The sequence below is a fragment of the Methanomicrobiales archaeon genome (assembly GCA_030019205.1).
Taxonomy (GTDB): Archaea; Halobacteriota; Methanomicrobia; order Methanomicrobiales; family JACTUA01; genus JASEFH01.
Window position 1 is genome coordinate 57672 of record JASEFH010000009.1, and the last position, 44013, is coordinate 101684.

The following is a 44013-nucleotide window of genomic DNA, read 5'->3' on the forward strand; positions in this document are numbered from 1 at the left end:
TCTGCCCCCTCCCAGCATTTCGATGCCGCGGGAGCGAGCAAACCACGCCCGTGCTCCGCGTCGGATGCGCATCCGAACTCATGGCTACTCGTGCGGGCTCCATCCTGCCGTCCGGATCGTCACCGTAGCAGTTCGCTCGCCCGTACGAGGGGATGGAGCCTGATACCCTCCTTCTCCAGCATCGCCGCCGCTCCCTGCTCGCGGTCGACCACGCTGACAACCTGCTCAACACGGGCTCCGCTCTCGCGGAGCGCACGCACGCCATAGAGGACGGAGCCGCCCGATGTGGTCACATCCTCCACGAGAAGGACGCGCTTGCCCGCCACCTCCCCGATCACCAGGTCCGCTCTCCCGTGGGTTTTCGGCTCGCGTCGGACGATCGCATAGGGTCTGCCGCTCGACAGGGCGGTGGCGACGGCAATCGGAATGCCCCCGACGGCCACACCCGCCACCACGTCGAAGGTGCAGGCCTCTGCGATTCGGTCGCCGATGCGGCGGAGGAGAACAGGATCCAGCAGTGCGCTCTTGATGTCGATGTAGTAGCTGCTCTTCTTCCCGGAGGCGAGGGTGAAGTCGCCGAAGCGCACCGCACCCCTCTCCTTGAGCATTTTCACGATCTCCATCACCATGGAACCTCCTTGACGCGTATGCGGTAGCCGATGATATTCACGATCCTATGCAGGAGCGGCGTCAGGACGAGGATGACGAGCGCCACGGCAGGTGTCACGTACTCCATCACCCACTGCGGCTCGAAGAGGAGGAGAAGGACGAATGCGCCGAATACCAGATCGTACTGGTCAAAGACGGGCCACTTCTCTCCGCGCTTTTTGCCGAGCCTTCTCTTGAAGAAGCTCTTGCCCAGATCCCCCAGGAGCGCTCCGACCGCCATCAGGGTTACGGTGGGCGGCGTATGGAGCGGGAGGAGCGCAAATCCCGGCAGGGCCGAGAGAGCTACTTGCACCAGTCCGACCAGGATACCGGCGAGCACGCCCGCAACAAAACCGCGGTATGTCTTGCCATCCCCGAAGAGCCTCCTGCCATCCGGGAGAACAGCGCCGAAGTCGATCGGGGTTCCCCCTCCCGTGGCTGCCGCAACCGGGTTCGGAACGTAGGCGGGGATCATGAGCCAGAAGGCCGATAGGACCGGAATCGCCACGCCGTTCCACAGTGCCTCCGCATCCACCGCTCTCTACCCCGAACAGCCCGACGACAGAGAAACCGTCCCGCACATCCCACGCGCATCCAGCATAGAAAGTCCCATGAAAGGTTGTCCTGACGCTGTAAATGCTTTTCTGCCTCGCCGGGAGCGATCCCGTGGCTCCGCAGACGGGTTCTGCGGAGACGGAAGAGCGCGTGAAATCCCGCATGCACGTCTGGCCGGATGCCACCGCCAGCGCAGTCCCATGGACAAAGATTTAAGATTCGAGAACAAATTTAAAATAGATGCGGTTCCAACCACGGCGGATAGTGGAGAGGGCAGAGCGATGGGGGCGTCCCTTCACGGGGAGCCGGCACGTCGGAAGCGGGTGAAAATCGAGGATTGCTTTACCCCCGCTGCAAAAGTCGAGCAGGAAAATATACACTTATTGCGGATTCAAGATAATTATCGAGATATACGCACCGGTGAAGACTCATGCTGCTGAAGAAGACGAAGACGCTCTGTCCGATCTGCAATTCTGTCCTGGACGCCTCTGTCGAGGAGGAGGGGGGGCGGGTATGGCTGATCCGCACCTGCCCGGACCATGGCCCGTTCCGGAACCTTTACTGGGCGGATGCGGAGATGTACAAACGTTTCGACCGGTATGAGTCCCTGGGAACCGGCATCCAGAATCCTCGCCCGGCTCTGCCTGGCTCCGCCTGCCCATCGAACTGCGGTCTCTGCAGCAGCCACCGCTCCAGCACGCTGCTCGCGAATATCGACGTGACCAACCGCTGCAACCTCTCCTGTGATTTCTGTTTCGCGAATGCCCGTGCATGCGGATACGTCTACGAGCCGACGTTTGCGCAGATCGTCGATATGATGCAGCTCCTCCGCTCGGAGAAGCCGGTGCCCCCGCCAGCGGTCCAGCTCTCGGGAGGGGAGCCCACAATGCGGGAGGATCTGCTCGATATCATAAAAAAAGCGAAAGAGGTGGGATTCTCCCAGGTGCAGCTGGCGACGAACGGCATCCGCCTCGCCAACGAACCGGATTTTGTCGGGGCGCTCAAAGAATCCGGACTCTCGACGGTGTACCTTCACTTCGACGGGATCACGAAAGAGACGGACCCCCACTACCGGAAGCACATGCAGGCGGTGGAGAACTGCTCCCGGGAGCACATGGGGGTGGTGCTGGTGCCCACCGTGATCAATGGTAAAAACGACCACGAGGTGGGAGGAATCATCCGGTATGCGGCCGAGCATATCGATGTTGTGCGGGGGGTCAACTTCCAGCCGGTCGCCTTCACCGGTGCGGCGAGCGAGGACGATGTCGCCACGGAAAGGATCACCATTCCGGATCTTCTCCGGAGGATCGAGGCGCAGACGGACGGGGCCATCCGAAAGGACGACTTCTACCCCGTCCCCTGCGTGGTCCCGATCTCCGATCTCGTGGAGGCGTACAGCGGCCGCCCCCAGATTCGGTTTACGGCCCACCAGCACTGCGGTGCGGCCACCTATGTCTTTGTCACCGGGAACGGTCTTGTACCGATCAACCGCAGCGTGGATGTGGACCGCTTCTTTGCCGCGATCTCCGATATGGCTGATAACCTGAAGAAGGGCGGGGCGATCAACAAGTATCTCACCCTTCTTGAGGGTGTGAAGGCGATGCATGCTTCGGTCAAACGAGGCGATCAGATGGACGGCGGCACTCTCTGGAAGCTGATCACGAAAGCGCTCGTCCTGCACAACTTCGAGGCCCTGCGGGACTTCCACTGGAATGCGCTCTTCATCGGCACCATGCACTTCATGGACCGCTACAACTACGATCTGGACAGGGTACAGCGGTGCTGCATCCACTATGCAACCCCGGACGGCCGCATCATCCCATTCTGCAGTTACAACAGCGGCAAGGTCTACCGAGAGGAGGTCTGGAAGAAGTTCTCCGCTCCGCTCACCGAGAGAGAGGGATCAGGGAAACGGTAACTCCGTCCCCCTCCGTCCCGCGCTCTGGAGGGCGAGCCGGGCGATGGCCAGGTCCTGAATGGCGAGGCCCGTGGAGTCGAAAATGGTGATCTCGCTCCCGCTCTCCCTTCCTTTCTTGCCGATCACCACCTCGCCGAGCGTGCCGGCGATCTCCTCGGGGCGGAAGAATCCTTCCCTGATCGGCACGTTCACCTCGCCGGAGTGGACTGCCTGCTCCCGGTCGTCGACAAAGACCCGCGCCCTCTTGAGCAGCCGGGGATCGAGTTCCTGCTTTCCCGGTGCATCCGCGCCGATGGCGTTGACGTGCGTCCCCTCGCGCACCCAGGCGTCCATCACAAGCGGTTTTCGGGAGGGGGTGGCGGTGACCAGCACGTCCGCATCGCAGGCTCTCTCGATCGGGACACATCGGGCATTCAGAGTGCGGAAGAGAGCCGCAAGCCGCTCCGCCCGGCTCGGGGTCGGACCCCAGATACGCACCTCCTCAATCTCCCGCTCGAACGCGATGGCACGGATCTGCGCTTCCGCCTGCTGGCCGCAGCCGATGATGCCGAGCGCGATGCGCTTTCTGGGTGCCAGGTGCCGGCAGGCGATGGCGCCGGCCGCCCCGGTGCGGAGATCGGTGAGACGTGTCGCGTTCAGGATCGCCTCCGGGGCGCCCGTGCGGACATCCAGGAGAATGGTCAGCGCCATCACGGTCGGAATCCCCATCGCGCGGTTATCAGGGTGGACGGATACGATCTTGACGCCGGCGGCCTCGAGATCAGGCACATAACCCGGCATGGTGCGGAAATCCCCGAAGGGAAGGTTGACATACACCTTCGGGGGCATCTGGACTTCTCCCCGCGCATGGGCAGCGAATACGGCCTCGATGGCGTTGTTGATCGCCATGCCATCCAGACCTTCCTCCGGATCGGCGAGATAACGCATACCAACGTATTTCGGCACTCTGCGGTAAAAGAATTGTTGAAGTGCGCTGGAGCGGCGGGTATTTCAAGATCCGGATATGGTTCACTGACGATCAGGCATCTCCGAGCACGGCGCCGTACGCCCGCTTCTCGATCGCATCCTGGCAGGCGAGGGCATCACGGAGGTGCCCGGGATCCCCCCCAGGCGAACCGCCCCTGCAGGGACAATCGCCGGATCCGGCGGTCCGCGATCTCCGTGCTGCCCTCGAAGAGAGAGGCGTGGAAATCCCGATCTTTGTCCCGGCAGAATCGAACTCCAGGATCGGCGCCGGATCCCCGTGCAGGCGATCCCCGGCGAGCTGGGTGTGGTACCCCGGGGAGCGGTTCCCTCGATGGATCATCATCTCCTTCACATCGAGATTCCTGAAGCGCCGAAGCTCCGGGATATGGATGAGAGGATAGAGATTGCTCGCAGCGGCAGTCTCTGCCATGGCTGTATCGCGGGCGCCGCAGATCGCGTTGTGCAGTACGAAGGAGCGCACAGGAGGGAGGTCGCGGAGCGCCACACTCTCGTGCATATCCCGGCTGCTCTCCTTCAGGAGGTATATGCGGGCATTCCGCAACGACTCCAGCAGCCGCGCGATGCCGGGGGAGCGGGTCTTCGTGTCCCTGAGCGTATCCAGGTAGATCTGCTCCATGCCTCTCTGCATGGTGCGGACATCGAAGGAGAGGGCCCCGATCTCCCCTTGCGCAGAAGCGGCCCCTTCCATCAGCAGCAGGACGCGGTTCTCCCCGATCCGACGTCCATGAGCAATCCCAGCTGCCGGGCGGGAGAGACGATGATGAGCCGGGCGCAGTCATAGGGGGTGAGGGTCCGAAAGGATAACCCCCTTCCGGTGCGTCGGGAAGATGGCGGAGAAGTACCTCTCCCCCCAGCAGCTCCTCGGCATGCCTCAAGAGATCGCAGAGAGCCGGAGATACGGGGATCGTGGATTTCAGGGAGAAGCCGTCTCGGGATCGAGCCTTTGACCGGTGCATGAAGGGTGGATCCGGGTTCTAGTCAACATTCCGCATCGCTATTCCTGCCGCGGAATGCATGGGTTCTGCGTCCCCTGCGGGATGGCGGAACGGGCGGCAGAATCGGTTTTCCCGTAGCGGGGGAGCGGGGGGAGCGCACCCCTCCAATCCTCCTGACCTCCTACCCCGCCGGTGCGGTAGGATGCGGATAATTGAGGAGAGGGCAGGCACTGCCGTGAGACAATTTCCGTAGGCCATCGTGCCGATCTGGCCACCAACCTTCATCTCCGGCAACTTCAGAATGCGATTCGATTTCTTTCTGCCGCTCTCCTGTCTGTGATTGAACCTCCAGATCCTTTCTCCATCTTATTCAAGATCAGGATGTAAAGGATTTCAGCCTCCACAGTCTCGACCCCCTCTGCCAACACCTGTCCATTACGATATGGCTGCCGAATACAGGCTGTTTTTTCGTTCCTCTTCTTCGCGTGGTTCCCGGATCCCTGATGGATTTTCTTTTTGCTCCTCCACTCTCCGCCGGGATATGTCTCGTCCACCTCAACAATGCTGGAGAATGCAGCAGGAGCATCCTTGACACGGACTCCTCAAATCCATGCGAGTGCCATCAGTACCCTTTTGCATTCTGCCCGGTTCTACCGGAGATTCTCTGACCGCTCTTTTCGATGAGAAACCCGGTGATTATGTCTTTCCACTGCTCTCTCGGCAGGTAAAGAGGCAATTTGTGGGCTCTGGAGAAACGCTCCCCGGCGTATTTTCCACCTGTCCCGCGGGTGGACCCATCGATGATCCGCGTTCACCCCTCCCCCCGGGGAAGGGAATCGTGCGACAGGCCTATATCGGACCGGGAATGCCGGGCAGGATGCTCTCTGTCGCACGAAGGGGTTGAGGAGAGATGCCCTTCCCCGGAGAACACCCGAGAGCCGTACACAGACTCCTGATGAGGATTTCGACAGAGCCACTTTGTGAGGTCTGAATTCGTACCGGCATCGGGCGCATCTACGTTTCCCATCAGCCGGTCTGCACAACCTCTCGCAGTGGCACCCGGGCATTCGTGCCATTCTCCCCACGCAGGATTTCAAGGTGGTGGCTGAAATGGAACGATATGCCTATTGCACGGTCGATAATCGGAAGCCTCATCAGGATCGGTGATGAACAGGCAGATCGCTGGAGTTGAACCGCCATCGTCGAAGAGAAAAAGACGAAATGGAGGCAGCACCGTGCGTTTCTGGACCGGGCAGACGAGCATGAGCTGCAGGCGTATCTGCTGGCGCACCAGGAGCGATGCGAGGATGCGATTCGCCTTAACAGTCGGGCACTGGATCTGGATCCCGGAAACGCGGATCTCTGGGCGTTTCTCGGAATCGCCCTGGAGGGAGTGTTGCACCGCCGGAAGAGTCGCTGCAGTGCCGGGATCGGGCGTTCGCCCTCGATCCCGCACTCGCGACAGCCTTCCGCACCGTAGAACCGCATGAGGCGCCGCAGGACAGGCCCGAAGTTACCCTGCCCTGTGCTGGACGATGGGCTGCCGTGCCAGTCTTCGTGACCTCCTGAAACCATCCCCCGACGGGGAGCGAGAAGGCGTTCGAGGGTCGTGCTTACTGGAGGCACTCGATCTCTTTCAGGGTCTTCTCCGCAAGTTCCCGCATGCGTGCAGAGATTCTCCCGGACGCGGAGAACTCCACGTCCCGCATGGCGTTGGCAAGCTCCGTCCCCAGCACAAAGATCGCGTACTTGTGCTCCATTTTGCTCCTGTGCACCTGGCCCGGGTCGATCTTCAGGGCGTAGTACTGGGAAAATTTCAGACCGGGATTCACTTTCTCGAAGTAATTCTTGATGTCAACCAGTATCTGATGGAGTACGAGAAGTTCTTCCTTGTGCATGCACGTCACGACCGTTGTTAAAGAGATGGTAGATATGATTATAAATATATTTGGGCGTCCATGAATTACCGGATCTTCAGGAGTTTAATGGATAGAGGCCGTTTCACAATACCGCGAAAATCCGGAGCGGCGAGGAATTCCATTCCCCTGGCGACGAAGAGGTCCAGAAGCTTCTGGTCGACCACGCGGTCGACCACGACGCCGGCGACATCTCCGTTCACCGTCTCCAAGATCTTCTCCACGTCATCGGCCTTCGCCTCGTGCACGATAGAGAAGTCCGGGGAGAGGAATCGTGCGATCATGCGGTTCTTCACCTCCTCCATGTGTCCCCTGAGGCTCTGGGGAGACGGGCGAGCTTTCGGCTCTTCCGGCGGTCCGGTGGTCATCGAGACCTCCTCGGCCTCCGTCTTCGGAGACTCCTGCTCCCCGAACTGATCCCGCACGTACTCCACCGGCACGCGGTTTCGCAGCGCCTTGGCGATCTCTTTGCGGGATATATCCTCCACGCTCTTTCCCCGGGGGCAGAATGCGACGTAGTCGATGTCGGCCACCTGCAGGAGAGCCCGGAGGATGAGCTCGCCTCCGCGGTCGCCGTCGAGGAAGGCGGTAGCGGTCTTGGTCCCGCAGAGGTCGACGACGAGCGGGGGAACCCGGGTGCCCTCGACGGCGACCGCATTCTTGATGCCTGCCCTCAGGAGGTTGATCACATCCGCACGCCCCTCGACGACGATGATCTGGTCGGATTCCATGACCTGAGGACCGGCCGCCACCTTCGCCTCCCCGAGCTCTATGAGCTTCTCGATGCGGATGCCCTCGCGGACCTCGTCGAGAAGGCTTGCGCTGTCGATGCTGCCCTCCTCGAATCCTTCGAAGAGGAGTTCTTTGGCCCGGCTGACGATCTGCCTCCTCTTGGTGGTGCGGATATCCTCGATCCCCTCCACGGTCACGTGGGCGATGCAGGGGCCGACGCGGTCGATCGTCTCCAGGGATGCCGCTAGAAGTGCCGTTTCAGCCCGATCCAGGGAGGACGAGATGAGGATATCGCCCCGGGTCTCCCCTTTTCTGCTCTGGATCTGGACATCGATCCTCCCCACGCGGCCCGTCCGCTGGAGATCCCGAAGATCCAGCTCTTCCCCGAGGAGACCTTCGGTCTGGCCGAATATCGCTCCGATCACGTCGGATTTTTCGACCACCCCCTCGGCATGCAGGTATATGTGAATGAGATATTTGGTTGTATCCGGTGAGTACAATGTAAGCCACCTCCGGCTCTGGGTAATTGTAAACTATGTATGCTGTACTTTCTACGGCGGTACATAGGTACAATATTATATATATAGTCGAATTACTTAAACCTGATTCAGAACGCCTGCATCCATATTTTCCGTTCAGAAGGTCATCCGACCCGGACGGATCGCGGGAGAGATCCCCGTTGCGATTCGCGGCGGCGAGGTTTCCGGGTCAGCGCCCGATTCCCCGATCGGCGCTTTATCCGCGAAAAGTTCCGGCACTGCGCAGAGCGGAAGGCGGCGCCGGGAAACCAGATACGGAGAGCGGTAGATCGCATACCCGCCATATCGGGCAGGCAGAACGTCTGGGCATTCCCCTGGTGCTCGACGACTCCATGGAAGATGGGAAACCGGAGCTGCGGGTGCCCGGTTCAGGCCGATTCAGCCTCTCAATAAGATCAGGGGGAGGAGAGCGCTTCTGCCTGCTGAAAGGGAGGATCCCACGCCCTGAACATGGTTGCTCCCCGGCGATGACAGGTCTCCCGGATATTGTTGCACTACCGCTGGAAGGAGAAGAAGGATCGATCCTTCCCCACGACTGCGATTGGTCCGGACAGGGGGCACGAGATACAGCGATGCATCCGATCTGGAACATTGGTTCAGGATAGAAATTCAGTCCCTGCGTTCGGGTCGAGGGCTCATTGTTCCGCGCTACTGCCCGGAATATCCGCATTCATGAATAATCGGAAGATAATTCCGCGGGAGCAGGATGCGTGTCAGAACAGCTGCCGCAGGCGCTCCTCGACGACCTCTCGGGAGACGCCGCGGATCAGGACCTTCTTATGCGGGGCATGGGCGCCGCTCCGGATCTGGATATTCTGCGCAGGCACTCCGAGTCGTTCTGCCAGCACCTCGATGACGGCCTTATTTGCCCTACCGTCCACAGCAGGCTCAGCCACCTGGCAGAGGATAGCGCATCGCCAGGGGTTGTATCCACGGGGAAATGCATTCCGTCTTGCGCCTGCCGTAACGGAGATGCTGATGACGACGCCGTCGGGAGCATCGGATACCGCACAGATCCAGTCTGTCATGCGTAACAGATCCGATAAGAGGAATGTGTCGCCCGGCACAAACAAACATGGATCATCCGTGGCATTCTGCCGTCCATCACCTGTTAAACGCCCTCGTGCCAGGCGTGCCTGTCGCACATCCGGGTTGTCCCGTGGTTCATCTCATCAGGCAAACCGCCACTCAATCGCCCGGGGACCTATGGATGCGCAGGTATCGGCGTTTTATCATACGCTCTCCGTACCCATAAAACCTTTTCCGGCGTACCATCGGGGGTGAGCGGGTGCGAACTCGCCCTCGCGGTAGACCGGCACGCCCCCCTGGACCACGATGCGCGGGAAGACCGCAGGCATCCCCTCGAAGGGTGTCCAGCCGGCGCGGCTGTGGAGGGCATCCACCTCAATGCGAACGATCTCTCTGGGGTAGAGGGCAAAATCCGCCCGATTTCCCGGGATGAATCCGGCAGGAGGGATTCCCAGGATCGAGGCGGGCGCGGCGGACGTCTTCTCGATGAGTGACGTGAGATCGATTCTACCTTCGATCACCTCCGCCATCAGGAGCGGCACCATCGTCTCCACCCCGGGGAACCCCGCCGGGGCTGCCGTGAAGGCGAATGCCTTCTCCCCGGGGGTATGGGGGGCATGATCCGATGCTATCACGTCGATCGCGTCCCAGCGGGAGAAGAGCGCCCTCCTCTCCGCCTCTTCCCGAAGGGGTGGGTTCACCTTTCCTTTCCCTCCGCATTCCAGAAAATCTTCAAGGGAGAGGAGGAGGTGGTGCGGCGTCACCTCCACCGTGCCCTGCGCCGCATCGACGGCATCCGCCGTGGAGAGATGGCAGAAGTGAAGGCGGCAGCCGGCGGTGTTGGCTTCCTGCACCGCTCTCACAATGCGGACCTCGCCTGCCGGAGAGCGTGCCAGGTTGTGCTCCACCACCTGCGTGTCGGGCAGATCCGCCACCTCCTCCGCATGGATGGTTGCGAGACCGTCGAGGCTCCGGATCCGTGTCAGGATACCAGGCAGGTCTGAGGTACCGATCGCCCGGGCGGACGTCGAGGGTGCGGTAAAACCCTCCCCGAAGCAGAGGGCTCCCGCCGCCCACAGCCCTTCCAGGTCCGCATCGGGACTGAGGGCTCCGTTCACCGCAAAACTGCATAGGGACGCTCCCTCCGCCTCACGGATCCGCTCCCGCAGCCGCTCGGCAGTGGTGAGAGGCGGATCGGTGTTCGGCTGGTCGACGACGACCGTCACCCCGCCTGCCAGGGCGCTCCGGCTACCGCTGGACCAGTCCTCCTTGTAGGACTCTCGCCCTCCCCGCATGTGGACGTGCATGTCGACCGCTGCCGGCAGGCAGTAGAGGCCGCTGCAGTCCAGAATTTCGTACGAGGGGCGGGCAGCGCCGGCGTGCACCACCACGCCTCCCGCCAGGGAGAGGTCGACCGTACGCCCATCGCCGAGGTGCACATTCTTCAGCACCAGATCCACTCTGTCGGTCACTCGGATCCACCGTCCTTCCTCTTCGCCCCGAATCTCCAGCAGCACGGGGCCGGGCTGCAATCGGGAATGCTTCCCACACAAGAATGACGCTCGCAGCATATAAAGGTGCTATCGAGGCCATCGTACAATCCGAAATGGGGTGACGCTCGGTTGCGAAAGTCCAGGCCAGGGTCGAGCCGTTCGACCTCTTTTGGTTTACCATGGTGTCGTTCATGGTCGTTTTCCTCCTGCAGGAGGTGAGAGGGGGAACGAGGATCCCGTCCCTTCGAGGCTATGGCATCAGCGGAGGAGGGGGCAGTGCCCTCTCCCTCCGTAATAGTCTCCTGCGCAGGGAGCCGGTGTCGGATCAGCGGTATAGAACGCTGGCGTGGCCAAACAGGGATCCTTCTGGGCAGACTCACCCCAGAAGACAGCATTGATCGGCTTCCCGGGGGGTTTCTATCGCGCTGCAGGGGTGGTGGAACGGGGAGGATGTATCGTCCCCGTCCGACCCTGGGGATATCGCACTGGCGGGGATGGGATCCAGCAAGATACGATCGAGGGACGGGACCGGCCCCTTCTTACGAGGTGGACAGAAAAGATCTTTCGCATCCCCGAAGGGGTCCTGACGTAATTGTGGGGGAGATGGGGGGGTGAGAAGGCCTCTGCATTCGGTCCTTGGACTCTCCCGCGGGAAGCGGTGCGTGAAGCCTCTCGTCTATACCCGGGAGCGAGCCCCCCCAACGCCGGCTTGGAGGGGTGCATCGCAAGGGAATGCAAACAAGGGCCAGAAGCAGTTAAATTAAGCGGTGTTCGAGGAAACGAGGTAATAGAAGTGAAAATACGAAGGAACCGGATTGTCCTCAACAGACCCGAGGCACAGGATCCCCGATGGGGGGCTCGATGAACCGCTCCCCCCCGATCGCGGTACGGAGGATGACGGAGGAGCCCGTTGTCACTTCGCCCACGATTGCCGCTTCCCGCCCGAGGGGATGGGATCGGATAGCGGCGAGAACCGCATCCGCATCCTCATGCGCTACGGCGATGACCATCTTCCCCTCGTTCGCCACCTCGAGGGGATCGATCCCCAGCATATCGGCGGCGCTCCGCACACTGCGCCGCACAGGGAGAGCCTCCTCCTCGATGACGACCCTCTTGTTCGCCTTCCTGGCCATCTCGTTGATCGCACTGGCGAAGCCGCCCCGCGTGGGGTCTTTCATTGCGTGGATCGCGCCGGCGGCGAGCGCTCTCTCCACGAGGCTCCAGAGCGGGGCGACGTCCGATCGGAGCTGCTCCCCGAGATCGAACCCCTCCCGGTGGGCGAGCACCGCGAGCCCGTGATCCCCGAGCGTGCCGGAGACGATGATGCGGTCGCCGTCTTCCAGACGGTTGTCGCGGATCACCCTGTCCGCCACCCCGATACCGGCAGTGTTGATGACGATGCCGTCGAGGCTGCCCCGCTCCACCACCTTGGTGTCGCCGGTCACAAGGTTGGTACAGGACTCCCCGAGGGCTGCATCCATGGATGCCACGATCCGCTCCAGGTCAGAGAGGAGGAATCCCTCCTCGATCACCATGCCGCAGGAGAGAGCCAGGGGACGGGCCCCCATGGCGGCGAGGTCGTTCACCGTCCCGCAGACCGCGATCCTGCCGATATCCCCGCCGGGAAAGAAGATCGGCCGCACCACGTGGGAGTCGGTGGTGAAGACCAGGTTGGATCCGTTCAGCGGGATCACGGCGCCGTCGTCCAGCGCTTCGAGCCCGATCCCGCCCGCATTGCAGTGCTTCAGGTTGGTGATGGTCTTCAGGAGTTCGCCCATCATCTCCCCGCCGGCGCCGTGCATCAGGCTCACCCGCATCGTCATTCGCCCTCCACCTCGATCTCGATCCGGGAGACGACAACCTCCTTGCCTTCGACTATCTCCGGCATCGATCCGCACCGGGGGCAGACGAAAACGGAATCCCCCTCGTACCCGCAGGTGCAGCGCAGGAGAGGTTTTACGGGGCGGCAGTCGAGCCGTGCAGCGGCGAACAGCGGGTCGTCCGCGGCAATGGCAGCGAAGAGGAACTCCACCTGCTCGGGGTTGACCATTGCCATCTCGCCCACATCCACGTGAATGCACGTCACCTGCTCTGCGCGGTTCTCCAGGGCGGCAGTCCGGGCAGTCATGTAGATGTCATAGGCGACGCTGTACTCGTGCATCACTCCTCCATCGCCGCGTACACCTGCCGGAAGAGCTCGCGGGTCTCGAGCCCCTCTTCGCGGGAGAGCCTCTGTATCGCAAAACCCACGTGCACGAGCACGAACTCCCCCACCTTCACGTCCACCAGATCCAGCCGGACCTCCTGCCGGAGATCCCCATAGTCCACGATACCGATATTCCCGTCGCGGATCTCGATCACTTCTGCCGGCACTGCGATGCACATGCTTCCTCTCTCCCGCTCTGGATTATCCCCGAAAATATCATCCGTTTCCCACGCCGGGGAGGAGATTTGAACTCCTGAGGTGCCGAGCACCAGTGGTTTTCAAGACCACCGCCTTTCCGGGCTAGACTACCCCGGCTCCTGTATTTATTTTGCGTGGAATAAAAAATAGGTTGCTGTCGTCTAACTCCGCTTCAGAATGGCAAAAGCGATGGCAAGCAGCGCCAGGGCGGCGGGTAGCGGCGTCGCCGGCGTGGTGGCGGAAGCCGCCGGCGTCGGGACGGCGGTCGCGGTGGTACCCGGCGTGGTGGGGATAACGGTCGTGGACGCCGTCGTGCCCTCGATCGGGGAGACGAAGAAGCGCACCGTCGTTATGTGCCCCCGATAATCGGAAAAGTCCACGCGGTAGACGCCGGGATCCTCGATGGGGATCTCCTCCCGGAATGCTCCGTTAGCATCCGTCGAAACGTAAACCGGGCCGAATACGGGGCCCCGGATGTTCTCCACCGTGATCTGGATGCCCCGATCCTCGAGACCTCTCACCCTGCCGGCGAGATCGAGCGTGCCGTCGTAGGACTGCGTCGTCTCCGATGTGAGGGTGAGATCGGCGGTCCGGTTGACGATCTCGACCACCCTGCGCACGGTCGAGCTACTGCCGAATGTGTCACCCGTCGGATCGACCAGTTCCAGCTGATAGATGCCGTCCGTGTAACCGTCCGTCTTGAAGTTCAGTACGACAGGCTCACCCTGGAAAGTAAAGGTCTTCCTGGCCACCTCCTTCTTCGTATAGCCGGTGCGGTACAGCACGATGTCAGTGGTGGTACCGCGGGGAACAGTGTGATCGATCGTCACGTTCAGAGTCTCGCCGGCGTTGATCCGATCCGGCGCCTGAAGGACGACCAGATATGCGCTTGCCGCTGATACCAGGCATAAACCGATGAGAATCCCTACTGCTAGCTTTTTCATGAACATACAACCATTACGTACGCGAGAGATGATTAAAAATTTTGATAAACCGCTCGCTGCCTGGAAGAGCAAAGAGCGTCATAACGGCGAGATTCTCGACTGCCTGACTATTATCTTCAGGACAGGCGGATGCCGGCACAACCGATGCCGCATGTGCGGCTACCGCTTCGAACGGTATGCGGCGGGGATGGGAAGAGGCGAGCTCGCCGCACTCTTGCGCCGGCAGCTCGCGTCTGTGCTGCAGCAGTTCCCGCCTGAGGGCTACTCGATGGTAAAGATCTTCACCTCGGGGAGTTTTTTAGATGGCGACGAGGTGCCCAGGGAGGCCCGGGACGCGATCGCGGAGGCGTTTCGGGGCAAGGTGGTCATCGCCGAGACGCGGCCGGAGTACGTCACGGCGGAGAACGCCGCTGATCTCATCTCCCTGGTGGACGATGGAACCCACGCGGTGCCCCTGTACGTCGCGATGGGGCTGGAGACGACGGACGACTATATCCGTGAAAAGTGCATCGATAAGGGCTTCACCTATCGGGATTTCCTGGAGGCGGGGGGGGAGGCGCATGCTGCCGGGGCAGGCGTGAAGACCTACCTGCTCCTGAAGCCCCCCTTCCTCACCGAGGCGGAGGCGGTGGAGGACATGAACCGTTCCATTCGGGATGCGGCGCGCCACTCGGAGATCCTCTCCCTCAACCTCTGCACGGTCCAGAGCCGCACCGAGGTGGAGTACTACTGGAAGCGCGGCGCCTACCGCCCGCCCTACCTCTGGAGCGTTCTGTCGGTCCTGCTCGCAGCGGATGCGCACCTGCTCTGCGATCCGCTGGGGGGCGGCCAGCAGCGCGGACCCCACAACTGCGGCATCTGCGACCGCGAGATCGTCGAGGGGATCCGCCACTACTCACTCCACGGTGACCGATCCCTCCTGGAGCAGCTCTATGCGAAGGACTGCGGGTGCAAAAAAGAGTGGGAGTTCGTGCTCGCAGAGGAGCGGCCGTACGCGATGCCGCTCACCCGCTGAGGGCCTTCTGCGCCTCCAGCTGCTTGGCGAGCAGGGGGAGGAAGGTGCCGGCGTCGCTCACGACGCCGATCGCCTGCATGGTGCCGCGGTCCATCAGTTTCGTCACCGCGGCAGGGTTGATGTCCACGCAGATGGTCTTCACATAGGAGGGGAGGAAGTTGCCCACCGCGATGGAGTGCAGGAGCGTCGAGATCATCAGCACCATCCCGCACCCCGCGAGGTGGGTGCGCATCGCCTCCTGCGCCTCCATCACATCGGTGATCACATCGGGCAGCGGACCATCGTCCCGGATCGAACCGGCCAGGATGAAGGGGACGTTGTTCCGCACGCACTCGTACATGATCCCGCCGCTGACGATGCCGTTTTCCACCGCGTTCCGGATGGAGCCTGCCCGCATCACCTCGGAGATCGCGTAGAGGTGGTGTTTGTGCCCCCGGCTCACCGGCTTCCCCGTGGCGATGTCCATCCCGAGCGACGTGCCGAAGAGATTCAGCTCGATGTCGTGAACGGCGAGGGCGTTCCCTGCGAAGAGCACGTCGACGAAACCGTTGCGGATGATCCCAGCAAGGGCCGGCGCCGCTCCCGTGTGGACGATCGCAGGACCTCCGACGACGGCGATCTTCCCCCCTTCTCTCTTCAGCCGCACGATCTCGGTGGCAATCTGGGCGATCAGCGTCTCGCTGGGCCGTTCCGGGGAGACCGTCCCGTGCATGAACTCGAAACTGCTCTGTTCGCGAGGGCGTTCAGGGGGGATAACGCGTACACCCTGTTCGCCCACCACTACCAGATCCCCTCCCTTCAGCTTGGAGAGCGTCCTGCAGAAAGCGCGCTTCTCAGCGGCGTCGACGACGATCAGACTGTCCATCTTGATGTTCTCGACCGGGATCCAGACCCCCCGGAACTTCACGAAGGTGGGATGGTTGGTGGTGGAGTAGAACCCCTTCGGGACGATGCGGTCGCCCTCTGCCGGTTCGAGCCGCACGTCCTCGACTTCGAGCAGACGCGCGCCCACCCGATGGACCTCGGAGAGGATGGCGTTGAGCTGCCCCTGCGAATCGGCCGTGACGCGCAGACGGGCGTAACTGGGATCCGTCTTCCTCTTGCCCACCTCGAACTCGAGGATCTCGAAACTGCCGCCGCGATCCATGATCGTGTCGAATACTCGCGTCATGATCCCCGAGTCGATGATGTGCCCCTCGAGCTCTATCTCCCGTGACGAGTCCATATCTGTCCCCAGTTCCAGTTCCTCATAAAGTATTGCCCTTCATAGAAAATGAAGGTTGTCTCGGGATCGCCTTGGTGCCGCGTACCGCCCGGACTCCTCGCGCGCCGCCCTGCACCGGCGGCGGGATGCTATGCGCTCCGCTTACGGCAGAGGAATCGCTCCACCCTCTCCCGCTCATCACGGGTATTGACGTTGTACGCCAGGCGCTGATCCGCCACTAGGAGACGCTCCTCTTCCTGCGGCTCCTCGATCCCCTCGAAGCGGAGAATATTGATCCCGACCGGACAGGCGGGTATGCCATCCACCACTTCCACGTATCGGGTACGGCAGTCGAGCTCCCGGCAGATCTCTCTCGGGATCCAGGCGGAGCAGGCCGGTCTCCCCGATTGCACGTAACCGGCAAAGATATCGTCCAGGATCTCCGAAGCGAGGCAGGGGAGATCGGCGACGCTCGTGAAGAACGGTCCGCTTCCGTCCAGGATGCCGGCCACCTCCACGAGATCCTCCACGTATCCCCGCCCCCGGCTCTTCACCGTCAGGATACCCTGCGCCCGGCACCAGTTGGCAGTGTAGGGTGTGTGGGGTGAGGTCACCACCGCCACCTCGCAGCCGAACCCTTCGAATGCCTCGACGACGTAGGCGAGCATCGGGCGTCCGCAGATGGTCACGAGCGGCTTCTCCCCCAGGGAGAGGCGTGTCCCCTTCCCGCCGGCCATGATCAGGGCAAGCATTCTGCGAGAGCCTCCAGCAGGCGGTCGTTCTCCTCCGGCGTGCGCACGGCGATGCGGATGGAGTGCGCGAGCCCGAACGAGGTGCAGTCCCGCACCAGGATCCCCCGCGCCAGCAGACAGGCGGAGAGGTCCGCAGCCGGCAAGGGAAGGTGGACCAGGACGAAGTTGGCGGAGGAGGGATGATGCGCGAGCCCCAGCGCATCGAGCCCGCGGATCAGCCGGAACCGTTCTGCCGCGATCCGCTCGCGGGATCGGGCGAGTTCCCCGTAGGCGGCGAACGCCCGGATGGCAAAGGCCTCGGCGCAGGCGTTTACGGTCCAGGGGAGGCGAATGACCTCCATCCTCTCCACGAGATCCGCGTCGCCGAAGCCGTAGCCGATCCGCAGGCCCGGGACCGAGAAGGATTTCGTGAGGGATCGGGCGACGAAGAGGGCCTTGTCCGCCACGTCGACCAGACTCTCCGCAGGATCCGCGAGTTCGATGAATGCCTCGTCCAGGAATAGGCGGGATCCGATCCCCGATATGGCATGGAGATGCTCGAGGACTGCCTGCCGGGGCATCAGCTCCCCGGTGGGATTGTTGGGGTTGCAGAGGAAGTGGACTTTGATCGGACCCCGCCCCGCGATCCTTCCCCCGCATAACCGTGCCGAGAGTTCGTACTCTCCGAAGGTGGGGGAGGCGATCGCCACCCGATCTCCCCTCTCGAGCACTGCCGCGCAGAACACACGGATCAGCTCGATGGACCCGTTGCCCACGCAGATCTCCTCAGTCGGGCGGCGAAAGGTTCGGCCGATCGCCTCTTTCAGCGCGGCGTAGGTGTCGTCGGGGTAGCGCTCCAGATCCGACGGATCGACGGACCAGTCCACTCGCGGGGGGAAGGGGTTCAGGCTTGCCGAGAAATCGAGAATGTCGCCAGCATCTCCGATCTTCAGCCGCTTCACCGTACCCCCGTGAATCACCTTTGCCGGGAATGGGTCGAACAATGGGATGACCTCTTGTCTATAGAGGTTCGGGGGCCGGAGATAAAACCGTTCGCTCGCTGCGATTCCAAAAAAGAAGATTTATATATATAACCGTTACTATTAGAATTATCTGGTTAGTCAGACAAGGAGGATCCAGATGTCTGACAAGAAGCTGCTCATGAGCAGCTTCTTGTCAGATACACGCAGTCATGATGGAAAGGATCACAATTCGACTCCCAAAGCAGCAGGTTGACATGCTGGAGAGGCTGGTCGATATGGGGGATTACCCCACCGTCTCGGAGGCGGTACGCTATGCTGTCCGAGAGCTGATCGAGAAGCATGCCAGCCGGGTGCTCCGGGAGAGCGACCAGATTTCATTCAAGGTTTAGGAGGTTTAGAATGCAGAGTATCATTGATGAGGCTGTCAAGAACCAGGACCTTCTCAAGCAGTCCGGCAAGGGCGACGGTGCAGAAGATGGAGACTTCCTCGGCCTGCCAAGGATCGTCATCGTCGGCTGCGGGGGCGCCGGCAACAACACGGTGAACCGGCTGTACCACATGGGCGTATCGGGCGCAGAGACTCTCGCTGTGAACACGGACAAGCAGCATCTGGACATGATCCAAGCCGACAAGCGCGTGCTCATCGGAAAATCGCTCACCAAAGGCCTCGGCGCCGGAGGGTACCCCGATATCGGGAAGAGAGCGGCCGAGATGGCCCGCCCCACCCTCGAGTCCCTGCTGGAGTCGGCCGATCTCGTCTTCGTGACTGCCGGCATGGGCGGCGGCACCGGCACGGGTTCTGCCCCTGTCGTGGCCCAGATAGCGAAGGATCAGGGTGCCATTGTCGTAGGGATGGTCAGCTACCCGTTCCAGGTGGAGAAGGCCCGGCTCCTTCGAGCCGAGGAGGGGCTCGAGGCGCTCGCCAATGCAGCAGACTCTGTCATCGTACTCGATAACAACCGCCTGCTGAAGTACGTCCCGAACCTCCCCATCGGACAGGCATTCTCGGTCATGGACCAGCTGATCGCCGAGACGGTCAAGGGTATCTCCGAGACGATCACCGAACCTTCCCTGATCCAGCTGGACTATGCGGATGTGCGTGCGATCATGAGCAAGGGAGGGGTCGCGGTCATGCTTGTCGGCGAGAGCAAGCAGCAGAACAAGGCCGAGAGTGTCGTGCACGAGTGCCTGAACCACCCGCTCCTGGACATCGACTACCGCGGCGCGACGGGGAGCCTGATCCACATCACGGGCGGCAACGACCTCACCCTCCAGGATGCCGAGGAGATCGCGAGCTCGCTCACCTACGAGCTCGATCCGCACGCCGACGTGATCTGGGGCGCGCGCGTGAAGAGCGAGTTCGAGGGCAAGGTGCGGGTGATGGCCATCATGACCGGAGTGAAGAGCGCCCAGATCCTGGGCCAGCACCGCGGATTCGAACAGACGCTTCCCGCCCGAACCCCTCTAACGCCCAGCACGTCCCGGAGAGTCAGAGAGGATGCGAGAAGCGGCGGACTGATCGATATTCTCTGAGCATCATCCCATCTCTTCTCAATTTTTGCGTTCCCGAAATCCTTAATAATCAAGATGACGTTTGAATAATAGAACGTCTTGGGCCCTGACCGTGAGATGTTCAAGGGGAACGGGCTGCACCGATTTCTGATGAGGCGGCCCGCCATGTATCGGGGTTGAACATATGAACCGACAGCTGAACACGCAAATTCGCGCGATTGAGGCGAACTGTTCTGCTTCTTTCAGGTTTGTGATGGGAGATTCCGATCCCGCTCTCAGCGGTGTTGTTCTGGGCCCGGGTACCGGATGAGGATGGTCGCGCATGTTGAACGAACTGATAGAGAAGAGGAGAAATATTCTGGCCGAGTCCGAGCAGCACAAGGCCCGCAGGAACGAGCTCAATGCCACCGCGAGCAAGCACGCAACCGAGAGGAACAACTTAAACAACCAGACGCGGCAGTTCGTCGAAGAGGCTCAGACGAACAAGGAGCTGCGGGATAAATACAACGCGGAAGTCCAGGCGCTGAAAGAGGAGCGAAACGCTTACAACAGTCGGGCAAACCAGCTCTTCGAGGAGATCGAGGCATTCAAAAAAGAGCATGGGAACCTGAAGAGCCGCGGCTTGAAGGAGATCCAGAAGCAGATCGAGCACCTCGAGTTCCGCCAGCAGACCGAGGTCTTCAGCATCGACAAGGAGAGGGAGCTGATCGAGAAGATCAAGCAGATGAAGGCCCAGGTGAAAGAGCAGGAGGCCGAGCTCGAGCAGAACAAGGAGATGCGGGCGAAGCTGAACGAGGCCCGCGAATACCGCAAACGCGCTTCCGAGATCCATGCTCGGGTGACCGAACTTGCGGAGCTGGCGCAGAAGCACCACGACCTGATGGTGGAGGCCTACCGGAAGGCGGACAAATCCCGCGAGGCGGCAGACGCGATGCACCAGAACTTCGTCGAGGCGCAGGAGGCGGCAGACGCGGAGCACAAGTACTTCATCGCATGCCAGAAGGAGCTGCGGGACTACGACAAGGTGATCAGCGGTCTTCGGAAGAAGACCCGAAAGACCAAGGTGACCAAAGAGCAGAAAGCGGTCAGAAAGGAAGCCGAGCGCATCTTCAAGCAGTTCAAGGGCGGCGAGAAGCTCACCACCGAGGATCTCCTCCTTCTCCAGCGCTCCAAACTCATCTAGGTGAGCAGTCCTTCACCTCTTTTTGGCAGATTCCAGCGGGGAAGACGGATCCTCGCGCCACGGATGCCGGCATGCCGCAGAATGAATAACGATTTAATACATTCAGGGAGATCCTTCTACTGGCATGTCGGGCGGAAGGACGCTGGTCCTCTGTGTGGATCGCGATGACGACATCGGATTCAAGGGGAACCTGGAGTGCCCCATCGTGGGACGGGATGCCTGCCTGGAAGCGGCGAACATACTCGCTCTTACGGACCCCGAGGACTCGGACATCAACGCCATCTTTCAGGGTATAAAGATCTACGACGAACTGACGGCAAGGGGCGAGGATATGACCATCGCCATTCTATCGGGCGACCACATGCACATGCTCGACGGGGATCGCCGCATTGCCGCCGGTCTGGATCAGGTGATCAAGGCGACGGGGGCGAACTCCTGCATTCTGGTGACAGATGGGGCGGAGGATGAGTACGTGCTTCCCATCATCCAATCGAGGATTCCGGTCAGCAGCGTCCGTCGCGTGATCGTCAGTCAGATGCCGAACCTGGAAGGGACCTACTACATCATCAAGAAGATCTTCGACGATCCCAAGGTCTCTCGCATGGTGTTCGTCCCGCTCGGACTGGCGATGCTCCTGTTCGCCATCGCCTACCTGATCGGCAACCCGGAGTACGCGACCATCATCGTGGTGGGGGTGATGGGCACCTACCTGCTCGTCAAGGGGATCGGCCTGGATCAGGTCGTCGGCTATTTCGTGAACGCCCTCCAGGTCTCCTTCCACCGCGGCCGGTTCACCTTCGTCACCTATGTCTCCGCGCTTCTGCTGATCACCCTGGGGATCGTGATAGGGCTCCTGACGCTGATCGCGTTCTACACGACCGACCCGTCCTCCGGCGTCCTCATCTACCTGGTGACGTTCGTATACGGGGCGGTCGGCTGGTTTACCGCTGCCGGGCTGATCGCATCGGGTGGCAAGATCATTGATACCTACATCAACGAGTGGGAGAGTTTCGGGCGGGTGGTGGTGCTGCCCTTCTTCACTGCAGCCATCGGGGTCATCTCCTACGGTGCGAGCGTGTACATGTTGTCCATCAGCGACATCACGGACTTCCCGTTCACGGCGGACGCCGGCGTCCAGTACGTGCTGTTCGCCACCATCGCAGGGCTCTTCTGTGCCCTTGTCGGGATCTACCTGCAGTCGTTGGTCAACAGGAGAATCGTCCGGCACGCCCGCGTACTCGGAAAAGACGACCTGTGAGGCGCCCTCTTTCTGAAGGAGGATCACCGGCATCCTGCACCGATGGCGGGGCGAAGATCTCCGGTCTATCGGCCCGGGATGCTGTATCTCCCCCCATCCGTGCTGGTCTCAGCGCATCGTTCGGGAGGGGCTTGCGAGGGGAGCATCCCCTCTCCCTGCGTCCTGGGATTGGTTCTCCGGGGAGATGACTGTTGCATCCTCCTCCACGCCACAGGGAGCCGGATTGGAGGATGGCACCCCGTTTTTTTCTTCCGATCGCTTGCTGGAGGGGGACAGGGTCGGGCGCTCCGACCTCTCCTCCATTCCCTGAACAGCGCCGGACGGCCGACGGCCCCGGCGGGACGGGTCTCTGGCGTACCGGAGGGCGGCACCTGCCGTCATCCCTGACGAGGGGGCGGGTTCGATCGTGCCGGGGTGCAGTTGCCCGGTGCGCGACGGGGATCGTTTGTGCCCGCCTCACCCTCGATAGGCTCGGGAACCACGCACAGGTTCTGCTGAAACCCCATCGAAGCGAGAACCTGCTCCCAAACGGCCGGCATCTTCAGCGGCGTGTGCCATCTTCCCTCCGTGCGATTGCCCGAATTCGGAGAGACCAATACAGGCCGCACAGGTTCCGCCCACCGCAACCGGGGACTACCCTCGGGACACGTGCCATCGTACTGCAGAGAGATTTTTATAGAGCCGAAAGACAACCAATTTTCCCGAAATGGTCGGGATCGCATGAAGATCTCGATAGATTCACTGGCGAAGATACCCTGGTCACGCCGTGCAGGGACACCCGTTCCCGCGGAGAAACGCTCTCCGGCGCAACGCGCCTCCGCCTGCGGATGGACCGGCCGTGCCGTTGCCGGATCTGCCCTCGATAAGGATTTCAACAGAGCCAACCTTTTAGAAGGCGAGGCTCGGAAGTTCCGTTCACCAATGCAGGGATTTCGACCAGGATCGAAAAAAGGCGCGTCAGGGGGCCGGTCGCGGGCCTCGTGGCATGGGTCCCTCCTCTTCTTCGGTCGAGGTATGATTCTCCCGTGAAGCGGTCAGGTCCTGAAATGGCCGATCCCGCCGGGGATCCCCTTCGTCATGTTGAATCGGCGTACAGTCTGTGGGGTCTTCACGTTGAGCGTGGGAACGACCACGCCGAACTCGTGCTCCGGGAACCAGTATACCCCGTCACCATAGTCCTCGGAGGCCTCGTCCAGCACGAGCCTGGCGCGTTCGAGGGTGATGTCCTGGATCCGGGCATCCTCGTAGTTCACGATCTTGAGCACCTTCGACTTGAGATCCCCGGTCCCGAGCAGCATGACGAGCAGGCGTATGCCCTCGTCGATGGAGTAGTCGATCTCGATCACCGCCCGTTCGTTCTCCACGGTGATATTGACTTCCTTCACCGTGATATAGCTGTACCTCTCCCCATTTGCCGCAAGCACCGGCACTATCATCGCATTCATCAGAAGAACCAGGAGAAGGCATGCGATGGTTCTCATTACAGTACTATTGCAGGTGAGAGCATTATATCCTTTATGGTAGAGCCAGGCTGCGGCAGGGAAGGCAGAAATGGCAGCGGAACTCCGCATGGGCCGCGGATCGCACCCGGATCGGTGCGGCACGCGGAGCGCCGGAATGGCACCGGAGCGTGCCTATCGTATCTGAGCGAGGGTTATCTCGATGCTGGAGACGTTCGTCTTTCCGCTATCGGTATCGATCACTTCCGTCGAGGTGACGATGCCTTTCTTGATCACGTTCTCCAGGAACCGGTTCATGGCGATCTCTGCCGTATCCACAGCCCGCGAGATCGCCTTTCCGCGTGCCTTGATCGAGACCTCATTCGCGCCATTATTGAACTGCGTGACTACTGCCAACACATAGTTCATGACTGGTTTATTGCCAACGAATACTGTGTTATCCTTTAACATGGGAACGACCCCTTTACAGATACTTTTTCGTGTGGATCAGTTCTGCATTCAGTACGGAAGCTCCTGCAGCTCCGCGGATGGTGTTGTGGCCGAGGGCGATGAAGCGGAGCCCTTCACGGATCCTCCCCACGGATACGGTCATCCCGTTGCCGCGGTTTCTGTCGAGCCGCGGCTGTGGCCTATCCGGCTGCTCGAAGAGCTCGATCGATCTCTCCGGTTGCGTCGGGAGCCCGCTGAACGGCGGAGAAAAGGACCGGAAAGCCCTTTTCACGTTCTCAACGGTCTCGGAAGTGTCCAGCCATACGACGAGCGTGTGACCGTCGATCACCGGGACGCGATTGCAGCTGGCGCTTACCCTGCAGGAGGCGTTGATGATGGCGTCCCCCTCGAGCGTTCCCAGGATCTTCAGGGTCTCGGACTCCATCTTCTCCTCCTCCTGGCCGATGTAGGGAATGACGTTATCGTAGATCGCCATCCCCGGCACACCCTCGAACCCGGCGCCCGAGATCGCCTGCATGGTCGCCACCTGGATGTTTGAAAACCCCGCCTGGCGAAGCGGGGCAAGCGCGACGCAGAGCATGATCGTGGAGCAGTTGGGATTGGTCACGATGAACCCGTCACGACCGCGATCGCGCTGGACGTCGATCAGCCCCAGGTGCTCCGGGTTTACTTCCGGGATAACGAGCGGCACATCCCCCTCCATGCGGTGCGAACGAGCATTGCTGCATACCGCGATACCGGCTCTCGAGATCTCATCCTCGACGCGGCCGGCGATCTCTGCCGGGAGGGCGGAGAATACGAGATCGAGCCCCCGCACTCCCTCGAGTGTGGTCGGACTGACCACGATCTCCCCTGCATCCTTCGGGAACGGAGCATCCAGCCGCCAGTTCACCACATCGCCGTAGCGTTTCCCGGCGCTTCGCTCCGATGCCGTGAGGCATTCCAGTTCGAACCAGGGGTGGTTCGCCAGGAGCTGGACGAAACGCTGGCCAACCGCACCGGTGGCACCAAGCACTCCAACCTTGATCATGAATGAGGAGTCTCTCTCTCTTTCGAGTTATTAAACAATTTCATTCTTCCATCCGGATCGCTACCGAGGGGCAGATATCCACGCAGGTGGCACATTCCGTGCACCTCTCCCTGTCAATCCTTGCAACACCGTCTTCCATTGTGATGGCTTCTGCGGGGCACTCATCGACGCACGTTTCGCAACCGACACAGACATCTTTGTCAACAACTGCTGGCACGTATGTACCTCCTATGGCAACAACAGTATATATGTACGAGAAACGCGATTAAAAGATTTCGATTATCCCTTTTATCGTTCGAAAAAAGGATGAATTTTATAGATACCAGAAATTCGTGGACCGGCAAACCCTCCTGCCGGACGTATCGGGTAAACTCCCTTCAGCCGCGGCCGAGGGCTGATCCAGTTGCCCTCCCGACCCTCGATCCGGCCGTTGTTCTGATCGACGGGATGGGCGGATTTGCTCCCTGCGGTCAGGGAGAACCGGACGCTGCTCGGAAGTATCAGAGTGTGTAATGGGTGAGGGCACGGTCGCCTTCAGGGGGACGGGGGCGGATCCGATCGCCGGGAGTGTCAAACCGGACATCAGTCTGTGCGATTTCCTCCGGGCGAAGGATTCGGATCCGTCCGAATTGCAGGAGCGGCGCTCCGATTCGCCATCCCATTCTCGTCCGTCCAGGGGTACATCCCATCCCCTCATGCAGCGATTCCTCCTCCTGTGAAGGGGAATCGTTCCCCCATCTCGCGGATTGAGGTCAGGCGTGGATGGAGACCGAGTGCACCGCGTGCCGAATCCGGCTGCTCCGGCTTTCCCTCCCCCGTCTCACACCCTCAATGCCTGTACTATCGCCCATGCTTGCGCTTTCCGCGAGGTGGGTCGATCCGCGGACCTGAACGGGAGGATTCCTCCCTCGTGGATCCCAGAGCCCTGCCGGATCGATATCCGCAAGGTATGTCAGTGCTGGTCCACCTTTCCCTTCTCCCTGTGCCATCCCTTCATTCGACGGCCCTTTCGGCGAGTACTCTGATGGAGATTCCTGGTCCCCATCTCGAAGAGAAGAGCCTGCCCTCCCCCGAAAGCGATCCCTGAACTGCAATGGCCGGGAAGGGCGGGCATCGCACCGGATGCGTCTCGGCGGTGCCGCCCCCGTCCCGACCCGCTGGGAGAGTGGAAGGACGGATCAGCAGCAGAAATAGTCTCTAGGAGAGACTGAGGACATCCGACATGCCATAGAGGCCCGGCTCCCTCCCGGCCACCCATCGAACGGCACGGAGAGCCCCGCTGGCAAAGACCGCACGGTCGTAGGCCCGATGGGTGAGGTCGATGCACTCGAAGTTGCCGGCGAAGAGCACGGAGTGATCGCCGACGATGTCTCCTCCGCGGATTACGTGCACGCCGATCTCCTGGCCCCTCACCATCACCCCCTCCCTGCCGTACGTCTTCTCGCGGGAGCCGAGCTCACCCTGGAGTGCGTCGAGGATCATCTTCGCCGTTCCGCTGGGGGCGTCCTTCTTGTAGCGGTGGTGGGCCTCGATCACCTCGACATCGTAACCCTCCAGCCGTTTTGCCGCCTCCCGCACCAGGTGCAGGAAGATGTTCACGCCCACGGAGAAGTTGCTCGATACGACCGCCGGAACGGTGCCGGCGACGGCGGTGCGGATCGCCTCTCTCTGCTCGGGTGTGAACCCGGTCGTCCCGACCACCAAAGCGACGCCGTGACGGCTTGCTGCCTGGACGTTGCTGACGGCGGCAGCGGCGACGGTGAAGTCCACCAGCACGTCGGGCCGCGTGGCAGCCAGGGCCGCATCGATCTCCCGTGCCGGGTATACCGGAGCGTCGAAGAAGCTGCCCTCGGCGAGATCGATGCCGCCTACGAGCTCCAGGTCTTGAGCCTCCTTCACCAGACGCCCCACCGTGGTTCCCATGCGCCCGAGAGCCCCGCTGACAGCGACCCTAATCATAGCGGGCGAGCACCTCTCTCAGCTGCGCTGTCTTCTTCTCATCGAGATCGTCCAGGGGCAGACGCACCGGTCCTGCCGCCATTCCCCGCAGATTGACTGCTGTTTTGATCGGGATCGGATTGGTGTCGATGAATAGAGAGCGGAAGAGAGGGGAGAGCTCGTAGTGCAGCGCCTTCGCACGCTCCAGACTGCCTTCCCTGAACGCCTCGTACATCTGCACCATGCGCCCCGGCTCCACGTTTGCGGCAACCGAGATCACTCCGCTGCCGCCGAGGGCGAGAATCGGCAATGTGAGGTTGTCGTCTCCGGAGATCAGGCTGAAGTCCAAGCTCCGCGTCTCTTCTATGATGCGCGACATCTGCCCGAGGTTCCCGCTCGCCTCCTTGATGCCGACGATATTGGGATGCTGCGCCAGATCCTTTATGAGATCCCACTCCAGATTCTGGCCGGTCCTCCCCGGAACGTTGTAGATCACGACGGGAATGTCGAGATCGGCGAGCGCCGTGTAGTGCTTGACCAGTCCGGAACGGTTCGGCTTGTTGTAGTAGGGACTGATGACCAGGACCCCATCCGCTCCCAGGTCTGCGGCCGCCCGCGTCAGCTCGAGCGCTTCGGTGGTGTTGTTGGAGCCTGTGCCGGCGAGGACGGGGACGCGCCCGTTCACCTCGTCGACTGCGATCGCAATGACCTCCTCGTGCTCGCGAAACGAGAGCGTCGCGGACTCTCCCGTGGATCCGCAGGGGACGATACCATGAACTCCCGCCTCCAGAAGCCAGCGGATGTTGGATCGAAGCCCGTCCCCATCCAGGCTGTAGTCCTTGTGAAAAGGAGTGATTATTGCCGGAAAAACTCCCGCAAACATGGATGACTATATAGAAGTCATCGTCTATTTATGTTTCCGCTTTAAATTGATTCTGTGCGTGATCGAACCCGCGACCCGGTTCCGCACCTGCTTGCTCTCAATGGTGGTCAGTTCGGTGACCAGGTGTTTGTTCTCGTCAAAGTTATCGGAGAATCTCTCACCGTATCGGGAGAGGAGTTCCTCGCTCACAGATTTGATATATGTCGGTTTTGTTCCCATGCACACCGTTCCTACGTATCAATTGCCCTATCCTGTATGCGTGCTGATATCTTAATAATATTGTCTGCCACACGCATCGGATCCTCCGCGAAAATCCGAACGAGGGGTTCAATGCCCTCCCGCCCACGGTTCCAGATCGCATCGGGCACCCCCTCTCTGCAGCAGAATGCCACACCCCACTCCACCGCCTCGATGCCGGGAGGGACCCTGGCGGGATCGAAGGAGCAGGTGGTGAAGAAGAGCGCCTCCATCGACCGGATCACCCCTGACGTACAGCGCAGCGTCGCACAGCTTCGGATGGAAGGATCGTGCCGCATCGCCGTGAGCACGCTGCGCATCGCCTCCCCTCCCCGCCCAAAGGCAATCCGATCCGCCGCGGTCTGCAGATCCTCGCGGCAGCGGATCCCCTCGCCGACCGCTGCCACGTCTCCCCGGTCCCGTGCATTGGGCATGGCATAGACGATGTCCATGCCGCTCTCCGGGATCAGGCGTTCGTCCAGGAATCGGTTCAACGCGGCGATCGCCCGATTCAGGCCTCGCAGCACGTGGTCGCGTTCCTGCAGATACACTTCGTCCCCTCCTTAATCCCTCTCTGATCACGCGCCCTTCTTAAACCTATCGGGGTTCCCGAAGAATGGTATAGACGGGGAGATTCCCCTTTCAGGCAGGGCGGGCATCTCGATCTTCCCTTGTTACATCCACCGGTGGCAAACGATGCGGAGCGGGAGGATAGTGCCGCCCGAAGATGGCGAAGATGCCGGCAAGGGGTACAGTTCGCGGCATTCCCGCGATATCTTACCGCCTCTCATCTCGTCGGCGGCGATGCCGGTATCATCGCGGATGGACATCGCAGAGCTGGGATGCACCGCCGTTCCTCCATCATTCGGGAACGATGGCACGGCCGCCATCGGAATTGCCGAGGATCGTATAACACCCACGACGGCGAACGATACGAGATCCAATCCAGCACTCGTATCCGTCAGCCGGGAGATGAGGGATCTTCGCATCGACACATCAGGCATTGTCAGGTTGATCGGCTGTGCCCGCGGCACGGGCTCGCCACACTCACGCCGGTCCTCGTTAGGGAGAAAGATGGCATCGCGGATATTTTATCCACTTGATGGTATCCCCCTCTGAATAATAATCCTGGAGATCGGGGCAGAACGCAAAATTGCCATCCGCATCCTTTTCAATGACCACCGAGAATCGAGATGTCTCCATATCGATTACCCCGCGTATATTCCTGTACTCGCATACAATTCCTCTCTCGGTCGGGAAGGGGAATCCATTAAGAAGACAAAAAATTCCTCAGGTATCCGATGATAATCTTTTTCGATGGTAAAGGGAGCGTGTGATCCGGCTGCGGTGATGAGGAGAGGATTATTCGACCACTACGAGGATTCGATCCGGGATGAAGGCAAGATTGGGGGAGGATGAATGCGATGGCAACGAAGAAAAGGTAGAAGAGTATGTTATCTAGGGAGGATCTCCACCAATTTGGGATCTTCTCCCAGACGAGTATGAAAGCCAGTACGCGAGCTTTGGGACGATCAACGGTGTCGGATCCTACGGCTTCATGCTCACCACGATCGACGGGAACCTCAAGAAGGGAACTGATCCAGATGAAGATCTGAGATGCGACCACCCAGCAGCTCGTCTACGACAATAAACGGGTGCAGTGGATTTGGCCGAATCAACCACCACGTTCAACGGCGGGTTTGATCCACACAAAATAACCTCATTACTATGTTCTTTGGGAGCTCGCCGCTCACATTGTGCAGAGATGGACTCACATGTCCGCCCTGCGCAGGCGTGAGCCCGGGGAAGCGGTCATACGATCTATCTCGATACCACCAAGACTTCAGGCCTTCCCCCCCGCCGGGAGGATGCGCTCGATCTATCCATAGATGTCGTTCTGACGAACTTCGGCCATCTCAAGGGCATTCTCGCAAGAGGAAGACGGCTATGACACATAGGCCGAAATATGGGTCATCGGTGAGATCCTGCTCTCTGACGGGCGGTTCTCGACAATGCAGAGGGCGAAGATGATCCTGCCGAAAAGGGAAGGGCATTTGTGCGATACGGATTGCCGAGGTTCATATGGATCTCCCCGAAAGCGAACACAGCGGTTGTGCGAAACGATTTGTGAGGCGTTTATTATCGTTCACGCTCATTGCTGATACAGGCAGCATACGACACCTACGACGCCGTATACGATACGAATCCGAGAGCCGGCAGAACGATGGCTGAAGCGATATGACCAGGAGATCCAGAAACAATCTGTTTCTGACCTGTGAACAAAAGGTGTGCCGATCGGAAACTAATTTTGAGTCTGGAGACGCCGGCTTCCCCCATGAACAGGCAGCATCTGCCCCCCGGCGATTCCGCGCACGCAGCGGAAGCCGGGGCGATGGCGGCAGAAGTATCCTGTTCCGCCTGCGGGGAGGGGGGAGCACCCGGAGGCAGAATGGCAAGCCCCCTTATCACGCCTGTGGTTCCAGCTGGAGCATGCCCCCCTTGCCGCCAGGCGCCTATCGCAAGATCCGCCCTCTCACAGGTCCCGTGAGCGGCAGGGAGTCCCGGTAGTCCCCCAGCGGGTAGGGGTCGTCGCAGATCCAGTTGCGGTCCGCGTCCAGGCAGTCCGGGGAGTAGTCGCTCCAGTAGTTGCCGCCGAGCCACTTCCCGCCGACGATGTTCCGCCCCCTGGCGAGTTCGGTGCTGAAGACGGCCGATGAGAGGGGCCTATCGCCCCGGATGAGCACGTTCTCCGCATTCCGGAAGTAATTGTTCGTGATGACGACCGAAGCAAAATCGTCGATGACCACGCCGATGCCGTTGTCCGCGATCCGGCTGTTCGAGACCCCGACGCCTGATAGCGGCTCGATCAAGACGCCCATATCGCTCCCACTGATCCTGCAGTTCTGGATGTCGGCCCCGCCGTCGGCAACACTGACTCCAAACCGGTTGTTACGGAAGGTGCAGCCGCTGATGCTGACACCGAATGCGCTGCTGACACTAACGCCGGTGTTCCAGTCGGTCAGCACCAGGTTGCGGACAGTGGCCCCATCTGATAGGTCCATGGTGGGGATCTTCACGGCTGTATCCGTCCCGATGCCGTCCAGGGTGTGACCCCGCCCGTCGATGGTGGCATCGGCATTGACGACGATGCAGGCACCGGAGGGACCGGGAGCCACGTTCATGAGATTCCGGGTCAGGATATACGTGCCCGGCTGGTCGATCACCATGCAGCCCGTGATTGGAGTCCCCCGCACGGGTCCGTTCGCCGATCGGGCCGCCGCTGGGGCGGCCAGAACGAGGCACACGATAAGAAAAACGATGAACAACGTTGCGTTCCGCATCTACCCTCACCTTCAGGAGAATGCGGGACAATAGCCATATCGAGGGATAAATGTAATGCCCGCAGTGGCGGCGGGGTATACCCGGCAAGGGTGTTTCGCACGGCAATCGGGGAGCTCCTCCGCACGCTGTGAGGTGCACACGCCATCCCGCAGAAGGCGCTCGGAGGCCCGGAGTGGGAGTGCCGGAGAAGATTGGATCCTGCAAATGTGTTCTACTCCAGCTGATGGGCGATCTCGCCCGGCCCTGTGCATCAGAGCGAGGGATTAGATAAAGCAGAAACGATCTCTTCTAAAGAGCTACCGGAGAGAAGCAAAGACTGGGTGAACCAGGCCAGACGGGACCTGAATGTGGCAGAAAAGATGATGTACGCCGGATCGTTCGAGTGGTCCTGCTTTATCGCCCAGCAGGCTGCGGGAAAAGCCGTGAAGGCAGCATTCCAGAAGCTGCATGCAGTCGCCTGGGGTTACTCGGTCATGGATTTATTGAAGGCTCTCTCCGATAAGGTGACGGTACCCGAAGAGCTCTACGACTGTGCCAGGAGCCCCGGCAGGTACTATGTTACCGGGAGGTACCCGAACGGATTCGGGTCGGGAAGTCCGTACGAGTACTTCTCACGGAAGGATGCAGAGGATGCCATCGTTTGTGATCGAAGAATCATCGAATTCTGCTCGGGTATTCTGGCTTGAAGAGGAGAGTTTGATCGCCGAACTCCGCGGGGCAGCCAAGCGAATCGGTGAAGCAGAGAGCGATGCTGTCAGGATCGTCCTTTTGGCTCCCTCGCGGAGGGCCGAGGCGTCCCCGGGAGCGATGCCGATATCCTGGTCGTCCTTCGGAGCGCTCACTGGCAATTTCCGGAGAGGATGGTGGAGCGGGCAAAGAGGTTCGCTGCCGTCCCGTTCCCGATCGAAGTCTTTCCCTTTACGGTAGACGAACTCGACAGTCCCCTCGCCCGAGAGGCGCTCATGCGGGGAATCGTGCTGTTCTCTCGGTGAAGAATATTCGGAGAGCGTGTAGCGATCAGGACCGGTTAAGATCCGGGATAGGCGATCCTGTGCCCACAACACAGCGGGAAGTACACCGCAAATGCACATACAGAGGGAGCACCTGCCATCCATTATTTCCAAACTGAGAGGGCCGACTCGGGCACGTATCAGGGGGGCACCAGGGCATGATCATAGCCGTATCGCATAGCAAGCGGGAAAGTCCTGTGTTCTGCTGTGAACCTCCCCCCTGCAGTCTGCCACTCCCGCTCCCGCACCGGCAATTCCTTGTTTCGGTTAAAAACTACTAATGAAAATCGCACGAAACAGAATTAGAATATAATTCTATCGACCTGCAGGGCAGTATACGAAAATAATTGAAGCGTTTCGGGACTCACGGTATACTTCAGGAAAAAGTGTGTGGATGCTGATATTGAACGATCTCCATCGTATTACGGAGCCGGCATGGAGGGTTCGACGCCGTGCAACGATACCGATAGGCGATCAGGTCCTCCCGGGCGCCCCACCCAGCGCCATCGACGACCCCGAGTCTCTCGGACCGCCCGTCCCTGCCCCTTCTGTTGCGGGCGATCACGGGCAATCGATCTCCCCCATGCGACGATGAATGCACCCATGGGGGGTGAATACTCTGATATGGCCGTGTGCATACCCGTCTGGATCATGCAAGGACCCCCGAGGGTATCCTTTGAAAAAGAGGTTCATGAGTTACCGGACCAGTTGGATCCCCCCTGCATATGCATGATTATTCTGTACTCTGTCGTGTCCAGGTAGGCAATACTCTCTTCCTCGGTCTCGTTGACAATACAGTAGTCGCCGTACCACGTATCCCCCGAGCGAACCCATACAGAAGAGGGATCGTGATACGAGACGGCACTGACATTGGGCGTGGTGTTGTAGAAGACCCAGTATTTGCCGGTGGACTCGTTCATCGAGATGTTCTCGATCGATCGGATGATCATCCCGTTGGGGCGGTCCACGTATGACCACTCGGATACGCGGTAGGAGAAATTGCCGAGTTCTGAAGCCTCATCCAGGTTTGCCAGCAGGGTGCCGTACTCAAACGCCCAAGTCTGTGAAACGATCTTCCCGGATCCCGGTCCCGGTTCGACGAAGATAACCGCAAGGGTCGGATTGCTGATCGGGTAGCGCACCTCACCTTACCAGAGGATCTGCGGGATGACGTTCTCTACCCCTGAACGATTAAATGGGTGATCCGTTTGCTGGACGAGCCGTTCGATTCGCACCTCTCCCACATCGCTATCCCCGGCAACGGCTGGCCGAACGCTGACATACCACATCCCGGAACTCCGGGGTGCTTCGCCGAGCCCGCGCTGTAGACCGCATAGACTCTGACAGACTCGCCGGCGTCCATCCAGAATACGCGGGATGCCGTACGGCTGATATCCGTACTGCCCGGGTATTTCCAGTAGATCTCGTAATAGACGTCCCCGCCACCTCCCGTGTTGGTCACATTGATTCCGATCTCATTCCCGACAACGTCTCCGAACGGAGAATTGCTCTGTCCGATGCTGTAGCTCTCTTCCAATACAGGTTGCGGCGAGGCAGCACAAACAGCAGATATGCCCCCTGACACGATGAGCGCGAGCACTGCCAGGAGCACCCAGGACCCTACCCTGAAAACCATTTCCCTCATCCTCTCCCCCGCACCCCGACCCTGGTTGCAGGCGGCGCATAAAAATGCTTGCCTGGCGGCGAACAGTACAGGCGAACCACTACGTGAGCGGGAGGGCTCCGGGGTTTATTCCCGAACCCGATGCCCTACCCCCTCGCGGAGCATTCCGCAGTCGCGATCGTCCGGCCTATCTCGGGGGGACGGGTTCTGCCGTCCCATTCGTCACCGTTCCATTGGTAGTGGGAACGGCTGTCACATTTGCTGTCGGGGTCAGGTTGGCCGTAACATTCGGCATCGGCTGTCCGGGCGTTCCCGTTGGAGTAACCGCAGGTGTCGCGTTCGGACTCCAGGGTATGATGCTGAACTCCGGCACTCCGTAGCCATAGACGGGATCTTTGCCCGTCGGTCCGAGGTCCCGCACCGCGCTGTACAGCCGTTCCTTGATCTGACCTGCATTCTCATCGGGGAACCCGCTCCAGATCAGCGCTGTAATGCCCGCGATATGGGGGGCGGCTGCGCTGGTTCCCGGGAAGACCCCCCGGTAGTACCAGGCGGGAAAATCCCCCACGCCCGAGACCTGCACACGGCTGTAGGACATGATGTCCGGTTTGATCCGGGTCTCCGGCCGCGGGTACGTGATGGTCACGGGCCCTCGGGACGAGAACGCCTCGACATTGCCGGTGCCGGCATCCAGCGCTCCCACGGTGATAACTTCGGGTAGAGCGGCAAGGCCATGGATGGAATCGGCAGACACGAGAAACTCTTCGGGCGTTATATTACTGGTTCCATAGATGTACAGCTCGAGATTCCTCGGGACCTGCATCACACCCCTTCCGACGTAGTTCCCTATCAGCACTCCCACCCTGACGGGAGTCTCGTTCGAATTCTCGATATGGATATCCTCCATGGGATACGGATAGAGTGCCTCCCCCTGCGTCCGGTCGGATCGTTCTATTACCTCTTCTGCACGGGGGTCCCAGAGAATGAGATCGTAGTCGTTCTCCGGGGATCCCCACCTGTCATCCCACTGGAGGATGATGTATGCCACCTCGTCCGGCTCGAGATCGATGAAGAGGAAGGGAGACCTCTCCCTGCCAGTGCTGAACTCGTGGAACAGGTACATGCCGTCGAGGAGAGCGTCTCCCGTCCCCTCGTCCGATGCGTTGAACATTCCCTGGTAATGGCGTTGCGCAGAGTTCCCGGCCGCAGCGATGAGGATCGTCTCGTTCTTCGCCAGCAGCCGCTTCACCATGTCCGCCGCGTCGCCGTCCTCGAAGTAGGGGGCGGTGGGAACTCCGACATCCTCCACGATCACGTCGCAGCCTGCTTCAGCGAGGGCGTAGATGGCGTTGAGGAGAGAGATCTCGTCGCTCCCGTATTCGTGGAAGTAGAGCTCCGCTCCGGGCGCGATCTCGTGGACGATCTCCAGCATGGCCGTCCCCTCGTTCTGCCGGGTCGACATCAGGCGGCCCGGTTCTTCAGGACACGGACACCTTGGGGGAGATCCCCGGCATCCACGGCATCCTGCAGATTGTCCACGCCGTCAGAGATGACGCCCACACGGATACCTTCCCCGGTTGCCCCCAGAGACCGCACCAGGTTGGGGATGCGGTGCAGTTCCACACCCTCGGAGACAACCGATCCTCCATCTGTGATATTCTCCTGGTACGACACGAGAGCCCCTATGGGCCGATCCGCCTGGAGATCCTGCACGGATGCCAGCTTCTCGAACAGCACGATGATGTCCCCTTCGGACTCGCCGGCATCTGCGTCAAAAGAGGAACCGGCACAGCACATGCCGTGGGCCAGAAGAACTGTCAAGAACAGAAGTATACCCACGGCCCGTCGTTTGATGTTGGGCACGATGTAACACCGCGCGATGGTACCATTTCTACTATAAATAGATTATCCGTATTCTGATGGCAGAACGGTCCGGTATCCTGCCGGACGGCGGGGCCGCTCAGATCCGCGACGGGAAGCGTGGATGCTGAGCGGGGTCCGGGGGCGGCGATGGCGGCTGATCGGCAGGGCTAGGGAGACATGAGCCGATGCAGGAGGACTGCCCCTTCCAGCAGATGTATTTTCCCTCCAGCTGCGCAGCATTCCGTTCGACTCCCTGCGTCATGAAGGTATTGCGCGCCTCTGCTACATTCCCGTGCAGGATCCGCACAACAGCGACCGCATGACATCCGTGGCCAAGGGCGATACGCTGGTGCTGCTCGTATGCAGAGGGGAAGAATCTCCCTTCCCAGAACCGAAAAAATCGGCGATGCTGCGCCGCATGCCCTCCCGATCCCCCTGTCTTTCTCGCTGCCGTGCGGGTGCGCCCGATCTGCAGGCGATGCAAGGGCCGTCAAAAAGACTCTTCACGGCGGGACGGCCAGACACGGAGGAGGTAGATGGCGATGGTAATGAGGAGCAGGCCGAAGAGGAGGTTGTACGCGGAACTCTCCACCCAGGTCAGGGTGTTCCCGAAGGAGAAGAGGGCCGTGGCGACCGAGTAGAGGCCCGCCGCCAGGAGGGCGATCGCGGGGATGGCGGGGCAGAGGGAGAAGAGCGGGGCGGGCAGGAAGGGGAAGCGGCGCAGAAAAGGCTCGCGGTAGAGGGCGAGGAGCATGGGCATGCTGGCGGCGAGGAAGAGCCACTCAAACGGACTTGTCAGTTCCCGCAGCAGCCCCACCAGGAGGAAGTCCTCCACGGGCTCTGCGGTGAAGGGCCCGAGCAGCGGGAAGAGCCAGTTGGCGGGAAACAGCCACATCGCATCCAGGAGCTGGGGTAGGAGGACGCCGGCGGTGACGGCGAGGAGGGTGAGGCTCCCCCGGCGGTGCAGCTGCAGGAAGCCCGGGAGCGCGAGGATGAGGACGGCGAAGATGTCGTGGGCGAGGAGCCGTCCGTAGTCGAGCGACCCCGCGAGCAGGATGTGGCCGACGGGCTTGTCGATCAGGTCGGGGAGGAGGGCCCCGAGGGCCAGGGCCCCACCAGCCGCCGCTCTCACGTTGCCCGGAAGAGGAAGATCCCGAGAAGGAGGCCGAAAAAGAGGTGGGCCGCAACCAGCATGCATGGTAGGGTGGATCGAAACGGGATAAAAAAGGTGGCCGGACTATCCCTCGAACTCGAGCTCCACGCCCCCCACCAGGCTCGCGGCGATATTGTAGACGGCGGCGATGATCGCGCCGTAGATGAAGCCGATGACAGCGTACAGGAGGGGGATGAGTATCAGCAGGGCGAGCCCCAGGCCGGCCGCCCCCAGGGGCATGCCGGAGAGGGTGCCCAGGCTCGCGAAGAGGGCGACGAACACCCCGACGATGAGGCCGATGACGGCCATGATGATTGCCACGATTTTCGCTACCGAGAGGATGCCGAGTCTTCGGAGAACGGGCATGGTAACACCGGATACCGGTTGCGGGAGGAGGGGATAAAGGATAGCGATTCGAACCGAAGGGACCGGAAGCAAAAGCACATCTGGATACCGGCGGCAGGAGTTCGATTCGGTCTCGCCTGCCTGTTCTGGGAGAAGTTGATTGGGGGGCCAAATAAAGGATTACCGTTGCCTCCCCACGCCGATACGAAAAAGATTCCGATACGACCCTAAGAGATGGGATGTTCCCGAGAAGCCGCTGGGATCAGAGTCGCTTTACTGTTCAGTGATCTCTCGAATACAGTCGGTGATGTACCCTACATCGGAGACTGTCATCCCCGGATAGAGGGGGAGGGTGAGCTCGTGGTCTCCTGCGAACTCGGTCCACGGCAGGGATCCCCTGGCAGCACCGAGTGTCTGCCTGTAGTAGGTAAAGAGATGGATGGGGGGGTAATGGATGCTCGTCTGTATCCCCTCTTCCTTCAGCGAGGCCATCAATGTGGTGCGGTCGAGCTCACCCGACACAATCACAGGCATGATGTGGTGCGACGACCCCTCGGGATAATGCTGGAAGGGGCATGAAATTCCCGGTATTCCCTCGAGCCTCCGCCTGTACTCCGATACGAGGTTGGCCCTCTGGCGATTCATGGTATCCAGTCTCCTCAGCTGGACGATGCCAAGAGCGGAGGCGATCTCTGTCAGGCGGTAGTTGAAACCCAGGTCCGTGACATCGTAACTGAATCCATGCCCGCGATGGCGATCCCACGTCAGGCTCGTCATGCCATGGGACCGCAGAAGGCGGACCTTCTCCGCAAGTGCATCATCGTTCGTGACAATCATCCCCCCCTCGCCGGTGGTCAGGTTCTTGTTCGCGAAGAAACTGAAGCACCCGATGTCTCCCATCGATCCGCACTTTGCACCGCGGTATTCCGCCCCGAGAGCGTGCGCCGCATCCTCGATCAGGGGAAGGCCGTTCTCCTCGGCCACAGTAAGCAGAATTCGCATATCGCAGGGATATCCTGCATAGTGAACCACCGTGATTGCGCGTGTCTCAGGCGTCACGTTCTCCCACACCGCTTCGGGAGATATATTCAGGTCGTCCGGGCCGTTGATATCTGCAAAGAGGGGTGACCCTCCGCAATAGAGGATGGAGTTCGATGTGGCCACGAAGGTGAGAGACGGCGTGATGACTCTATCCCCTGATGAGATCCCGAGCACCCTGTGCGCAATATGAAGGGCGGCCGTGCCACTGGAGACGGCAAAGGCATGGCGGGTGCCGACGTAGTCCGCGAATAGCCGCTCGAACTCTTCCGTGACCGCCCCCATCGAGAGCCAGCGGGAAGCGAGCACCTCCCGTACCGCAGAGAGCTCCTCTTCGTCCAAGGTGATATCCGAGAGCGGGATCTTCCAGGCCACTTACCCACCTGCCATGCCGAGTGTCGGGTATATCCTGTCTATCTCCGCATTGGCGCGGCGGTAGTCCTCCTCCCTGCCGATGTCCAGCCAGTAGCAGTCGGCGATATGGGCCCGCACCGGTTCCCCCTCGCGGATCAGCCTCTCGATCAGGTGCGGGAAGTCAAGGTATGTGTGAGGTTCCACGTACTGAAGCACCTCCGGCTCAAACGCGTAGATCCCCATGCTCACCATATGCTCGACGGTCGGCTTCTCATTGTAGCGGACAATGTTCTGATCACTATCTGTCTCCACGATCCCAAAATCGATGGAGTACCGCTTGCGGTTCAGGGCGACCGTCGCCATCGCCCCGCCCCGACGGTGAGCATCCAGGAGATCCGAGTAGGAGAGCGTGGTCAGAATATCCCCGTTCATCATCAGGAACGTCTCGTCCAGGAGAGGTTTGATCAGCCCCAGGCACCCGGCGGTGCCGAGCGGGGTCTCCTCGCGGGAGTAGGATATATTCAGGCCGAAACGGCTGCCGTCCCCGAAGAACGCTGCGATGAGTTCGGAAAGGTAGCCGACGGCGATGATCACGTCGGTGATACCGTGGTGGCGGAGTTGCCGCAGGACGATCTCCAGGATGGGCTTATCCCCTACGGGCATCAGGGGTTTGGGGATGACGGTCGTGTAGGGCTCCAGCCTGCGCCCTCTTCCTCCGGCAAGGATTACGGCTTTCATGGGTCAGACGGCATACTGCCCGACTTTATATAAGTTCGTCCTTCCCGCTATCCATTTTATCGTCTCCTCCAGCCCCGTATCCAGCGGCATCAGGGGGGACCAGCCGAGCATCTCCCGCGCCCGGGTGTTGTCGCACCAGAGCCGCTCCACCTCGCTCTCCCTCGGGCGGAGACGGGCGGGATCGATGCGGATCTCGATCTCCCTGCCGAGCAGGGATGCCACCTTGCGGGCAATATCCCCAATCGCGATCTCGTAGTTCGACCCGATGTTGATCGTCTCACCTATCGTGCGAGCGGACTCGGCCACGGCGATGAACCCCCGCACGGTATCCGTTACATAGGTATAATCCCGGGTCGTATGCGTCGCCCCGAGGTCGATCGAATCCCGGCAGAGTGCCTGAGTGATGATCGCGGGAATAACAGCGCGGGCGGACTGCCGGGGCCCATAGGTGTTGAAGGGGCGGATGGTAGCAACGGGGAGACCAAAGGAACGGTGAAAGCTCTCGGCGATCTTATCGGCAGCGATCTTGCTGGCCGAATAGGGGGACTGGCCCTGGAGCGGGTGCTCCTCGTCGATCGGGACATACCGGGCGGTTCCGTACACCTCGCTCGTGGATGTATGGATCACCCGCTCCACCCCATACTCCCGCGCTGCCTGAAGGACATTCACCGCACCCATGACATTCGTCTCTATCGTCTCCCGGGGATGGAGATAGGAGTACGGGATGGCGATGAGGGAGCCAAGATGAAAGATCGTTTCAACGCCCTTCACAGCCGCGCGGACGGCATCGGCGTCCCGGAGGTCGCCCATCACGACCTCCACCCGATCGATTTGCTGCGGAGTCAGCATCTCCAGGAGGCCGCGATCGTTCCTCGAGTTGTAGCGGACGAACGCCCGTACGCTCGCACCCAGCTCCACCAGATGCTCGGTGAGGTGGCTTCCAATAAACCCTCCCGCTCCGGTGACCAGCACACGCTTGTCGTTCCAGTCCAAATACCCTCCCCCTATGACAACCTGGAATCGTAATATAGCCATCACACTAATATACATATGCATCACTGGATCTCTTCGGAGAGGTGTGGACCTGTCGACGCTATCTCGACGATGACACTCCACGCACAAGGTCGGCGATTGTCCGGAGAGTTCCAGAGGGCCGGAGACTGCATCTCAATCAGAGGATCGGACCTGAGCATCCATACAGGCCTCCTGACAGCATTCGGTCCCTGAACTTGGAACAGCATCCTGAGATGACGTGTTGGCACACGCAGTGTCAGGTCCACTATTGCCAATCGATTCCAGATTCGATATCCGTCGCGCCTCTCGAGGGCAATTTTTGGGGCCTATGGAGATCCTCTACAGCCCGAATTCTCCGCGGGCAGGGAAATGTCTATGAGAACTGCGGCTCCTTGTCGATCTGACCAAATACAAAAACAAAGGAGCCGATCTTAGTGCCAGCATCCTAGTATATCAGCCCTACCGAAACAGCGATATCCACTGTCCGAGCATCCCATCTCCCCCCCCCTATTATTTCACATACTCATAGAAAATCTACATCCAACACCAGCTGATGGTGCCCCTTCTGCTAAAGGAACAGTCGGGACAGGATTATCGCGGGTTCCCTGAGCTGCTCGATTTCATGCACCCGATCCAGCAGATGCTTATGTGGAGATGGTTTAGCACTTCGCCGCGCTCCACAGGTTTCTTCAACTAACACAGTCGCTCTGGTTGAGGCTAATCCAGAAACCTCTGGCGCTTCTCGGTACAGGCGAAGAATTGTCATCGTGGTCACCGCCATCGATACCCGCTGGTTTACCAGCACCGACGCCAGCTGCTATCACTCCCTTTGGACCGAGAAAACCCGCACACGATTCTTAAAGGTCTCCCTAGCGGTGGATGCCACACAACAGGTGATCCTTGCTGCTGCCATGACCCGGTACCCGATCCCCGACGTCTGGATGGCCCGCAGCCTGCTCACCCTTTCGCACCGGACCCGAAAGGCCGCCTCTTACGTTCCCGACAAGAGATACGGTGCTGAGTTCATCCATCGCCGGATCCAGGAGGCGATACAGGTAAAACCCCGGATCCCGGCCCGGAATCGGGAGCGGAAACGGATTCGTGGAAGATATCGGATGGAGCTCGTCAGAATCTTCGATGAGAAGACCTATCACCGCAGAGATCGCGTGGAAACTGCATTCTTTGGCCTGAAAAGAATCACGGGAGAGAGTCTGAAAGCTCGAACCTACCGACTCCAGGCCATAGATCTCAAACTTAAAACCAGTATCTACAACCTGAAGAGAACCCTCGCACTCTGCCCATCCCACATCATGGTTAATAATTTCTCCAGAGCCTCTATTTATGGCCTTCAAGAGAGGTTTGATTAAGCTATTGGAGTGTTTTAAAATATTCCGCTTCGGATTTGAGATGTAGTATCCCGAATTCATTTTACTTCCACCACCCCATGGCATAGCCGAGGATTCGTTCCGGCGGCAACCGGTACCAGAAGACATTGCAGGGCTCATCGAAATGGAGACACATAGTGGCTGGATCACGCTTTGCCAATGGGTCCCTCTCTCGACTGAACCGAACTTCTGCACCCTCCGTTCCCCCTCCCGGAAGAATCGCCCGATCTTCCCGTTCATCTGGAGATGGCGGACCCCGCCCACGATGTGGCGGATTCCCTTCTCCGGGAGATACTCCTTGAAGGTGTGCCGGGACTCTTCACAGTTCCGGGGAGCAACGAACTGGGTCCCGAGGTCGGTCAGGATCTCATCCGGGATACCATACTCCTTGAATCCTTTCTCCAGGACGGAAATCGCATTCTCCGTCGTCGGACGATCGAAGGTACCGTAACAGGTGATGAGACGGCTGGCATCATCCATGAACGCGATCAGCCCGAGCCGTTTCCCGCCTCCCCTGCCACTAGGACAGCGCGTGATCCCGCTCGCCCGGACCCATTTCCGCTGTCTATTCTCCTTCATATTCTCCTCAATCAGGTCATTCCTCAGCAAAATCCGATAGATCGTGGTGTGGAGGATATGCGTCCCGACCACGTCCTCGATCTTCTTCTTCGGGAGCACCGAATCCAGGTCGAAGACGGCATGGAGCTGCAGGACGAGATTCCCAGTCCCCTCATCGAGGGCTCCCCCCGGTCTTCGGTTCACGGGAATGGTCTCGGTCTCCAGGAACCGGTGAATGAGCTGGTTGACCCGCTGCCGCGCCACCGGGAAGAATTCGGCAATCCGCCGGACCGGTCTTCCCTCGAGGAATTGGTGAATGATCCGAGTGATATCCCGATCGGTCACATTGATCACAGGATAGTCTTGTGGAGATGTTAAATTATTCCGGGATACTACAGCTTCTGATCCGAGATCCTGGAGGATCTCACGACAATCAGATAGAGACCAACTTGGGACCGGGATCATACCAGCATGATCAATCGTGTCTAATAATTCGCTCGTAAATTGATCAACACTCACATTTTTGCTCGATGAACGTATTTGTTCAAAATTCAAAGAGAAGCGGCCGGGAACTGGTGTTCCCACCAGCCCCATAGGAGCACTCCCGCCCATTATATACCGATACAGGAGGTTCGGAAACCGTATGTGTTCTGCCGTGTTCTCTTTCCGGGAGATTGCGATGGACAGGGTTCAATCCTAAAAGTGTGGATACCCGATCATCCTTCGGCGAGGGAGGTCAGATTCCCAGCTTTTCGGGGAATTTACGGGAAATATTACCAGTACCTGGGAGAATATTAATAATCCGCACCACCCGGTGGGTCTCACAGACCTTGTGCGATCAGGGGTTTATCCTGCGGAGCCAGGCTTCTCTCCAGTACAGGAAACAAGATCTATCGCAGCCATAGTGAGCTTTGCCATCACAATAGACGCCTTCCAAGAAGACAGTCGGGCTGCGAAGTCTCCGAATCTCACCGGTCGATTCTGCCATGATCCGCTCAACTCTCTTGAACACCCTGAATTTTTTGCCGCAGAACGCCTTCATCTCCGGCATAAAGTTCAAGCCTTTGTACTTGCCCCGCTCATCAAGTGTAGCAATTATCTCCTCTTCGGATCGGACCTGAACCCATTCCCCCGGTTCGAGATGAAGTTCCTCGGGAATCGTTTCTTCGGGAACCTGTCCAACCTCGGAAGCTGAGGTACCCTTTGAATTTTTATGGGTCATTTGCAGGATTAACCTGCCTGAGGGACCCAGGATCCTGTTCTTTGAGAGAGCAGGCATGATGCGGTTATCCTTCCACCATTGATACGAGATGGGTACGAACTCCTCGGATATTTCAATTATCTCCCCATATACCGAGTTGCATGAATTATTCTGTTCCATGATTCACCTCAAACGCCGCCTTTACCTATCGGGGAAGGTATATATAAGTTCTGTTCCACGTGCTCTGTTGAATATCTCCCCCACATTCGTACCGAAGAGGATTTCGAATAACCTCTCTCTCAACCACAAGAGCTTTACCGGAGCATGACGCATACGTGAATGAGGGACTCACTCACCGATTTTGCCCTGAACGAGGAGTACAAACGCATCGAGAAACTCGGGGA

45 protein-coding genes, 1 tRNA gene and 1 pseudogene are annotated in these 44013 nt (G+C 60.1%); 10 read left to right on the top strand and 37 right to left on the bottom strand.

What is annotated here, in order from left to right; translation table 11 throughout:
• Positions 1 to 119 precede the first annotated feature (119 nt).
• Both pyrE and QMC96_06745 read right to left on the bottom strand, forming a co-directional pair.
• The gene (gene pyrE / locus QMC96_06740) at positions 120 to 629 is read right to left on the bottom strand and encodes an orotate phosphoribosyltransferase (GenBank protein MDI6876451.1); all 510 of its coding nucleotides are present in this window, start codon (positions 627 to 629) and stop codon (positions 120 to 122) included.
• Entirely contained in the window at positions 623 to 1123 is a 501-nt protein-coding gene (locus QMC96_06745; GenBank protein MDI6876452.1) for a CDP-2,3-bis-(O-geranylgeranyl)-sn-glycerol synthase, read from the bottom strand. The genes pyrE and QMC96_06745 overlap by 7 nt, the downstream gene beginning before the upstream one ends.
• A gap of 510 nt (positions 1124 to 1633) precedes the next feature.
• Between QMC96_06745 and QMC96_06750 the strand changes: the two genes are divergently transcribed.
• Positions 1634 to 3121: a radical SAM protein gene (locus QMC96_06750; protein ID MDI6876453.1), complete on the top strand. Its 1488-nt coding sequence runs from the start codon at positions 1634 to 1636 to the stop codon at positions 3119 to 3121.
• Here QMC96_06750 and QMC96_06755 read toward each other — a convergent pair.
• The 12 genes from QMC96_06755 to QMC96_06810 all read right to left on the bottom strand — a co-directional run bounded on the left by QMC96_06755 (position 3107) and on the right by QMC96_06810 (position 14106).
• Entirely contained in the window at positions 3107 to 4048 is a 942-nt protein-coding gene (locus QMC96_06755; protein MDI6876454.1) for an ornithine cyclodeaminase family protein, read from the bottom strand. The genes QMC96_06750 and QMC96_06755 overlap by 15 nt on opposite strands.
• Before the next feature lie 91 nt (positions 4049 to 4139).
• Positions 4140 to 4796, bottom strand: coding sequence for a hypothetical protein (locus QMC96_06760; GenBank protein MDI6876455.1), 657 nt, complete (start codon positions 4794 to 4796; stop codon positions 4140 to 4142).
• Between the two features lie 543 nt (positions 4797 to 5339).
• Complete coding sequence (locus tag QMC96_06765) at positions 5340 to 5597, bottom strand: hypothetical protein (protein MDI6876456.1); 258 nt, start codon at positions 5595 to 5597, stop codon at positions 5340 to 5342.
• Between the two features lie 1059 nt (positions 5598 to 6656).
• Entirely contained in the window at positions 6657 to 6941 is a 285-nt protein-coding gene (locus QMC96_06770) for a UPF0058 family protein (protein ID MDI6876457.1), read from the bottom strand.
• A 65-nt stretch (positions 6942 to 7006) separates the two neighbouring features.
• Positions 7007 to 8191 carry a DNA primase DnaG gene (dnaG, locus tag QMC96_06775; protein MDI6876458.1) on the bottom strand — a complete coding sequence of 395 codons (1185 nt, stop codon included), beginning with the start codon at positions 8189 to 8191 and terminating at the stop codon, positions 7007 to 7009.
• Positions 8192 to 8943: 752 nt separating this feature from the next.
• Entirely contained in the window at positions 8944 to 9258 is a 315-nt protein-coding gene (locus QMC96_06780; protein ID MDI6876459.1) for a DUF167 domain-containing protein, read from the bottom strand.
• Between the two features lie 204 nt (positions 9259 to 9462).
• Positions 9463 to 10731: an amidohydrolase family protein gene (locus tag QMC96_06785; protein MDI6876460.1), complete on the bottom strand. Its 1269-nt coding sequence runs from the start codon at positions 10729 to 10731 to the stop codon at positions 9463 to 9465.
• Positions 10732 to 11573: 842 nt separating this feature from the next.
• Entirely contained in the window at positions 11574 to 12569 is a 996-nt protein-coding gene (hypE, locus tag QMC96_06790) for a hydrogenase expression/formation protein HypE (protein MDI6876461.1), read from the bottom strand.
• 2 nt (positions 12570 to 12571) lie between these two features.
• Positions 12572 to 12913, bottom strand: coding sequence for a hydrogenase maturation nickel metallochaperone HypA (locus QMC96_06795; protein ID MDI6876462.1), 342 nt, complete (start codon positions 12911 to 12913; stop codon positions 12572 to 12574).
• On the bottom strand, positions 12913 to 13137 hold the full coding sequence (gene hypC / locus QMC96_06800) for a HypC/HybG/HupF family hydrogenase formation chaperone (protein MDI6876463.1): 225 nt from the start codon (positions 13135 to 13137) through the stop codon (positions 12913 to 12915). The genes QMC96_06795 and hypC overlap by 1 nt, the downstream gene beginning before the upstream one ends.
• Before the next feature lie 51 nt (positions 13138 to 13188).
• Positions 13189 to 13273: transfer RNA gene (locus QMC96_06805), tRNA-Ser, on the bottom strand.
• Between the two features lie 44 nt (positions 13274 to 13317).
• The gene (locus tag QMC96_06810) at positions 13318 to 14106 is read right to left on the bottom strand and encodes a hypothetical protein (protein ID MDI6876464.1); all 789 of its coding nucleotides are present in this window, start codon (positions 14104 to 14106) and stop codon (positions 13318 to 13320) included.
• Positions 14107 to 14128: 22 nt separating this feature from the next.
• Between QMC96_06810 and QMC96_06815 the strand changes: the two genes are divergently transcribed.
• Entirely contained in the window at positions 14129 to 15115 is a 987-nt protein-coding gene (locus QMC96_06815; protein ID MDI6876465.1) for an archaeosine biosynthesis radical SAM protein RaSEA, read from the top strand.
• Here the strand turns inward: QMC96_06815 and QMC96_06820 are convergent.
• The 3 genes from QMC96_06820 to QMC96_06830 form a co-directional block, all read right to left on the bottom strand.
• Positions 15105 to 16340, bottom strand: a complete 1236-nt coding sequence (locus tag QMC96_06820) for a TIGR00300 family protein (GenBank protein MDI6876466.1) — start codon at positions 16338 to 16340, stop codon at positions 15105 to 15107. The genes QMC96_06815 and QMC96_06820 overlap by 11 nt on opposite strands.
• A 128-nt stretch (positions 16341 to 16468) precedes the next feature.
• Positions 16469 to 17071, bottom strand: coding sequence for an NTP transferase domain-containing protein (locus QMC96_06825; protein ID MDI6876467.1), 603 nt, complete (start codon positions 17069 to 17071; stop codon positions 16469 to 16471).
• A complete protein-coding gene (locus tag QMC96_06830; protein MDI6876468.1) occupies positions 17059 to 18054 on the bottom strand; it encodes a histidinol-phosphate transaminase in 996 nt (331 codons plus the stop codon). The genes QMC96_06825 and QMC96_06830 overlap by 13 nt, the downstream gene beginning before the upstream one ends.
• A 188-nt stretch (positions 18055 to 18242) precedes the next feature.
• Between QMC96_06830 and QMC96_06835 the strand changes: the two genes are divergently transcribed.
• The 4 genes from QMC96_06835 (at position 18243) to QMC96_06850 (ending at position 21986) form a co-directional block, all read left to right on the top strand.
• On the top strand, positions 18243 to 18422 hold the full coding sequence (locus QMC96_06835) for a ribbon-helix-helix domain-containing protein (protein MDI6876469.1): 180 nt from the start codon (positions 18243 to 18245) through the stop codon (positions 18420 to 18422).
• 10 nt (positions 18423 to 18432) lie between these two features.
• The gene (gene ftsZ / locus QMC96_06840) at positions 18433 to 19566 is read left to right on the top strand and encodes a cell division protein FtsZ (protein ID MDI6876470.1); all 1134 of its coding nucleotides are present in this window, start codon (positions 18433 to 18435) and stop codon (positions 19564 to 19566) included.
• A gap of 301 nt (positions 19567 to 19867) precedes the next feature.
• Positions 19868 to 20728, top strand: a complete 861-nt coding sequence (locus tag QMC96_06845; protein MDI6876471.1) for a phosphoserine phosphatase — start codon at positions 19868 to 19870, stop codon at positions 20726 to 20728.
• Between the two features lie 124 nt (positions 20729 to 20852).
• Positions 20853 to 21986 (top strand): DUF373 family protein, encoded by a 1134-nt coding sequence (locus QMC96_06850; protein ID MDI6876472.1) that lies wholly within the window; start codon positions 20853 to 20855, stop codon positions 21984 to 21986.
• 1034 nt (positions 21987 to 23020) lie between these two features.
• Here QMC96_06850 and QMC96_06855 read toward each other — a convergent pair.
• The 8 genes from QMC96_06855 to QMC96_06890 all read right to left on the bottom strand — a co-directional run bounded on the left by QMC96_06855 (position 23021) and on the right by QMC96_06890 (position 28535).
• On the bottom strand, positions 23021 to 23467 hold the full coding sequence (locus tag QMC96_06855) for a hypothetical protein (GenBank protein MDI6876473.1): 447 nt from the start codon (positions 23465 to 23467) through the stop codon (positions 23021 to 23023).
• 153 nt (positions 23468 to 23620) lie between these two features.
• The gene (albA, locus tag QMC96_06860; protein ID MDI6876474.1) at positions 23621 to 23896 is read right to left on the bottom strand and encodes a DNA-binding protein Alba; all 276 of its coding nucleotides are present in this window, start codon (positions 23894 to 23896) and stop codon (positions 23621 to 23623) included.
• A gap of 13 nt (positions 23897 to 23909) precedes the next feature.
• Positions 23910 to 24926: an aspartate-semialdehyde dehydrogenase gene (gene asd / locus QMC96_06865; GenBank protein ID MDI6876475.1), complete on the bottom strand. Its 1017-nt coding sequence runs from the start codon at positions 24924 to 24926 to the stop codon at positions 23910 to 23912.
• Between the two features lie 40 nt (positions 24927 to 24966).
• Positions 24967 to 25143 (bottom strand): 4Fe-4S binding protein, encoded by a 177-nt coding sequence (locus QMC96_06870; GenBank protein MDI6876476.1) that lies wholly within the window; start codon positions 25141 to 25143, stop codon positions 24967 to 24969.
• Positions 25144 to 26123: 980 nt separating this feature from the next.
• The gene (gene dapB, locus QMC96_06875) at positions 26124 to 26885 is read right to left on the bottom strand and encodes a 4-hydroxy-tetrahydrodipicolinate reductase (GenBank protein ID MDI6876477.1); all 762 of its coding nucleotides are present in this window, start codon (positions 26883 to 26885) and stop codon (positions 26124 to 26126) included.
• Positions 26878 to 27747: a 4-hydroxy-tetrahydrodipicolinate synthase gene (dapA, locus tag QMC96_06880; GenBank protein ID MDI6876478.1), complete on the bottom strand. Its 870-nt coding sequence runs from the start codon at positions 27745 to 27747 to the stop codon at positions 26878 to 26880. The genes dapB and dapA overlap by 8 nt, the downstream gene beginning before the upstream one ends.
• Before the next feature lie 24 nt (positions 27748 to 27771).
• Positions 27772 to 27966, bottom strand: coding sequence for a 30S ribosomal protein S17e (locus tag QMC96_06885; GenBank protein ID MDI6876479.1), 195 nt, complete (start codon positions 27964 to 27966; stop codon positions 27772 to 27774).
• 11 nt (positions 27967 to 27977) lie between these two features.
• Complete coding sequence (locus QMC96_06890; GenBank protein MDI6876480.1) at positions 27978 to 28535, bottom strand: thiamine-phosphate synthase family protein; 558 nt, start codon at positions 28533 to 28535, stop codon at positions 27978 to 27980.
• Positions 28536 to 28806: 271 nt separating this feature from the next.
• Between QMC96_06890 and QMC96_06895 the strand changes: the two genes are divergently transcribed.
• On the top strand, positions 28807 to 29103 hold the full coding sequence (locus tag QMC96_06895; GenBank protein MDI6876481.1) for a hypothetical protein: 297 nt from the start codon (positions 28807 to 28809) through the stop codon (positions 29101 to 29103).
• Positions 29104 to 30497: 1394 nt separating this feature from the next.
• Here the strand turns inward: QMC96_06895 and QMC96_06900 are convergent.
• On the bottom strand, positions 30498 to 31325 hold the full coding sequence (locus QMC96_06900) for a NosD domain-containing protein (protein ID MDI6876482.1): 828 nt from the start codon (positions 31323 to 31325) through the stop codon (positions 30498 to 30500).
• Between the two features lie 246 nt (positions 31326 to 31571).
• Between QMC96_06900 and QMC96_06905 the strand changes: the two genes are divergently transcribed.
• The gene (locus QMC96_06905) at positions 31572 to 32012 is read left to right on the top strand and encodes a HEPN domain-containing protein (protein MDI6876483.1); all 441 of its coding nucleotides are present in this window, start codon (positions 31572 to 31574) and stop codon (positions 32010 to 32012) included.
• A gap of 174 nt (positions 32013 to 32186) precedes the next feature.
• Entirely contained in the window at positions 32187 to 32318 is a 132-nt protein-coding gene (locus QMC96_06910; GenBank protein ID MDI6876484.1) for a hypothetical protein, read from the top strand.
• A 707-nt stretch (positions 32319 to 33025) separates the two neighbouring features.
• Here the strand turns inward: QMC96_06910 and QMC96_06915 are convergent.
• From QMC96_06915 to QMC96_06955, 9 genes are all read right to left on the bottom strand, one after another.
• Positions 33026 to 33478: a hypothetical protein gene (locus tag QMC96_06915; protein ID MDI6876485.1), complete on the bottom strand. Its 453-nt coding sequence runs from the start codon at positions 33476 to 33478 to the stop codon at positions 33026 to 33028.
• A 35-nt stretch (positions 33479 to 33513) separates the two neighbouring features.
• On the bottom strand, positions 33514 to 33972 hold the full coding sequence (locus tag QMC96_06920) for a hypothetical protein (GenBank protein MDI6876486.1): 459 nt from the start codon (positions 33970 to 33972) through the stop codon (positions 33514 to 33516).
• A gap of 175 nt (positions 33973 to 34147) precedes the next feature.
• Entirely contained in the window at positions 34148 to 35422 is a 1275-nt protein-coding gene (locus QMC96_06925) for a S8 family serine peptidase (GenBank protein MDI6876487.1), read from the bottom strand.
• Positions 35422 to 35823 carry a hypothetical protein gene (locus QMC96_06930; GenBank protein MDI6876488.1) on the bottom strand — a complete coding sequence of 134 codons (402 nt, stop codon included), beginning with the start codon at positions 35821 to 35823 and terminating at the stop codon, positions 35422 to 35424. Before QMC96_06930 ends, QMC96_06925 begins: the two co-directional genes overlap by 1 nt.
• A gap of 490 nt (positions 35824 to 36313) precedes the next feature.
• A complete protein-coding gene (locus QMC96_06935; GenBank protein ID MDI6876489.1) occupies positions 36314 to 36955 on the bottom strand; it encodes a hypothetical protein in 642 nt (213 codons plus the stop codon).
• Between the two features lie 105 nt (positions 36956 to 37060).
• Complete coding sequence (locus tag QMC96_06940) at positions 37061 to 37342, bottom strand: hypothetical protein (GenBank protein ID MDI6876490.1); 282 nt, start codon at positions 37340 to 37342, stop codon at positions 37061 to 37063.
• A gap of 252 nt (positions 37343 to 37594) precedes the next feature.
• The gene (locus QMC96_06945) at positions 37595 to 38734 is read right to left on the bottom strand and encodes a DegT/DnrJ/EryC1/StrS family aminotransferase (GenBank protein ID MDI6876491.1); all 1140 of its coding nucleotides are present in this window, start codon (positions 38732 to 38734) and stop codon (positions 37595 to 37597) included.
• The gene (locus tag QMC96_06950; GenBank protein MDI6876492.1) at positions 38735 to 39451 is read right to left on the bottom strand and encodes a sugar phosphate nucleotidyltransferase; all 717 of its coding nucleotides are present in this window, start codon (positions 39449 to 39451) and stop codon (positions 38735 to 38737) included. It lies immediately after the preceding gene.
• 3 nt (positions 39452 to 39454) lie between these two features.
• Entirely contained in the window at positions 39455 to 40444 is a 990-nt protein-coding gene (locus QMC96_06955) for an SDR family NAD(P)-dependent oxidoreductase (protein ID MDI6876493.1), read from the bottom strand.
• A gap of 788 nt (positions 40445 to 41232) precedes the next feature.
• Here QMC96_06955 and QMC96_06960 point away from each other — a divergent pair.
• Positions 41233 to 41832 (top strand): hypothetical protein, encoded by a 600-nt coding sequence (locus QMC96_06960; protein MDI6876494.1) that lies wholly within the window; start codon positions 41233 to 41235, stop codon positions 41830 to 41832.
• A gap of 61 nt (positions 41833 to 41893) precedes the next feature.
• Here QMC96_06960 and QMC96_06965 read toward each other — a convergent pair.
• A pseudogene (locus tag QMC96_06965) lies at positions 41894 to 42762 on the bottom strand (DDE-type integrase/transposase/recombinase).
• 484 nt (positions 42763 to 43246) lie between these two features.
• The gene (locus QMC96_06970; GenBank protein MDI6876495.1) at positions 43247 to 43789 is read right to left on the bottom strand and encodes a hypothetical protein; all 543 of its coding nucleotides are present in this window, start codon (positions 43787 to 43789) and stop codon (positions 43247 to 43249) included.
• Positions 43790 to 44013 lie beyond the last annotated feature (224 nt).

Excerpts from the sequence above, each read along its gene's own strand:
- pyrE (MDI6876451.1), bottom strand. The coding sequence starts at position 629 with ATGGTGATGGAGATCGTGAAAATGCTCAAGGAGAGGGGTGCGGTGCGC.
- QMC96_06745 (MDI6876452.1), bottom strand. The coding sequence starts at position 1,123 with ATGATCCCCGCCTACGTTCCGAACCCGGTTGCGGCAGCCACGGGAGGG.
- QMC96_06750 (MDI6876453.1), top strand. The coding sequence starts at position 1,634 with ATGCTGCTGAAGAAGACGAAGACGCTCTGTCCGATCTGCAATTCTGTC.
- QMC96_06755 (MDI6876454.1), bottom strand. The coding sequence starts at position 4,048 with ATGCGTTATCTCGCCGATCCGGAGGAAGGTCTGGATGGCATGGCGATC.
- QMC96_06760 (MDI6876455.1), bottom strand. The coding sequence starts at position 4,796 with ATGGAAGGGGCCGCTTCTGCGCAAGGGGAGATCGGGGCCCTCTCCTTC.
- QMC96_06770 (MDI6876457.1), bottom strand. The coding sequence starts at position 6,941 with ATGCACAAGGAAGAACTTCTCGTACTCCATCAGATACTGGTTGACATC.
- QMC96_06780 (MDI6876459.1), bottom strand. The coding sequence starts at position 9,258 with ATGACAGACTGGATCTGTGCGGTATCCGATGCTCCCGACGGCGTCGTC.
- hypE (MDI6876461.1), bottom strand. The coding sequence starts at position 12,569 with ATGCGGGTGAGCCTGATGCACGGCGCCGGCGGGGAGATGATGGGCGAA.
- QMC96_06795 (MDI6876462.1), bottom strand. The coding sequence starts at position 12,913 with ATGCACGAGTACAGCGTCGCCTATGACATCTACATGACTGCCCGGACT.
- hypC (MDI6876463.1), bottom strand. The coding sequence starts at position 13,137 with ATGTGCATCGCAGTGCCGGCAGAAGTGATCGAGATCCGCGACGGGAAT.
- QMC96_06810 (MDI6876464.1), bottom strand. The coding sequence starts at position 14,106 with ATGTTCATGAAAAAGCTAGCAGTAGGGATTCTCATCGGTTTATGCCTG.
- QMC96_06815 (MDI6876465.1), top strand. The coding sequence starts at position 14,129 with ATGATTAAAAATTTTGATAAACCGCTCGCTGCCTGGAAGAGCAAAGAG.
- QMC96_06820 (MDI6876466.1), bottom strand. The coding sequence starts at position 16,340 with ATGGACTCGTCACGGGAGATAGAGCTCGAGGGGCACATCATCGACTCG.
- QMC96_06825 (MDI6876467.1), bottom strand. The coding sequence starts at position 17,071 with ATGCTTGCCCTGATCATGGCCGGCGGGAAGGGGACACGCCTCTCCCTG.
- QMC96_06835 (MDI6876469.1), top strand. The coding sequence starts at position 18,243 with ATGATGGAAAGGATCACAATTCGACTCCCAAAGCAGCAGGTTGACATG.
- ftsZ (MDI6876470.1), top strand. The coding sequence starts at position 18,433 with ATGCAGAGTATCATTGATGAGGCTGTCAAGAACCAGGACCTTCTCAAG.
- QMC96_06845 (MDI6876471.1), top strand. The coding sequence starts at position 19,868 with ATGTTGAACGAACTGATAGAGAAGAGGAGAAATATTCTGGCCGAGTCC.
- QMC96_06850 (MDI6876472.1), top strand. The coding sequence starts at position 20,853 with ATGTCGGGCGGAAGGACGCTGGTCCTCTGTGTGGATCGCGATGACGAC.
- QMC96_06855 (MDI6876473.1), bottom strand. The coding sequence starts at position 23,467 with ATGAGAACCATCGCATGCCTTCTCCTGGTTCTTCTGATGAATGCGATG.
- albA (MDI6876474.1), bottom strand. The coding sequence starts at position 23,896 with ATGTTAAAGGATAACACAGTATTCGTTGGCAATAAACCAGTCATGAAC.
- asd (MDI6876475.1), bottom strand. The coding sequence starts at position 24,926 with ATGATCAAGGTTGGAGTGCTTGGTGCCACCGGTGCGGTTGGCCAGCGT.
- dapB (MDI6876477.1), bottom strand. The coding sequence starts at position 26,885 with ATGATTAGGGTCGCTGTCAGCGGGGCTCTCGGGCGCATGGGAACCACG.
- dapA (MDI6876478.1), bottom strand. The coding sequence starts at position 27,747 with ATGTTTGCGGGAGTTTTTCCGGCAATAATCACTCCTTTTCACAAGGAC.
- QMC96_06885 (MDI6876479.1), bottom strand. The coding sequence starts at position 27,966 with ATGGGAACAAAACCGACATATATCAAATCTGTGAGCGAGGAACTCCTC.
- QMC96_06895 (MDI6876481.1), top strand. The coding sequence starts at position 28,807 with ATGGACATCGCAGAGCTGGGATGCACCGCCGTTCCTCCATCATTCGGG.
- QMC96_06900 (MDI6876482.1), bottom strand. The coding sequence starts at position 31,325 with ATGCGGAACGCAACGTTGTTCATCGTTTTTCTTATCGTGTGCCTCGTT.
- QMC96_06910 (MDI6876484.1), top strand. The coding sequence starts at position 32,187 with ATGGTGGAGCGGGCAAAGAGGTTCGCTGCCGTCCCGTTCCCGATCGAA.
- QMC96_06920 (MDI6876486.1), bottom strand. The coding sequence starts at position 33,972 with ATGGTTTTCAGGGTAGGGTCCTGGGTGCTCCTGGCAGTGCTCGCGCTC.
- QMC96_06925 (MDI6876487.1), bottom strand. The coding sequence starts at position 35,422 with ATGTCGACCCGGCAGAACGAGGGGACGGCCATGCTGGAGATCGTCCAC.
- QMC96_06940 (MDI6876490.1), bottom strand. The coding sequence starts at position 37,342 with ATGCCCGTTCTCCGAAGACTCGGCATCCTCTCGGTAGCGAAAATCGTG.
- QMC96_06950 (MDI6876492.1), bottom strand. The coding sequence starts at position 39,451 with ATGAAAGCCGTAATCCTTGCCGGAGGAAGAGGGCGCAGGCTGGAGCCC.
- QMC96_06970 (MDI6876495.1), bottom strand. The coding sequence starts at position 43,789 with ATGGAACAGAATAATTCATGCAACTCGGTATATGGGGAGATAATTGAA.